Annotated in this window: 47 protein-coding genes, 2 tRNA genes and 1 riboswitch (1 of these 50 cut by a window edge); of the genes, 19 read left to right on the top strand and 30 right to left on the bottom strand. The window is 49.8% G+C overall.

The window, feature by feature from the left end:
- From ACTHSX_RS04405 to glnA, 11 genes are all read right to left on the bottom strand, one after another.
- The coding region (locus tag ACTHSX_RS04405; protein WP_440379654.1) for a collagen-flanked surface repeat-containing protein at positions 1-4,427 on the bottom strand (4,427 nt) is incomplete at its 3' end.
- A 766-nt stretch (positions 4,428-5,193) separates the two neighbouring features.
- On the bottom strand, positions 5,194-5,322 hold the full coding sequence (locus ACTHSX_RS04400; protein ID WP_256388401.1) for a hypothetical protein: 129 nt from the start codon (positions 5,320-5,322) through the stop codon (positions 5,194-5,196).
- A gap of 200 nt (positions 5,323-5,522) precedes the next feature.
- Positions 5,523-7,103, bottom strand: a complete 1,581-nt coding sequence (purH, locus tag ACTHSX_RS04395; RefSeq protein WP_188211782.1) for a bifunctional phosphoribosylaminoimidazolecarboxamide formyltransferase/IMP cyclohydrolase — start codon at positions 7,101-7,103, stop codon at positions 5,523-5,525.
- A gap of 162 nt (positions 7,104-7,265) precedes the next feature.
- Positions 7,266-8,435: a chloride channel protein gene (locus ACTHSX_RS04390; protein ID WP_440376926.1), complete on the bottom strand. Its 1,170-nt coding sequence runs from the start codon at positions 8,433-8,435 to the stop codon at positions 7,266-7,268.
- Positions 8,436-8,543: 108 nt separating this feature from the next.
- Positions 8,544-9,362 carry a hypothetical protein gene (locus tag ACTHSX_RS04385; RefSeq protein ID WP_440376916.1) on the bottom strand — a complete coding sequence of 273 codons (819 nt, stop codon included), beginning with the start codon at positions 9,360-9,362 and terminating at the stop codon, positions 8,544-8,546.
- Between the two features lie 66 nt (positions 9,363-9,428).
- On the bottom strand, positions 9,429-10,304 hold the full coding sequence (locus ACTHSX_RS04380) for a DMT family transporter (RefSeq protein ID WP_314592032.1): 876 nt from the start codon (positions 10,302-10,304) through the stop codon (positions 9,429-9,431).
- A gap of 74 nt (positions 10,305-10,378) precedes the next feature.
- A complete protein-coding gene (locus ACTHSX_RS04375; protein WP_440376915.1) occupies positions 10,379-11,113 on the bottom strand; it encodes a glutamine amidotransferase-related protein in 735 nt (244 codons plus the stop codon).
- A gap of 43 nt (positions 11,114-11,156) precedes the next feature.
- Complete coding sequence (locus ACTHSX_RS04370; protein WP_003684241.1) at positions 11,157-11,396, bottom strand: Fis family transcriptional regulator; 240 nt, start codon at positions 11,394-11,396, stop codon at positions 11,157-11,159.
- Between the two features lie 69 nt (positions 11,397-11,465).
- Positions 11,466-12,470 carry a tRNA dihydrouridine synthase DusB gene (dusB, locus tag ACTHSX_RS04365; RefSeq protein WP_440376914.1) on the bottom strand — a complete coding sequence of 335 codons (1,005 nt, stop codon included), beginning with the start codon at positions 12,468-12,470 and terminating at the stop codon, positions 11,466-11,468.
- Positions 12,471-12,601: 131 nt separating this feature from the next.
- Positions 12,602-13,252 (bottom strand): site-2 protease family protein, encoded by a 651-nt coding sequence (locus tag ACTHSX_RS04360; protein WP_049328871.1) that lies wholly within the window; start codon positions 13,250-13,252, stop codon positions 12,602-12,604.
- 374 nt (positions 13,253-13,626) lie between these two features.
- Positions 13,627-15,045, bottom strand: a complete 1,419-nt coding sequence (glnA, locus tag ACTHSX_RS04355; protein ID WP_188208682.1) for a type I glutamate--ammonia ligase — start codon at positions 15,043-15,045, stop codon at positions 13,627-13,629.
- A 197-nt stretch (positions 15,046-15,242) separates the two neighbouring features.
- On the opposite strand from glnA, the gene aroE reads away from it, so the two are divergent.
- Positions 15,243-16,052 (top strand): shikimate dehydrogenase, encoded by an 810-nt coding sequence (gene aroE / locus ACTHSX_RS04350; protein ID WP_188208683.1) that lies wholly within the window; start codon positions 15,243-15,245, stop codon positions 16,050-16,052.
- A gap of 2 nt (positions 16,053-16,054) precedes the next feature.
- The gene (mtgA, locus tag ACTHSX_RS04345) at positions 16,055-16,756 is read left to right on the top strand and encodes a monofunctional biosynthetic peptidoglycan transglycosylase (protein ID WP_003684244.1); all 702 of its coding nucleotides are present in this window, start codon (positions 16,055-16,057) and stop codon (positions 16,754-16,756) included.
- A gap of 40 nt (positions 16,757-16,796) precedes the next feature.
- On the opposite strand, the gene pncB is transcribed toward mtgA, so the two are convergent.
- Together pncB and ACTHSX_RS04335 are read right to left on the bottom strand one after the other, a co-directional pair.
- Positions 16,797-18,017, bottom strand: coding sequence for a nicotinate phosphoribosyltransferase (gene pncB, locus ACTHSX_RS04340; RefSeq protein WP_440376913.1), 1,221 nt, complete (start codon positions 18,015-18,017; stop codon positions 16,797-16,799).
- A 92-nt stretch (positions 18,018-18,109) separates the two neighbouring features.
- On the bottom strand, positions 18,110-19,405 hold the full coding sequence (locus tag ACTHSX_RS04335) for a M23 family metallopeptidase (protein WP_049321990.1): 1,296 nt from the start codon (positions 19,403-19,405) through the stop codon (positions 18,110-18,112).
- A gap of 362 nt (positions 19,406-19,767) precedes the next feature.
- Between ACTHSX_RS04335 and ACTHSX_RS04330 the strand changes: the two genes are divergently transcribed.
- Positions 19,768-20,748: a hypothetical protein gene (locus ACTHSX_RS04330; RefSeq protein ID WP_049321988.1), complete on the top strand. Its 981-nt coding sequence runs from the start codon at positions 19,768-19,770 to the stop codon at positions 20,746-20,748.
- Positions 20,749-20,754: 6 nt separating this feature from the next.
- Here the strand turns inward: ACTHSX_RS04330 and rfaQ are convergent, their stop codons facing one another.
- Complete coding sequence (gene rfaQ / locus ACTHSX_RS04325; protein WP_308538508.1) at positions 20,755-21,837, bottom strand: putative lipopolysaccharide heptosyltransferase III; 1,083 nt, start codon at positions 21,835-21,837, stop codon at positions 20,755-20,757.
- Between the two features lie 148 nt (positions 21,838-21,985).
- Positions 21,986-22,030: riboswitch (PreQ1 riboswitch) on the top strand.
- Between the two features lie 3 nt (positions 22,031-22,033).
- Between rfaQ and queF the strand changes: the two genes are divergently transcribed.
- Positions 22,034-22,507 carry a preQ(1) synthase gene (gene queF, locus ACTHSX_RS04320; protein WP_003748427.1) on the top strand — a complete coding sequence of 158 codons (474 nt, stop codon included), beginning with the start codon at positions 22,034-22,036 and terminating at the stop codon, positions 22,505-22,507.
- A gap of 100 nt (positions 22,508-22,607) precedes the next feature.
- Positions 22,608-23,285 carry a 7-cyano-7-deazaguanine/7-aminomethyl-7-deazaguanine transporter gene (locus ACTHSX_RS04315; protein ID WP_070585051.1) on the top strand — a complete coding sequence of 226 codons (678 nt, stop codon included), beginning with the start codon at positions 22,608-22,610 and terminating at the stop codon, positions 23,283-23,285.
- A 68-nt stretch (positions 23,286-23,353) separates the two neighbouring features.
- On the opposite strand, the gene ubiM is transcribed toward ACTHSX_RS04315, so the two are convergent.
- The 3 genes from ubiM to rplU all read right to left on the bottom strand — a co-directional run bounded on the left by ubiM (position 23,354) and on the right by rplU (position 25,421).
- Complete coding sequence (gene ubiM / locus ACTHSX_RS04310) at positions 23,354-24,538, bottom strand: 5-demethoxyubiquinol-8 5-hydroxylase UbiM (protein WP_293212161.1); 1,185 nt, start codon at positions 24,536-24,538, stop codon at positions 23,354-23,356.
- Positions 24,539-24,812: 274 nt separating this feature from the next.
- Positions 24,813-25,085: a 50S ribosomal protein L27 gene (gene rpmA, locus ACTHSX_RS04305; protein ID WP_002212328.1), complete on the bottom strand. Its 273-nt coding sequence runs from the start codon at positions 25,083-25,085 to the stop codon at positions 24,813-24,815.
- A 27-nt stretch (positions 25,086-25,112) separates the two neighbouring features.
- The gene (rplU, locus tag ACTHSX_RS04300; protein ID WP_002216394.1) at positions 25,113-25,421 is read right to left on the bottom strand and encodes a 50S ribosomal protein L21; all 309 of its coding nucleotides are present in this window, start codon (positions 25,419-25,421) and stop codon (positions 25,113-25,115) included.
- 262 nt (positions 25,422-25,683) lie between these two features.
- Here rplU and ispB point away from each other — a divergent pair, with 262 nt between their 5' ends.
- From ispB to ACTHSX_RS04285, 3 genes are all read left to right on the top strand, one after another.
- Entirely contained in the window at positions 25,684-26,658 is a 975-nt protein-coding gene (gene ispB, locus ACTHSX_RS04295) for an octaprenyl diphosphate synthase (RefSeq protein WP_070850774.1), read from the top strand.
- Between the two features lie 4 nt (positions 26,659-26,662).
- Complete coding sequence (locus ACTHSX_RS04290) at positions 26,663-27,109, top strand: DUF441 domain-containing protein (protein WP_440376912.1); 447 nt, start codon at positions 26,663-26,665, stop codon at positions 27,107-27,109.
- Between the two features lie 18 nt (positions 27,110-27,127).
- Positions 27,128-27,202, top strand: a tRNA-Arg gene (locus ACTHSX_RS04285).
- Between the two features lie 103 nt (positions 27,203-27,305).
- Here the strand turns inward: ACTHSX_RS04285 and ACTHSX_RS04280 are convergent.
- Complete coding sequence (locus ACTHSX_RS04280) at positions 27,306-28,463, bottom strand: NnrS family protein (RefSeq protein WP_440373084.1); 1,158 nt, start codon at positions 28,461-28,463, stop codon at positions 27,306-27,308.
- Positions 28,464-28,549: 86 nt separating this feature from the next.
- Positions 28,550-28,930: a hemerythrin domain-containing protein gene (locus ACTHSX_RS04275; protein ID WP_137041134.1), complete on the bottom strand. Its 381-nt coding sequence runs from the start codon at positions 28,928-28,930 to the stop codon at positions 28,550-28,552.
- A 146-nt stretch (positions 28,931-29,076) separates the two neighbouring features.
- On the opposite strand from ACTHSX_RS04275, the gene ACTHSX_RS04270 reads away from it, so the two are divergent.
- Positions 29,077-29,535 (top strand): RrF2 family transcriptional regulator, encoded by a 459-nt coding sequence (locus ACTHSX_RS04270; protein ID WP_440376911.1) that lies wholly within the window; start codon positions 29,077-29,079, stop codon positions 29,533-29,535.
- A 628-nt stretch (positions 29,536-30,163) separates the two neighbouring features.
- Here the strand turns inward: ACTHSX_RS04270 and ACTHSX_RS04265 are convergent.
- The 8 genes from ACTHSX_RS04265 to ACTHSX_RS04230 form a co-directional block, all read right to left on the bottom strand.
- A tRNA-Ile gene (locus ACTHSX_RS04265) sits at positions 30,164-30,239 on the bottom strand.
- A 93-nt stretch (positions 30,240-30,332) separates the two neighbouring features.
- Entirely contained in the window at positions 30,333-31,184 is an 852-nt protein-coding gene (gene folP / locus ACTHSX_RS04260; protein ID WP_440376910.1) for a dihydropteroate synthase, read from the bottom strand.
- A gap of 83 nt (positions 31,185-31,267) precedes the next feature.
- A complete protein-coding gene (locus ACTHSX_RS04255; RefSeq protein WP_070630613.1) occupies positions 31,268-32,929 on the bottom strand; it encodes an electron transfer flavoprotein-ubiquinone oxidoreductase in 1,662 nt (553 codons plus the stop codon).
- A gap of 133 nt (positions 32,930-33,062) precedes the next feature.
- Positions 33,063-33,500, bottom strand: a complete 438-nt coding sequence (locus tag ACTHSX_RS04250; protein WP_003686804.1) for an ExbD/TolR family protein — start codon at positions 33,498-33,500, stop codon at positions 33,063-33,065.
- Between the two features lie 3 nt (positions 33,501-33,503).
- Positions 33,504-34,163, bottom strand: a complete 660-nt coding sequence (locus ACTHSX_RS04245) for a MotA/TolQ/ExbB proton channel family protein (RefSeq protein ID WP_063076153.1) — start codon at positions 34,161-34,163, stop codon at positions 33,504-33,506.
- A gap of 102 nt (positions 34,164-34,265) precedes the next feature.
- Positions 34,266-35,195 (bottom strand): energy transducer TonB, encoded by a 930-nt coding sequence (locus ACTHSX_RS04240; RefSeq protein WP_440376909.1) that lies wholly within the window; start codon positions 35,193-35,195, stop codon positions 34,266-34,268.
- A gap of 352 nt (positions 35,196-35,547) precedes the next feature.
- Positions 35,548-36,444, bottom strand: a complete 897-nt coding sequence (locus tag ACTHSX_RS04235) for a tyrosine recombinase XerC (RefSeq protein ID WP_440376908.1) — start codon at positions 36,442-36,444, stop codon at positions 35,548-35,550.
- Between the two features lies 1 nt (position 36,445).
- A complete protein-coding gene (locus ACTHSX_RS04230) occupies positions 36,446-36,874 on the bottom strand; it encodes an acyl-CoA thioesterase (protein ID WP_440376907.1) in 429 nt (142 codons plus the stop codon).
- 150 nt (positions 36,875-37,024) lie between these two features.
- Between ACTHSX_RS04230 and fba the strand changes: the two genes are divergently transcribed.
- A complete protein-coding gene (gene fba / locus ACTHSX_RS04225) occupies positions 37,025-38,089 on the top strand; it encodes a class II fructose-bisphosphate aldolase (protein WP_003686828.1) in 1,065 nt (354 codons plus the stop codon).
- 128 nt (positions 38,090-38,217) lie between these two features.
- On the top strand, positions 38,218-39,147 hold the full coding sequence (locus ACTHSX_RS04220) for a glycosyltransferase family 2 protein (protein ID WP_440376906.1): 930 nt from the start codon (positions 38,218-38,220) through the stop codon (positions 39,145-39,147).
- Positions 39,148-39,212: 65 nt separating this feature from the next.
- Here ACTHSX_RS04220 and ACTHSX_RS04215 read toward each other — a convergent pair whose 3' ends face one another.
- The gene (locus ACTHSX_RS04215) at positions 39,213-40,889 is read right to left on the bottom strand and encodes a formate--tetrahydrofolate ligase (protein ID WP_440376905.1); all 1,677 of its coding nucleotides are present in this window, start codon (positions 40,887-40,889) and stop codon (positions 39,213-39,215) included.
- A gap of 180 nt (positions 40,890-41,069) precedes the next feature.
- Here ACTHSX_RS04215 and ACTHSX_RS04210 point away from each other — a divergent pair, with 180 nt between their 5' ends.
- Positions 41,070-41,501, top strand: a complete 432-nt coding sequence (locus ACTHSX_RS04210) for an EamA family transporter (RefSeq protein ID WP_003680126.1) — start codon at positions 41,070-41,072, stop codon at positions 41,499-41,501.
- 75 nt (positions 41,502-41,576) lie between these two features.
- Here the strand turns inward: ACTHSX_RS04210 and ACTHSX_RS04205 are convergent, their stop codons facing one another.
- Positions 41,577-42,719, bottom strand: coding sequence for an extracellular solute-binding protein (locus tag ACTHSX_RS04205; protein ID WP_137041143.1), 1,143 nt, complete (start codon positions 42,717-42,719; stop codon positions 41,577-41,579).
- 308 nt (positions 42,720-43,027) lie between these two features.
- On the opposite strand from ACTHSX_RS04205, the gene rpsT reads away from it, so the two are divergent.
- The 6 genes from rpsT (at position 43,028) to lpxH (ending at position 49,814) form a co-directional block, all read left to right on the top strand.
- Positions 43,028-43,291 carry a 30S ribosomal protein S20 gene (gene rpsT, locus ACTHSX_RS04200; RefSeq protein WP_002212556.1) on the top strand — a complete coding sequence of 88 codons (264 nt, stop codon included), beginning with the start codon at positions 43,028-43,030 and terminating at the stop codon, positions 43,289-43,291.
- Positions 43,292-43,459: 168 nt separating this feature from the next.
- Entirely contained in the window at positions 43,460-44,599 is a 1,140-nt protein-coding gene (locus ACTHSX_RS04195; RefSeq protein ID WP_440376904.1) for a phospholipase A, read from the top strand.
- A gap of 152 nt (positions 44,600-44,751) precedes the next feature.
- Positions 44,752-45,453, top strand: coding sequence for a DUF502 domain-containing protein (locus ACTHSX_RS04190; RefSeq protein ID WP_440376903.1), 702 nt, complete (start codon positions 44,752-44,754; stop codon positions 45,451-45,453).
- A gap of 64 nt (positions 45,454-45,517) precedes the next feature.
- Entirely contained in the window at positions 45,518-47,326 is a 1,809-nt protein-coding gene (gene aspS, locus ACTHSX_RS04185; protein ID WP_440376902.1) for an aspartate--tRNA ligase, read from the top strand.
- 238 nt (positions 47,327-47,564) lie between these two features.
- Entirely contained in the window at positions 47,565-48,950 is a 1,386-nt protein-coding gene (locus ACTHSX_RS04180; protein WP_440376901.1) for a PIG-L deacetylase family protein, read from the top strand.
- A 153-nt stretch (positions 48,951-49,103) separates the two neighbouring features.
- Positions 49,104-49,814, top strand: coding sequence for a UDP-2,3-diacylglucosamine diphosphatase (gene lpxH, locus ACTHSX_RS04175; RefSeq protein ID WP_440376925.1), 711 nt, complete (start codon positions 49,104-49,106; stop codon positions 49,812-49,814).
- A 71-nt stretch (positions 49,815-49,885) separates the two neighbouring features.
- Here lpxH and serB read toward each other — a convergent pair whose 3' ends face one another.
- The gene (gene serB, locus ACTHSX_RS04170) at positions 49,886-50,716 is read right to left on the bottom strand and encodes a phosphoserine phosphatase SerB (RefSeq protein WP_440376900.1); all 831 of its coding nucleotides are present in this window, start codon (positions 50,714-50,716) and stop codon (positions 49,886-49,888) included.
- A gap of 551 nt (positions 50,717-51,267) precedes the next feature.
- On the opposite strand from serB, the gene ACTHSX_RS04165 reads away from it, so the two are divergent.
- A protein-coding gene (locus ACTHSX_RS04165; RefSeq protein WP_440376899.1) for a TonB-dependent siderophore receptor crosses the window boundary here: on the top strand, positions 51,268-52,748 show its 5' portion. It continues 727 nt past the right edge of the window; the window shows 1,481 of its 2,208 coding nt (coding positions 1-1,481); the start codon lies at positions 51,268-51,270; its stop codon lies beyond the right edge, outside the window.

The following is a 52,748-nucleotide window of genomic DNA, read 5'->3' as shown; positions in this document are numbered from 1 at the left end:
TGAGTGCCGTTGCCGTTGTCTTTAACTTCGGCTTTAGCATTCTTACCGTCTGCACCGTCTTTAACGATGGTAGTAGTGGTATTACCGTCACCGTCAGTGATGGTTACGGTGTGAGTGCCGTTGCCGTTGTCTTTAACTTCGGCTTTAGCGTTCTTACCGTCTGCACCGGTATCACCTTTGGCACCAGTTGCACCGTCTTTAACGATGGTAGTAGTGGTATTACCGTTACCGTCTTTGATGGTTACAGTATGAGTACCGTTGCCGTTGTCTTTAACTTCGGCTTCAGCGTTCTTACCGTCTTTAACGATGGTAGAAGTAGTATTACCGTCACCGTCAACAACAGTTACTGTGTGAGTACCGTCACCGTTGTCTTTAACGTTGGCTTTAGCGTTCTTACCGTCTGCACCAGTATCACCTTTGGCACCAGTTGCACCGGTAGCACCAGTTGCACCGGTAGCGCCAGTTGCACCGTCTTTAACGATGGTAGTAGTAGTGTTACCGTTACCGTCTTTGACGGTTACAGTGTGAGTGCCGTTACCGTTGTCTTTAACTTCGGCTTCAGCGTTCTTACCGTCTTTAACGATGGTAGAAGTAGTATTACCGTCACCGTCAACAACAGTTACTGTGTGAGTACCGTCACCGTTGTCTTTAACTTCGGCTTTAGCGTTCTTACCGTCTGCACCAGTATCACCTTTGGCACCAGTTGCACCGGTAGCGCCAGTTGCACCGTCTTTAACGATGGTAGTAGTGGTATTACCGTTACCGTCTTTGATGGTTACAGTATGAGTACCGTTGCCGTTGTCTTTAACTTCGGCTTCAGCGTTCTTACCATCTTTAACGATGGTAGTAGTGGTATTACCTTCGCCATCAGTGATGGTTACAGTGTGAGTGCCGTCGCCGTTGTCTTTAACTTCGGCTTTGGCGTTTTTACCGTCTACACCGTCTTTACCATCTTTAACGATAGTAGTAGTGACTGAACCAGTTTCAAGATCAGTAATAGTGATTGTATGGGTACCGTCACCATTATCTACAACTTCACCTGTGATGCTGCCACCTTTTTCACCTTTGTCGCCTTTAGCGCCAGTAGCACCAGTGTCACCTTTAGCGCCAGTAGCGCCGGTATCACCTTTGTCGCCTTTAGCGCCAGTAGCGCCGGTATCACCTTTGTCGCCTTTAGCGCCAGTAGCACCAGTATCACCTTTAGCGCCAGTAGCGCCGGTATCACCTTTGTCGCCTTTAGCGCCAGTTGCGCCGGTATCACCTTTTTCGCCTTTGTCGCCAGTAGCGCCGGTATCACCTTTGTCGCCTTTAGCGCCAGTAGCACCAGTGTCGCCTTTAGCGCCAGTAGCGCCGGTATCACCTTTGTCGCCTTTAGCGCCAGTAGCACCAGTGTCGCCTTTAGCACCGGTAGCACCAGTATCGCCTTTAGCACCGGTAGCACCAGTATCGCCTTTAGCGCCAGTAGCACCAGTGTCGCCTTTAGCGCCAGTAGCGCCGGTATCACCTTTGTCGCCTTTAGCGCCAGTAGCACCAGTATCGCCTTTAGCACCGGTAGCACCAGTATCGCCTTTAGCACCGGTAGCACCGGTATCGCCTTTAGCACCGGTAGCACCGGTATCGCCTTTAGCGCCGGTAGCACCGGTATCGCCTTTAGCGCCAGTAGCACCAGTGTCGCCTTTAGCGCCGGTAGCACCAGTGTCGCCTTTAGCACCGGTAGCACCAGTATCGCCTTTAGCGCCAGTAGCACCAGTGTCGCCTTTAGCGCCAGTAGTGCCGGTATCACCTTTGTCGCCTTTAGCGCCAGTAGCACCGGTATCGCCTTTAGCACCGGTAGCACCGGTATCGCCTTTAGCACCGGTAGCACCGGTATCGCCTTTAGCACCGGTAGCACCAGTATCGCCTTTAGCACCGGTAGCACCAGTGTCGCCTTTAGCACCGGTAGCACCAGTGTCGCCTTTAGCACCGGTAGCACCAGTGTCGCCTTTAGCGCCAGTAGCACCAGTGTCACCTTTAGCGCCAGTAGCGCCGTCTTTACCATCTTTACCGTTTTTACCGTCTTTTACGATGGTAGTAGTGACTGAGCCATTACTTTGATCGGTAATAGTGATGGTATGGGTACCGTTTTCGTTATCATCTTCAACTTCAATAGTGTAGTTGGTACCATCTGCGCCTTTAGGACCAGTTGCACCTGTATCGCCTTTAGGACCAGTTGCACCTGTATCGCCTTTAGGACCAGTTGCACCTGTATCGCCTTTAGCACCAGTTGCGCCGGTAGCACCAGTAGAACCACCACCAATTACGCTCAGGGTGTATTCGTTAGTGCCGTTTGAGGTCATTGTCAAACCGTTACCGGCGATCAGTTTCAGGGTGTTATTGGCATTTGATTTAGGATCGTATTTGTAAGTACCTTCAGCAGGTGAGCTACCGCTACCATTGTGGCCTGAGAATACAAATGGATTCAGGTTTTCGATGCGATTTGCAACAGCGTACAATTGAGAGCCGTTGATTGCATCGGTAGAAGTTGCAGAGATACGGCCTGCGGCAACGTTTTGAATTTGACGTTCTTTACCTGCAGAACCTACAGACAATACTGCGCCATTGCCCAAACCGCTGGTTGCACCTGCGAAGCCGCTGTAAGTGTAGCTGCCAACAGTAGCAGTGTTAGTAGGTACGAAGTTGCTGGTTGTAGAACCGTTACCCAGAGCTACGCTGTTTTCGATAGTAGATTTAGCTTCAGTACCCAAAGCCAGAGTGTTTTTAGCTGTTGCTTGAGCACCGTTACCCAGAGCAGTTGCATATTCACCGCCATTAGCTTGAGCACCACGGCCCAATGCAATTGCTTGTTTAGAAGCAGCGTTACTTTGTACGCCCAAAGCTACTGAGTATTTACCAGTTGCTGTAGCAGCAGGACCGAATGCTGCAGCAGAAGTACCGTCAGCTACGGAACCACGACCGATTGCTACGTCAGAACCTTGTTTGGCTTGAGCGTCGCCACCCAATGCTACCGCGCCGTTTGCCAGAGCTTTAGAGCGCTCACCGATGGCTGTTGCTACGATACCGGTTGCTTGAGCTTCTGTACCGATTGCCATTGCCGAACCGGCATTATTTACTACGCCGTCGCCATCAGCGCCAGTAGAAGTACCGTCAGCTGTAGCAGAATGACCTACGGCAACGTCAGCAGCTTGCTTAGCAGTTGCACCGTTACCTTGAGCGATAGAGTTATTGCCAGCAGCTTTAGATTGAGTACCCAAAGCGATAGAGTTGTTACCGATTGCTTTAGCAGCAGAACCTGCTTTATTACCGAAATTACCATCCATCGCACCGCCAATAGCTACAGAATTTTCACCTGTTGCTTGAGCAGATGCACCACCAGCAAATGAGCCTGTGCCATTAGCTTGAGACAACACGCCGATAGCGGTAGCACGGTGAGCAGTTGATTCAGCATAAGCACCGACACCAATTGCGTTATCACCTCTAGAAACTGATTTAGTACCGACAGCAATGGAGTTATTGTTAGACGCAGTGGCAGTTTGACCCACAGCAATAGAGTTAGACTGAGCAGCAGTAGCGTTAGAACCTACAGCAATTGCAGCTTCTTTATTGGCTTGCGCATATGGACCAACTGCAACTGTCAGATTACCTTCTGCTTTTGTATATGAACCAACGCCGACAGCTTGAATACCTGACGCATTTGCGCTAGTACCTGCTGCAATCGCGTGGTCTTGGCTTGCCACAGTATCTTTACCGACAGCAATAGCATTGGTCCAAGCACCATGAGCGTTGTTACCAATAGCGATAGAATCTTGTTTTTCAGCGTTTGCATGCGTACCTACAGCAACTGCAGCAGCATTTGCATTGGAGTTATCACCAATAGCTGTTGCAAATTGTGCACCAGCATTTGCACGGTTACCGAATGCACTTGCGGAGTCTTGAGTAGCAGTTGCACGGTTACCTACTGCAGTCGCACGAATTTGAGTTGCTTGGGCTACATTACCGATTGCAACAGAAGCTTCACCACTTGCAACAGAGCTTACACCCATTGCAGTCGATGCACCGCCGGTTGCGATATTGTTATTACCTACTGCCAATGCTGCGTTTGCAGTCGCAGTATTGTTCGCACCGTAAGCGATAGTGCCATCTTGACTGCTGGCAGTATTTTGATAACCCACTACAACAGAGTTGACACCAACGTTTCTGTTAGAACCGTTGTAAGTACCATCAGGAGTAATGTCTACTGCACTACCTCCCAATCTTACAGCGGCCTCTACTCCGCTAGATGCCATCAAAGCACCTGCAGCAACCACCGCAGCAGCTACGGCTTTACGCTTGTCAGAAGCGGATTTTTTGCCGTGCGCATGGCTGATTTCGGAAACCGCGGTCCATGTCTGGGTCGCGTGGTTCCAAATAACTTTAAAGACTTTATTCATATCGATTTTCCTGTAAGGGGTTTGATTTCTTTTGGGACGTGTTGCTCGGCTGTAAACCGCCTGTCCACACATTTGCCGCATTTCAGAGTCTCCCCTTTATGCGGTTTCATGCCGTAATCTCCTGTATGCAATTCCCGTGCCAAAAGTCTCCACTCGGCCGAATAACAGCTAAAAGCCTGTTTTATGGGATTTTATGCTGATACATTTTGGGAAGCTTGTGAAGTTTGGGAAACGATGTGCCGTTTTTTGTCAGCTTGTTTCTTAACAAGTCACTTTTTGTCAGCTTCTATCAATGCATTCGGAATCCTTATCCAAATTTTATATGCGTTTGGTTTCGTAAATCAACTCTTCCGATAAAGTGTTACTTTTTCGGCCTCAACGGTCATGCCCGTTAAATTTACTTGTTGCTTTTTTTAAACGGCTTTTCTAGCTATTTGATTTTACTTTTTTATTCTCAAACAATAATGATTACTAAATAATATATGATTTGAATAGTTTCTTTAGTGATAGATTTAAACGCGGGCTTTTATTTAGAGAATTAATGAAATTTGTATTGAAGATCGGTTTGAAACGTGTAACGGGTTTGTATCGCCTGTTTCAGACGGCCTTTGACGTTTCCTAACATATAAATAGTGAACAAATGATACGAATTTATGCACTATTGAGCCGATGGACAGCGTTAAACAGGCAAGTGTAAAACTTGCCTTTACGTTTGGGATTTATTTGTTTTCTATTGTAGAAAACTGTGTTGTTTTTTCAGACGGCCTTACCAACGGAACGTTTGGGTTACACCTGCGGAAGCGCCGTTGTTGCCGGCATAGCCGTAACCGCCGGTATGGCTGGAGGCGCAGGCGGTGAGTGTGGCGAGGGTGAGAATGAGGAGGATGTGTTTCATGTTTTTTCTCTGAGTGGGTTGGTTTTAGACTTGTGTGGCGTTGTGTTGCTGCATGAATCGGGCTGGCTGGGGCTTGGTTGCTTTATCCTGATTTGCAGTTAGGCCGCTAAATTGTTTGATGATTAAAGAAGGCCGTCTGAAAACGGGTTTCATGATATTGAAACTTTGTTTTCAGACGGCCTTTATTTTATATTAGCTTATTAGTGGCGGAAATGGCGGATGCCGGTTACGACCATGGCGATGCCGTGTTCGTCCGCTGCGTCAAAGACTTCTTGGTCGCGCATGGAGCCTGCGGGATGGATGATGGCTTTAATGCCCTGCTCGGCGATGACGTCTACGCCGTCGCGGAATGGGAAGAAGGCATCGGAAGCGGCACATGCGCCGTTGAGGTCGAGATTGGCATCTTGCGCTTTGCGGGCGGCGATGCGGGTGCTGTCCACGCGGCTCATTTGGCCTGCGCCGATGCCGTAGGTTTGACCGCCTTTGCCGAAAACGATGGCGTTGGATTTGACGTATTTTGCGACGTTCCAGACAAACATCAGGTCGTTCCATTCTTGCTCGGTCGGTTGGCGTTTGGAGACGACTTTTAAATCGGCGCGGTTGAGGCGGTGGATGTCGGGGGTTTGTACCAATAATCCGCCGCCGACGCGTTTGAGTTCAAAGCGGTTCGCGCCTGCCTCAAGCGGCACTTCCAATACGCGCACGTTTTTCTTGGCGGCGGCGATTTCGAGGGCTTCGGCGGTGAACTTCGGCGCCATGAGGACTTCCATAAACTGATTGTCGGTAATCTGTTTGACGGTTGCGCCGTCCACTTCGCGGTTGAAGGCGATGATGCCGCCGAATGCGCTGGTGGTGTCGGTAGCGTAGGCGAGTTTGTAGGCGGTCAATGTATCGGCTGCAACGGCAACGCCGCACGGGTTAGCGTGTTTCACGATCACGCAGGCGGGCGCGTCGAAGGATTTGACTGCTTCCCAAGCGGCATCGGCATCGGCGATGTTGTTGTACGACAATTCTTTGCCTTGGAGCTGTTTGTAGGCGGAAAGGCTGCCTGCGGCAGGGTAAATATCGCGGTAGAACGCGGCGCGTTGGTGCGGATTTTCGCCGTAGCGCATGTCTTGCACTTTAATCCAGCTTTGGTTGAACTGGCTTGGGAATTCGCCGATTTGAGGCTGACCGCTCAAGACGTCGTCTGAAAGCGAGGTCAGGTAGTTGGAAATCATGCCGTCGTATTGGGCGGTATGGCTGAATGCTTTGCGTGAAAGGTTGAAACGGGTTTTGTCACTCAATGCGCCGTTGTTGGCTTCGAGTTCGGCTGCGATGGCCGGGAAATCGGCGGTGTCGGTAACGATGGCGACGTGTTTCCAGTTTTTCGCGGCAGAGCGCACCATGGTCGGGCCGCCGATGTCGATGTTTTCAATCGCATCTTCCAGTGTGCAGTTTGGTTTGGCGATGGTAGCGGCGAAGGGATAAAGATTGACGCACACTAAATCGATATTGCCGATGCCGTGTTCTTCCATCTTAGCGACGTGTTCGTCCAAATCGCGACGGCCGAGGATGCCGCCGTGGATTTTCGGATGCAGGGTTTTCACGCGGCCGTCGAGCATTTCGGGAAAACCGGTATAGTCGGCAACTTCGATAACGGGAACGCCTGCATCAGCCAAGAGCTTTGCTGTACCACCGGTAGAAAGGATTTCTACACCGAGCTTGGTCAGGGTTTGGGCAAATTCGACTGCGCCTGTCTTGTCGGACAGGCTGATCAGGGCGCGTTTGATGGAAGGCATGGGATTTCCTTTGTTGAAGGTTTAATCGATATGGGATGAATTTTCAGGGCGGTATTATCCGCTATTTTCGTCTTTTTGGCAGTAGGTTTTTATAGATATTGTTGACAATTTTATTGTAAAAGGCCGTCTGAAACTCGGTTTCAGACGGCCTGATGTTTTTGACTATTTAAATCCCATTTTCTTCGCTACGCATACTGCGCCTGCCATGCCTGCGCATAAGGGCATGAGTAAGGCAACGGGGGCGTAGGTGAGTTCTAAAATAAAGACGATGGCCGTCAGGGGCATTTTGAGGGAAACGCCGAGGAAAACGGCAGCGCCGACAACGGCCGCACTTTCGGACGACATGGCAGGAAAGAAAGTATTCCACGCGGCTGCGGCGGCAAAGGCGATGGTACTGCCGAGCATCATGGACGGGGTAATCAGGCCGCCGTATGCGCCTGCCGCCAGCGCCATCAAGACGACCAGCCATTTGACGGCGGTCAGCTCAAGGCTGTGTTGCCAGTCGGTCAATCCGCCAAAGGTCAGTTGGTTGCCTGCTTTGCCATTGCCCAAAATTTCGGGAAACCAAACGGAAATCACGCCGATAAGTGCAAACATACAGACGGCCAAGGGAATGATTTTGATGTTGTCGCGCTTGATGAAGGGGAATTTTTGGGCGGTGCGCTGGAAAAAGACGGCGGTTGCGCCCAGTATCGGGCCGATGATGGCGGAAAACCAAAGTAATGATGTGTTGATGGAAAGGTTGGCCGGATGATATTGCTGTACGTCGCCCAAGCCGATGCGTGCGACGGCGGTGGCGATGACTGAAGTCAGCAATGCGGCGGCGACTGCTTGCTGCGTCCATAAGCCAAGCATGGCTTCGAGGATGAAAAGTGTGGAGGCGAGCGGCACGTTATACACGGCCGCCAAACCTGCACCTGAGGCGCAAGCGATGACCAGCCTTGCGTCGTCTTCGCTCAACCCGAAACGGTTGACGCCTACTGAAGCAAAGGCAGCAGTCATTTCGCGCGGTGCAACTTCGCGGCCGAGCGGCGAGCCAAGCCCGACGGTAATGATTTGCAACAGGGCATGGCTGACGGTTTCAAAAAATGGAAAACCGGCAAGCGGATTTTTAACCACGGCTTTAATGCTCGGTTGCGGTCTGCCGTAGCGTTTGAGCAACCACCACCCCAAGCCGACCACCACGCCGCAAAAGGCCATCACGCCGATACGTCGCTCTGGACTTGCCTGCGATACGCCCTCCCTGAAAGAAACGTATAGGCCGTCTGAACCGTAACCATAGGCAAGATGTTGAATCGTATGCATGATTTCGGTTAGTACAATGCCGACCATGCCGCCGATAATGCCGGTAATGATGAGGGCAGCCCAGAGTTTATGCGTTTCTTTCACGGGATTTGACTTGAGGTAGTAATGGTTTGATAAAAGCGTTTTTCAAGGGAACTATTGTCCGCCTAAGGGATAGTTTTTGGGGGCGACGTGGGTTTTGCCGTTATAAGGGAAAATATATTTTTGATTTTTATAATTTTTCTTTCCTGATACGCCGCTGAGTTTTGCAGTCAACGCCCACACGCCGGATACGGCAGGACGACTTTTGTCAAAAGCAATTTTGGCTTCCAGGCTGGTATATCTGTCTTTGCAGTTTCGTTTTTCGCGCCCTTTATATTCATCGCAATCGCCAAAATATGCGCCGTTATCGTTACCGTTGATAATTAAGCTTTTACGGACACGGTTGCTATTATCGGTAAACAGGAAATTTTCTCCGGTTGTCGTTTCACCCTGACCTGTATAACCTGATTCGACAGTGTAGCCCCAGTTTTGCTCACCCATCTGGACAAACCGCCAATCCTTATTCTCCGGCACATCCCCCCATGCACCGATTTCATCGCTTCCATGTTGTTTGATTGCCCACTTACCGTCTGCTTTTTCCAAAACAAACAATTCCGCCAGACCCGAAGAAGCATGGGCATCTTGCTTTACTTTTTGTTCCATATCGTAGGCAAAACCTGTGTACAACACATAGCGCGTAGGCGTGCCGTTGCGCGTTACGGTATGGTCGGCAACGGGTTTCATGCAATACATAATATTGTCAGATGCTGTCTCGCTGTCTTTCGGCGGCTTGACGAGCTGGCATTTGTGCGCGGCAAGCGGTCGGTTGTAATACTTGGCAATGACGGCCTGTACGGCGGCTTTGTCGTTATCGGGTGCAGCCGACGCCAAGATAGGGCAGGCAAGCAAAAGCAGGGAGATAATGCGTTTCATAGAAATTTTCCCAAAATGTTTTATTGAAAAAAGATACTGCTTACTTCAGGCCGTCTGAAACCGTTTTCAGACGGCCTTTTTGTGTTTGTTGCTGACACGCGCCAACATACCGGCGACAAAAGTGGACGCAATAACGACGGTAATGCCCATCGCCGACATGGCACTTAAATGTTCACCCAAAATTAACACCGCCATGATAACGCCGATGACTGGCTCAAGCGAAATCAGCAGGCCGGAGACGTTGGCAGGGACTTTGTTCATGCCTTTGTTCCACAACAGATAGGCAAGCCAGCTGCAACCGATCCCCATATACAAAATCGACAGCGTACCGCCCCATGACCAGTTGATTTGATAGCTGTCTGCCAACACCAGCGAAAACGGCAGGCACAACACCGCCGCCACGGCCATGGAAGCCGCGGTAAATGCGGGCGCGCCGATACGGGCAATCATCTGCTGGCTCGGACGTATCACGCCTGCAAAACCCAATCCCGCAAGCAAAATCAGCAGACAGCCGAACCAGTCAATCGTACCGCCCTCTTCTGCACCGCCCATTACCATCATGCCCACGCCGGCAAACGCCACCGCGCAGCAAATCCAGTGGTAAAGTTTGGCTTTGTCGTTAAAGAAGAAATGACCGACAAAGACCACCAGCAAAGGCTCCAGCCCCACCATGGTAACCGCGCTGGCAGCGGATGTATATTTCAAACCGATAAACTGGAGCATCAAAACGACAACGTAGTTGACAAAGGAAATCCACAACAACGGCTTCCACTCGCTCCGCGGAATCCTGCCCAAATGACGGCGGCACGACGGCAGCACCATCAACGCGGCAATCAACAACCGCGCTTCAACCATCAGCGTCGGGTCGAGCATCTCGTAGGAATACTTGGCAGCGATAAACGAGCTGCCCCAGATTAACAGTGCGAGTATTTGGTAAAGCATGGTTCAATTCATGGCAAAAAATTAATCGTTTCTTCTCTGGTTTTCAGACGGCCTGAAGCCTTTTCAAGCTGTTTTTATTTTGATTGTGTCAGTGAATCCAAAAAGTCGAAGAGTTTGGCATTCATTTCACTGAAATCCGCCGCTTCGATTTTATCCGGATGTTGGACATAAGTTTGGGCTTGACTTTGTTCGGCCACATTTTCGCGCCCGTCCGCCGCAATCAGCATTCCGACGGCTTCGCGGTCAAACTCCAAATGTGCTTGGAATGCATAATGTTTGGGCGCAAAACGGATAATCTGGCGCGGACAGCCTTTGCTGGTTGCCAACACAACCGCCTCATTCGTCAAACCGGGCATATCGCCGTGCCAATGGCCGGTATTCAGGGTTTTGCCCAACAGGGAAACATGGGCATCCGCCAAACCTTCCGCCGTCAGCTCAATCGGATAAATGCCGATTTCACGCTCAGGGCTGCGCGTGTGGCGCGCACCGTAGGCAACGGATAAAAGCTGCGCACCCAAACACACGCCGACAATATATTTATCCGCCGCCATCGCCTGACACATCAGGCGCAGCTCAGATTTGGGGTCGTAATACGGGAATGTCTGTCTGTCTTCATCAGGCGATTGCGGCCCACCCATCACAATCAAAAAATCTATATCGTCCACATTATCAGGCAGAGCTTCCCTTTCGTACACTTTGGTTACACTGATGTTATGTCCGCGCCATTGCGCCCATTTCAAATATGCTCCCGGCACTTCAAATGCCTCGTGCAAGATGAAATGGATATTTAATTTATTCGGATTTTGCATTGTTATTTCTCCTTCGACCGTCAGGACGGGTTGCCCTGCAGTATTACAGCATACCGTGCTGTTGTAATTTTTTACGCAAGGTATTGCGGTTCAAACCCAAAATAACGGCAGCTTTAGACTGGTTGCCGCCGCATTGCTCCATCACGCAGGCAAGCATCGGCTTTTCGACTTGGTGCAACACCATATCGTACACACCGCAAGGTTCCGTACCATCCAAGTCTTTGAAGTATTGTCGTAAGTTTTGTTCAATACATTGCGCAATGTCAGTAGTCGTTTGATTCATCGTGATGTCTTTCTTTGGATTTGTTTTTAAATAGATTTGTTTTTAGATGATGAGGCCGTCTGAAACTCTTCAGCCTTCCCGATAGTGGCATACCCAACGGTCGGTTTTCTCTGAAAGCGTCTCAAGATAGGCGGCAAGGGTATCGTATTGTGCTGCGACGCTGTCCAAGCGGTTGATTTCTCGGCGTGTTTGTTCGCCGTCGGGCATTTCGTCGATGTACCAGCCGATGTGTTTGCGGGCGATGCGTACGCCGGCCACTTCGCCATAAAATTCGTGCATGGCGCGGATGTGGTTCAAAATGGTGGCATTGCATTCTGCCAAGCTCAAGGCCTGCGGTAAAACGCCGTGTTCGGCATAATGTTTTAAATCACGGAAAAGCCACGGCCTGCCTTGTGCGCCGCGCCCTATCATGATGCCGTCGGCAGCGGTTTGTTTGAGGACGGCGGCAGCTTTTTGCGGCGAAGTAATATCGCCGTTGACCCAAACGGGGATGTTCAGACGGCCTTTGGTTTCGGCAATCAGTTCATAACGCGCTTCGCCTTTGTACATCTGCGTGCGCGTGCGACCGTGGATGGCAAGGGCTGCAATGCCTGATTCTTCGGCAATTTTGGCGATGGTCGGCAAGTTTTGATGTTCGTCATGCCAGCCCAAACGGGTTTTGAGGGTAACGGGTACGTCCACCGCGTTGATAACGGCTTCCAAGATTTCGGCAACCAAAGGCTCGTTTTGCATCAATGCGCTGCCTGCCTGCACATTGCAGACTTTTTTGGCCGGGCAGCCCATATTGATGTCAATCACCTGCGCGCCCAAGCCGACGTTGTAACGCGCAGCTTCCGCCATCTGCTTCGGATCACTGCCGGCAATCTGCACGGCCACAACTCCGCCCTCGCCTTCAAAATCGCTGCGGCGCAAGGTTTTTTTGGTATGGCGCAAGCTCGGATCGCTGGTCAGCATTTCGCATACCGCCCACCCTGCGCCAAACTCGCGGCAAATCCGGCGGAACGGTTTGTCCGTAATGCCTGCCATGGGAGCAAGTGCGATGGGGTTGTCAATGAAATAGCCGCCGATGTGCATGATGTGTGCGCCAAATTGAAAGGGCTGAAATTGTACAATTTTTAAGCAACTTTTCCAATCGTATTTACATGTTGCACAATGAAAAAGGCCGTCTGAAACTAAGTTTCAGACGGCCTTTTCAGCCACAATATTTAAATAAACAGCATGACAACCATCTGCACTGCGGCCTGAATCATGGCGATAATCGGCCAAATCAGTTTGGCCAGCAGGCCGGTAAACAACAGAATCAGGATAATCCATGTGCCGTATGGCTCGATTTTACGGAACTGCATGGACTGTTTGGCGTTAAGGAAGGTATCGATAAAAATACCGCCGTCCCAAGGCAAAATCGGAATCAGGCTGAACGCGACCCAAATCGAGTTCACCATCACACCGTAACCGGCCATCTGCACCAATGGCGCTTGATAAGACTCAGGCACATACGCAGAAAATACGACGACAAAGCCCCAAAAGAACGCCAAAATCAGATTGGCAATCGGACCTGAAATCGACACCCAACGCCACGCACGGCGCGGATCGCGGAAATTGCGCGAATCGATGGGCATAGGACGCGCCCAGCCGAACAGAAAACTGCCTATCATCAGACACACCAGCGGCACGACAATCGTACCGACAGGGTCGATGTGCGGCAGCGGATTGAGGGTCAAACGCCCGAACTGCTCGCCGGTATGGTCGCCCCAATACCGCGCCGTATAACCGCGTGCCACTTCGCGCACGGTAATGGCCAACAACACGGGCAATACTGCCAGCAGAAATACACCTAAATCAAAATTTGCAAACATGGTTTTCCTTATCAAACATGCCGTCTGAAAACAAAAAATATCCTTTCAGACGGCCTGAGGCTTTAATCGTCTTCTTTTTTATTCGAACTGAAAAACTCTTTCAGCTCTTTCCAAGTAATGCCCTTACCTTGCGGATTAAATTTGAAGACTGGTTCACTATAAAGTAATGGCGAATATCTTTAATAAAAGGCCTGTCATGCTGAAATTTAACACGCAGTACCAATTCCATAAAGGCTTTCAAACGGCATGATTCATTGCTTCTTGCTATCATACCCAATTCGAGCGTCCTATCTATTTCAAGCCTAAAGGCCGTCTGAAACTTCAATCCAGTTTCAGACGGCCTTTGATTTCCTATTTAAAATGCCTCAGCTGTTTTACAGGCTGTAATACATTTCAAATTCCAGCGGATGCGGTGCCATGCGGATACGGCGGACATCTTCCTCTTTAAAGGCGATGTAGCTGTCGATCCAGTCTTTGCTGAACACGCCGCCGCGCAGGAGGAATTCGTGGTCGGCTTTGAGGGCTGCCAGTGCTTCTTCCAAAGAAGCGCAAACGGTTGGCACCAATGCATCTTCTTCCGGTGGCAGGTCGTACAGGTTTTTATCGGCAGGGTCGCCCGGATGGATTTTGTTTTGAATACCGTCCAAACCGGCCATCAACAAAGCGGCAAATGCCAAGTATGGGTTGGCGGTCGGATCAGGGAAACGCGCTTCGATACGGCGTGCTTTGCTGCTGTTCACAGACGGAATGCGGATGGAAGCGGAACGGTTTTTGGCGGAATATGCCAGTTTGGTCGGCGCTTCAAAGTGCGGCACGAGGCGTTTGTAGGAGTTGGTGGACGGATTGGTAATCGCGTTCAGGGCTTTGGCATGTTTGATGATGCCGCCGATATAATAAAGGGCGGTATCGGACAAACCGGCATAGCCGTCGCCTGAGAACAGGTTTTGACCGTCTTTCCAAATGGATTGGTGAACGTGCATACCGCTGCCGTTGTCGCCCATGATGGGTTTGGGCATAAATGTAGCGGTTTTGCCGAAATTGTGGGCAACGTTTTGAATCACATATTTCATGTCTTGGGTTTGGTCGGCGCGTTTAACCAAAGTGGCGAAACGGGTGCCGATTTCCATTTGGCTGCCGGTACCGACTTCAGAGTGATGGACTTCCACTTCGATGCCGAGTTCTTCCAAAACATTGACCATGGCAGAGCGCAGGTCTTGACCGCAGTCAATCGGCGCAACAGGTGCGTAACCGCCTTTGACGGTCGGGCGGTGGCCGGTGTTTTGACCGTCCAAATGCAGGCCGCTTGACCATGCGCCGCTTTCGGAAGTGATTTCGTAACGGGTTTTGTGCATATCGGTTTCAAATTCTACGCCGTCAAAAACGAAAAATTCAGGCTCGGGGCCGAAATAGGCGGTGTCGCCGATGCCGGAAGATTTCAAATAGGCTTCGGCGCGGCGTGCAATAGAGCGAGGGTCGCGGTCATAGCCTTGGCCGTCAGCCGGATCGATAACGTCGCAGGTAAAGACAACAGTGGTATCGTCGTAGAAAGGATCGACGAAGGCTGTAGCCGCATCGGGACGCAACTGCATATCGGAAGCCTGAATACCTTTCCAACCGCCGATGGACGAACCGTCAAACGCTTGACCGTTTTCGAACCATTCTTCGGGATCGTCGAGGACGATGCGGGCGGGGATGGTAAAGTGGTGCTGCTTGCCTTTGGTATCGGTAAAGCGCAAATCTACGAAGCGGGCTTCGCTTTCTTCAATCAGTTTTACAGCGTCTTTGATGGACATCTTCAGCTCCTGAGGGAATAGGTTTAAGTTGTTATTCTACCACGGTAAGGCCGTCTGAAATACATCAGGGCACCCGTTTTTACGCAATGAAATATAGTTTCAGACTGTTTAATTGTCAACAATTTTACATTACGCTTTCTTAACATAAAGACCGCTATAATAAGCACTCTTTTCTTTTGTTTTTTCAGACCCGTTTTATGAACAACACCCCGCGTTACGCCGTTTTCGGCAACCCTGTTGCACACAGTAAATCGCCGCAAATCCATCAGCAGTTTGCGCTGCAGGAAGGTGCGGCCATCGAATATGGGCGCATTTGTGCCGAAATCGGCGGTTTTGCCGAGGCTGTTGCGGCGTTTCGTGCTGAGGGTGGGCAAGGTGCGAATGTAACCGTTCCGTTCAAACAGGAAGCTTTTGCGCTGGCGGACAAGCATTCCGACCGCGCTTTGGCTGCCGGCGCGGTCAATACGCTGGTGTGGTTGGAAGACGGCAGAATACGTGGCGACAACACTGACGGTATCGGTTTGGCCAACGACATCACGCAGGTTAAAAATATTGCCATCGAGGGCAAAACCATTTTGCTTTTGGGCGCAGGCGGCGCGGTGCGCGGCGTGATTCCGGTTTTGAAAGAACACCGCCCTGCCCGTATCGTCATTGCCAACCGTACCCATGCCAAAGCCGAGGAATTGGCGCAGCTTTTCGGCATTGAAGCTGTCCCGATGGCGGATTTGAACGGCGGTTTTGATATCATCATCAACGGCACATCCGGCGGCTTGAGCGGTCAGCTTCCTGCCGTCAGCCCTGAAATTTTCCGCAACTGCCGCCTTGCCTACGATATGGTTTACGGCGAAGCGGCGCAGGCGTTTTTGAACTTTGCCCAAAGCAACGGCGCGGCCGAAGTTTCAGACGGCCTGGGTATGCTGGTCGGTCAGGCTGCCGCTTCTTACCATATTTGGCGCGGATTTACGCCCGATATCCGCCCCGTTATCGAATACATGAAAGCCCTGTAACCATGTTCCGCATCATCAAATGGCTGATTGCCCTGCCCATCGGCATCTTCATTTTCTTCAACGCTTATGTGTACGGCAACATCATTACCTACCGCGCCGTCGCGCCCAGCAAAACCGCTTTTATGTCCATGCGCATGAGCCAATTTGCAAAAGAAGGCCGCGATGTCGAGCTGGATTACCGCTGGGTGCCTTACGACCAAATTTCCGTCAACCTCAAAAAAGCCCTGATTGCTTCCGAAGACGCCAACTTTGCCGAACACAGCGGCTTTGACTGGAACGGCATCAAATACGCCATGAAACGCAATAAGCAAAGCGGCGAAGTCAAAGCCGGCGGTTCGACCATCAGCCAGCAACTGGCGAAAAACCTGTTTCTCAACGAAAGCCGCAGCTACATCCGCAAAGGCGAAGAAGCGGCAATTACCGCAATGATGGAAGCCGTTACCGACAAAGACCGCATTTTTGAGCTGTATCTGAACTCAATCGAATGGCACTACGGCGTATTCGGCGCGGAAGCGGCATCCCAGTATTTCTACAAGAAACCTGCCTCCGCCCTCACCCGCCAACAAGCCGCCAAACTCACGGCACGCGTTCCGGCTCCGCTGTTTTACGCAGACCACCCTAAGAGCAAACGAATGCACAACAAAACCAATATCATCTTACGCCGCATGGGTTCGGCAGAATTACCTGAAAGCGATATGGATTAATTAAAAAGGCCGTCTGAACATTTCAGACGGCCTTTGTTTTTTAGGCTTTCTCTTCCGGCTCCGGTACATCAAACACTTGACGCAGGTAAGCGAGGAAGGTGTTGTTGGTGGTCATGGTTTTGCCCGGGGAGTCGGAGAGCTTGGCAACAGATTGGCCGTTACACTCGACAAGCTTCAAGACAATGTTCAAAGGCGTGTGTCCCAAATCATTGGTCAGGTTGGTACCGATACCGAAACTGGTTTTGAAACGGTCTTTGAAGTATTGGTGCAACGCCCATGAACGCTCAATATCGAGGCCGTCTGAAAAGGTCAGCATTTTGGTGCGGCTGTCGATTTTGAGTTTTTTGTAATGCTCGTAGGCTTTGTCGCCCCAAACATAAGGATCGCCGCTGTCGTGGCGCAGGCCGTCGAAGAGTTTGGCGAAGTAGAGGTCGAAGTCGCGCAAGAAGGCATCCATGCCGACCACGTCGGTCAGGGCAATACCGAGGTCGCCGCGGTATTCGTGTACCCAGCTTTCCAGAGCGGCTTTTTGGAAATTGCGCAAACGTACGTCCAAGGCTTGGAAGGCTTGGAGGAACTCATGCGCCATGGTGCCGATGGGTGTGATGCCGATTTTTTTGGCGAGATAAACGTTGCTGGTACCGCGTACAATGTCGGGAGCGGCTTCCAGCAAGGTGCGGATAACGTGTTCCTGCCATGCGAGGGTATAGCGGCGGCGCGTGCCGAAATCGGAAATAAGGAACGGCGGATCATTCGGATTTTGTGTAGCTGCAATTTCTTTCAGCTGTTGTGCTTTGGCCTGCAAACGGCGCTCGCCTTCTTCGATGACGGCAGGCGTTTCCAAGCGTCGGAAATAGAGTTCGTTGACGATGGCAAGAATGAAAATCTCGAAGAACATCGCCTGTATCATCGGGCCTTCGATGCGGATGTTCAAACGGCCTTGGTCATCAGGGCTGACTTGGACAAAGCGGCGTTGGAGCTGGAAAAGTTCGAGATAATCGACAAAGTCGCTTTTGATAAAGCGCAGGCTGCGCAGATAGTCGAGTTCGTCATGGGTAAAGCGCAGCTGGCACAGGGCGTTGAGCTCGCGTTCCAAGTCTTCTTGAATATCGGCCAGCGGATACACCATCTCTTTGTTGCGGCAGCGGAATTCGTAGAGGCTGTGGGTTTGCGGGAATTGGTGCAACACGACTTGCAGCATGGTGAATTTGTACAGGTCGGTATCAAGCAGGGATTGGATAATGGGCTGATAAGCAGACATAAGTTTTCTCTGAGTAAACGTGGGCGTTGAGGTATCAATTTTAATGGGAAAGGCCGTCTGAAAGAAACCTTATTCAGACGGCCTTTATCTTATTAATCCAGCTGCGCTACGGAAACCGGCAAAGAGCGGATGGTAGACAACATCGTGCTGGCATCTTTTTGCTGTTTGCGGAACGCGGCCATATTGGTCGGGGTCAATTTCGGCGTCGGCAGGGCGACGGTAGTCGGGTTGACCGGCTGGCCGTTGACGCGTGCTTCGTAGTGCAGGTGCGGGCCGGTCGAACGGCCGGTTGTACCGACAAAACCAATCACTTCGCCGGCGCGGACTCTGCCGTCGGCAGGGCTGAACGCGCTCATGTGACCGTACAGGGTTTCCACACCGTTGGCATGTCGGATCATCACGGTATTGCCGTAGCCGCCTTTCCAACCTTTGAAAATCACTTCGCCGTCGGCAGCAGCCTTAATAGGCGTACCGGTCGGCGCGGCATAGTCGATACCGGTGTGCATACGAACGGTATGCAAAACCGGATGGACACGGTAGCCAAACGGGGAAGAAATGCGCGTGTATGCAACAGGCTCGGTATTAAAGCCTTCTTTTTGTTGCAGGGACTTACCGTTTTGGTCGTAGTAGCTGCCGCTTTCTTCGTCGCCTTTGCCTTGGCTGTAATAATAGGCTTGGTAGGTTTTGCCGTCTTTAACCACTTCAGCCGCCAAAATATCGCCGACCGCCATTTGTTGGCCGCGGAAATACATGCTGTTGTACAAAAGACGCACGGTATCGCCTTCTTTCAAATCGCTCATATTAAACGAGTCGGCAAAGATTTCTTTGAGCTGGATATACACTTCGGAAGGGATTTCGGCACGGAGCATATCGCCGATGGCGGAAGTGCGAATTTGCACGGAGCGCAGGGTCGGCATGGTTTTCATGTCGATTTCGGCATTGGAGATGCGCCATTTGCCTTTGACTTTTTCCAAAGCGACCAAGTTGCGTTCCAATTCTTCATCGGTAAAGAATTGAACGTCGGTCACTTGGCCTGAAGAATCGATGCGGATGTTGACGGATTGGTTGGTCCGCAGGTTTTTCATGTCGAGGTTGGCATTGTTTTTCGCCATGATTTGCTTGATGTCTTCTTGGTTGACACCCATGCGCGTCAAAACGTCTGCCAAAGAGTCGCCGGCTTGGACGGCTTCTTGCGCCCAATAGCTGGATTGGTAGGTATTGGTTTCCACATAAACGGCAGGCAGCTCTTCGGAAATACGCTCGACTTTGAAATCGGTTTGTGCAGGTTGAGGGTCGGTAATGGCGTATGCGGTCATGATGCCCGAAGTCGGCAGCAGAAACGCTAAGAGGGTTGCTTTGAATCGAGTGGAATATTTGTTTTTAATCACGCGTTATCCTTAATGGGGCGGTCTGTTTTTGAGGTTTGCAGAATGCCGGCACATCCGGCCTGCTGCGACCGCCTGCTGGTTTAAACAGTTTTGGGGATAAAGGACTTTGAGTCTTTTTTCCGATCTGAAAATCAGGTTTTCATTCGGAATGAATGAGGTCGTGTTTGAGATTGACGTTATTATCAGGGCTATTGTGTTGATTTACACCCTGTTTTTCTGAAATTTACGCCACGCATTTTAGCATGGCAGCCCGTTTTTTCCAAACCGGCCGTCTGAACGGCTCTTTTTGAGTACGTGAGGGCAAGGTTCCGAAACGCATCATTTGTCGCGTAAAATAACGGTTTTTCTATCTATTTGCGCTTATGAAGCTGACCCTCGCCCTCCCCTCGCTCAACCGCTTTGCCGACGAATCCGTCCCTGAGCTTGCCTTACCTGCTTTTAACCGTCTTTTGCGTTATGGCACATTACGCAAAGAAACACTCAGGCCGTCTGAATTTTACGGACGCCATTTGTGGAACGGCAGCCTCATTGCCCAAGTGCAACGTTTACGCCACACAAGCCAAAAACGCGCGGCCGCTTTTGCCTCTCCGGTTTGGCAACAGATGGGCATGCACCATGTCAACATTATCAGCGGCGAGTTTATCGGCATCCAAAAAGAGGAGGCGCAACGGTTATGTGCGGATTTGTCGGCGTTTTATCAAGATAAAGATTGGCAATTCGAGCCGCTTTGCGAAAGCATGTGGCTGCTCAGTATGCCGACGATAGAAGATTGGGGCGCGGAATGTGTTTTGGATGTGTGCGGGCAGCCGGAAATGGACGGTCAGGCGCACGGCCAAGATGCGGTGTCTTGGTTGGCCATGCAGACGGAAATCCAAATGTTTCTCCACACGCATCCGATTAACCAAGCGCGTGAACAACAAGGATTGCCGGAAATCAACGGTTTGTGGCTGTGGAACGATGCGAACGGTACACAGTCTGCGGATATTGTCGCTTCAGACAGCGCATGGGCGCGTTTTTCAGATACGCCCAAACTCGATGCGCCGTATGATTTGAAGGCTTGGTTTGAGATGGTTCAAGAAACAGGCAACACGGTTTCAGACGGCCTTATCTTTTTGGACGACTTGGTTTCCACCTTACAGACAGGCGATGTTTGGGCATACAAAGATATTTTGGAAAGCTGGGAAACCCGTTGGTTTGCGCCTTTATGGGACGCTCTTGATTCAGGCCGTCTGAAAACCGTGTGCATTGCCACAGACGGCGAAAACGGCGGCACGCTGGAAATCGGCCGCCGTTCAAAATGGGCGTTTTGGCGCAAAGCTAAAACGTTTAACGGATCGTGGTAAGCGGTTTTAAGCCTCCAACGCCTCCAATTTGGCCGAAATTTTGTCCCACACATCCTGCAACGGAATCGCTTTCAACAAACGGGTCGGATCGTTGGTATCGATGCTGTCGGGGTGAGGCAGTTCGGCATAATCGCCGGCATAAATGACTTCCGCCTGCTCGGAATACGGACGCCATTTATCCACCCATGACGCGCCAAACAAAGCGATTTGCGGTTTATCCAAAGCTGCAGCGATGTGCATCGGTGCGGAATCGACACCGACAAACAGCTTGGCGCCCTCAATGGCCGCCGCCAATTCACGCAGGCTCAAACATCCGGACAACACATATACTTTTCTGCCTTCCGGAATATTCAGACGGCCTATAATTTCCTGAAGCATGTATTGTTCGACAGTGTCGGGAGAAGCAGTCAATACGACATTCTGTCCGCTGTTGAGCAGAAGTTGTACGATGGCGGCGTTTTTGCCGTCTTCCCAACATTTGAAATGCCAACGCGCACCCGGGTGCAGTAACACATAATCTTCACCGCTCCACCCCTGCTCACGCAATTTCTGCTGCATGCTTTCCCTTGCATCTTGTGCTACCCAAAGGCGTACCTTCGCATCGGCGACGTCTTCAGGCTGGATAAGCGGCGCAAGGATATTCAATTGGTTTTCAACGATATGATGGCTGGGATCAAGCTCATGGTTGATAAAATCATGACAGAAACGCCACCAAAAACCGTCGCGCTTAATGCAGTCCAAACCCACGCTGCAACGAGCACACAGTTTGGCGATTATTGCCGCGCGCCATTGATCGGACAGATTGAAGGCCCAGTCGTAATCGCGTGCCTTCAGCTTAGACAAAAGGTTTTTCTCACACGCCAACTGCTTGAATACGCCCAGCTTCTTCCAATTTCGATCAATGGTAAAAATCTGCGCAATCTGCGGATTATCGGCAATCAGCTGTCCCGTACCGGCATACACCAGCATATCGATTTCGCAATCGGGGAAATGGGTTTTCAGCGCATCGACCACCGGCGTGCTCAAAAGCACATCGCCATGATGGCGCAATTTGATGATCAGAATACGTTTGGGTTGGGCTAAAGACATACAAATACTTTCAGACGGCCTGTTGATTGGCTGCTATTGTAAAGCGGAAAACAGGTTTCATAAAATACAAAACAGGCCGTCTGAAACCTATCTTGCTGATTCATCGCTATAAAATCCGCACAAGCTATTCAATTTATATTACAATCCGCACCCCGTGGTTCGAAAACCTCCCACATTAAAAAACTAAGGAAACCTCATGTCCCGCAACAACGAAGAGCTGCAAGGCATCTCCCTTTTGGGCAACCAAAAAACCCAATACCCGAGCGAATACGCGCCTGAAATTTTGGAAGCGTTCGACAACAAACATCCCGACAACGACTATTTCGTCAAATTCGTCTGCCCCGAGTTCACCAGCCTCTGCCCGATGACCGGCCAGCCCGACTTTGCCACCATCTACATCCGCTACATCCCCCATATCAAAATGGTGGAAAGCAAATCACTGAAACTCTATCTCTTCAGCTTCCGCAACCACGGCGACTTCCATGAAGACTGCGTCAACATCATCATGAAAGACCTCATCGCCCTGATGGATCCAAAATACATCGAAGTATTCGGCGAATTCACACCGCGCGGCGGCATCGCCATTCATCCGTTTGCCAACTACGGCAAAGCAGGCACAGAGTTTGAAGCTTTGGCACGCAAACGCCTGTTTGAGCACGATGCACAATAACCCTGTTCAGACGGCCTAACGCCCTTTTCATGGCAAGAATTTCTCTATTGCACAGTCTCGCAAGGCTTCATACCTTCTGAAAAACTTCCGAAAGATTTCCATGTACGAATTTACCGCCGCACAGCAGAAGAAAGCGCTCTTCTGGCTGGTGCTTTTCCATATTTTTATTATTGCCGCCAGCAACTATCTGGTGCAGTTCCCCTTTCAAATTTTCGGTATCTTTACCACTTGGGGCGCATTTTCCTTTCCCTTTATCTTCCTCGCTACCGACCTGACCGTGCGCATTTTTGGTGCGCCGTTGGCGAGACGGATTATTTTTTGGGTAATGTTCCCCGCCCTGCTGCTCTCTTACGTCTTCTCCGTCCTCTTTCATGACGGCAACTGGACAGGCTGGGCATCTTTGGCCGAATTTAACACCTTCGTCGGCCGTATCGCATTGGCCAGCTTTTCCGCCTATGCGCTCGGGCAAATCCTCGATATTTTCGTGTTCAACAGATTACGCCGTCTGAAATCATGGTGGATTGCCCCCACCGCTTCCACCGTTGTCGGCAATGCTTTGGACACGCTGGTGTTTTTCGCCGTTGCCTTTTATGCGAGCAACGATGAATTTATGGCGGCAAACTGGCAGGGCATCGCATTTGTCGATTATCTGTTCAAACTCGCCATCTGCACCCTCTTCTTCCTGCCTGCCTACGGCATCGTATTGAGCATCTTGACCAAAAAACTGACTTCCTTAAACGTCCGTCAAGAAATGCCCGAATCGGTTTTAGCCGAATAAGCAGTAGATAAAAAACAAGGCCGTCTGAAACTTTGATCGTTCAGACGGCCTTTTATGTTTTCAAATGATTAACCGGTCAATTGTTTGGTAATCAGTTTTTTCAGCGGCGGGAAGTTATTGCTTGCACGCAATACCAAACCGCGCAGCAGTTTTGCTGGAGCAGTTTCATTGGTAAAGAGTTTCAGCAGCATATTGGTGCCGTGGTAAATCGGATGGGCGTGTAGCATATGCTTGGTGCTGTATTTTTCCAGCAGGCTCTTCGCACCAATATCCTGACCGCGTTGCTCGGCTTCGAGAACCAATTTAGCCAAAAGATCGGCACTTGCCAGACCCAAGTTGAAGCCGTGCGCAGTAACCGGATGCATACCGACTGCGGCATCGCCGATCAACGCGCTGCGTTTGCCGTAGAAACGTTGGGCAATCATACCGACCAAAGGATAATTGTGAATGGTGCTGACCAGTTCCATATCGCCCAAACGGCCTTTGAGTTGCTCTTTCACACTGGCCGCCAATTCTTCCGGCGACATGTTTTTAATCGTTTCGGCTTTATCGCTGTCCACCGTAATCACTGTATTGGTCAAGTGTTCTTCCAAAGGCAGCAACGCAATGGTACGGCCGTAGTGGAAGCATTCATAGGCGGTATGCAGGTTGGACAGAGTATGCTTCATGCGGCACACAAACATGGTACGGCTGTAATCGTGCATATCGGAAGAAATGCCCAATTGACGGCGCGTTTGCGAGAAACGGCTATCGGCGGCCAACAACAGACGGCTGGTCAATACTTCGCCGCTTTCCAAAATAACTTGCGCCTCATCGTCAGAAGTTTTGACTTCTTTAACATTGGTGCCGGTCAGAATTTTGACGTTGTCCAATTTGGACACGACTTCATAAGCGGCTTTGCGGATATTGTGGTTGGAGATCAAATAGCCCAAGCAGTCTGCAGGCTCGCCGCGCGCCTGAGTCGGTTGCGGGAAATGGAGCTGGTAATCGGAATGACCGTTCAACACTTTGGCATCGCGCAAAGGATAAATTTCGTCTTTTGGAATCAAATCCCACATACCCAATCGCTGCATGATTTCGCGCGACAAGTGCGTCAGTGCGATTTCACGGCCATCATACGGCGGATTTTGCAACACTTCTAAAGGACTTCTTTCAATCAGGGTTATGTTCAAGCCACTTCCGGCCAACTCTGCGGCAAAACTTAATCCGGCAGGGCCTGCGCCGACGACGAGAATATCACTATGTAAGCTCATGGGAGGAATTCCTTGTATTCAACTGATACGGATTTTTTCAGACGGCCTTAAGTTTACTGTGTTTAGCTACATGAGGGTAAATCAAAGGCATTTGATAGATTATATAGAAAGAGTCAATAGAATAAAACAAAGGCCATCGATTATAAGCACGTTTTTACTTTGGCCTTAATATAAATCAAGCTTCACGACATACGGATTTTATCAAACAGACAAAACAGTCTGACAAACAAAAACCGCATTCCGAAAAGGAATGCGGCTTTCAATCGTAAAACGATTATTCTTCAGAACCGGTGTAAGGACGGATGCTGACGGTTTTACGGTTCAGCGCGCCTTTGGTTTTGAATTCAACGTAACCGTCGACTTTAGCAAACAAAGTGTGGTCTTTGCCCATGCCTACGTTGTCACCTGCGTGGAATTTAGTACCACGTTGACGAACGATGATAGAGCCTGCCGGAATCAGCTCGTTGCCGTAGGCTTTAACGCCCAAGCGTTTGGCTTCTGAATCGCGACCGTTGCGGGTGCTACCGCCTGCTTTTTTACTTGCCATTTGTAATACTCCTGAACTTACTTGAAATTAGGCGATTGCCACGATTTCGATTTGGGTGAAATTTTGGCGATGGCCTTGGCGTTTTTGGTAGTGTTTGCGACGACGCATTTTGAAAATGCGTACTTTCTCGCCACGACCATGAGCAACGACTTTAGCTGTTACTTTTGCGCCTTCGATAAAAGGTGCGCCTACTTTTACAGATTCGCCGTCAGCAATCATCAAAACTTCAGTCAGTTCGATTTGGCTGTCGAGTTCGGCTGGTATCTGTTCTACTTTCAATTTTTCGCCAACGGAAACTTTGTATTGTTTACCGCCGGTTTTTACGACCGCGTACATACTCAACTCCATGAGAATTAGGTTAACATTCCGCACACCATGTGCGAAACGAGCTATTCTATTTCTATTTGCCTGTTTTGTCAAAATTTATTTTATTTACAAGTGAAAAGGCCGTCTGAAAGATATGTTGCATGCTTTTTAACTGATATAATCACGCGCTGGATTGCTGATATCTTTATGCAACGTTATTACCCCGACCGAATGTACGGGTTTAAACAGATTCATTGGAGCCCCGCTCCGTTTTATCAACAGAGAATGTTTTATGCTCGAAAACCTGCCTTACTTCCAACGCCACCTGCCCGATGACCTTGCCAAAGTTAATGCGGTCATCAACCAAGCTGTTCAATCCGATGTTGCGCTGATTTCGCAAATCGGCACATACATCATCAGCGCGGGCGGTAAGCGCCTGCGTCCGATTATTACCATTTTGGCAGGCAAAGCAGTCGGGCATGACGATGAAAAACTGTACTCGCTGGCAGCAATGGTGGAATTCATCCACACCTCCACCCTCCTGCACGACGATGTCGTCGATGAAAGCGAGTTGCGCCGCGGCCGTAAAACGGCAAACAACCTCTTCGGCAACGCGGCGGCTGTTTTGGTCGGCGACTTCCTATATACACGCGCCTTCCAACTGATGGTTGGTTCGGGCAGCATGCGTATCTTGGAAGTGATGGCAGATGCGACCAACATCATCGCCGAAGGCGAAGTCATGCAGCTGATGAACATCGGTAATACGGATATTACCGAAGAGCAATACGTCCAAGTTATCCAATACAAAACAGCCAAATTGTTTGAAGCTGCCGCGCAAGTCGGTGCAATTTTGGGCAAGGCTTCCCCTGAACACGAGCAAGCCTTGAAAGACTACGGCATGTATGTCGGTACGGCTTTCCAAATCATTGACGATGTATTGGACTATTCTGGCGAAACCGAAGAAATCGGCAAAAACGTCGGCGACGATTTAGCAGAAGGCAAACCTACCCTGCCATTGATTTACCTGATGAGAAACGGCTCCGAGCAGGCAGCCAACGATGTGCGCCATGCTTTGGAAAATGCCGACCGCAGTTATTTTGAAAAAATTCACGACTATGTCGTCAACTCCGACGCTTTGCCGTATTCGATTTCCGAGGCGAAAAAAGCCGTCGACAAAGCCATCGCTTCATTGGACGTGTTGCCTGACAGCGAAGTCAAAGATGCCATGATCCAACTGGCAAAAGAATCCTTGGCTCGAGTATCTTAATCCAATGAATTTCAGCTTTGTCCCTTTGTTTCTGGTTACGCTGATTTTTTTAGGCGTTGTCAGCAACAACAACTCGATTACGATTTCGGCGTCCGTCTTATTGCTGATGCAGCAAACCGCTTTGTCGCAATACATTCCCTTCGTGGAAAAACACGGCTTGCAAGTGGGCATCATTATACTGACCATCGGCGTATTGAGTCCGCTGGTTTCCGGCAAAATACAGATTCCGCCGCTGTCCGAGTTTCTCAATTTCAAAATGATTGCCGCCGTCCTTATCGGCATATTTGTCGCTTGGCTTGCCGGACGCGGTGTTCCATTGATGAGCGAACAGCCTGTTTTGGTAACCGGATTATTAATCGGCACAGTCATCGGCGTTGCCTTCGTCGGCGGCATTCCGGTCGGCCCTTTGATTGCCGCGGGCTTATTGTCTTTTGTTGCCGGAAAGGTTTAAAATCCCCTCCTTTAACGCCTCGCCATAGTTCAACGGATAGAACGTATGCCTCCTAAGCGTAAAATACAGGTTCGATTCCTGTTGGCGAGGCCACTATTTCAATAAAAGCCTTTCATACTTTGAAAGGCTTTTTTTATTATCAACAAATAAAGGCCGTCTGAAACTTTTCAGACGGCCTTTTCATTTTGCCAAACCGTTAACCCGGACGACCATCCGAACGCGGACGGATCAACCAAGGAATATATTTCCATGCGTACAACAGCAGAGACACGGCAAACAAAGCGGCGGAGCAACGGATACTGTGCGTGTATGCCGTACCGCTCACAAAGGTAGCCAAAACACGGATAACCGTTGCGGCAATCATCAGCCAAAAGGCGACAGGAACCACTTTAGGTGGCGGATAAATAGAGTTGCCGGTATGGCCAAGCGCAGTTCGTGCCATCATACCCAAAGTCAGCACGCCGATACCGCCAACGCCGATAAGGTGTACGCCCAGATTCAAGAAGCTTGAAATCCAATAAGAAAGACCGACAGCAATCAAGCCCAAACCTGTAAACAGATAGCCGGCAAACAAAATCCAAAGCATAGGCTCTTTCAGTACGGCTTTATACCACCAACGATATACTTGTACGGTAAAAATCACACCTGCAGCAATAGAGCATAAAGCAGCCAATTTCGGCAATATGTTATGAGCCATCATCATAGCAGTCAGCATAGGCAGCCAAAGCGATGCGTGCGCTACCCACTGAGGGCTGGGAATTTGCGGCACGTTCAACCGTTTGGACGTAAAGAACGAGATAATCCGCATACCGATCAAACCGATAAAACCGGCCACCATAATCAACCCGGATTGCAAACCGGTCATCAGTGCGATGGCATCAAACGGCTGCATTTTCATATGGAACGCAAAATGGGTACCGCCCAAAACAAAAATAGCAAATACGGCAACATAGTTGCGCTTGTTTTGAGAACGGATTACCGGCAAAGCCATGCACACCGCGCCATACCAGAAAAAGATCGTGCCGAATATGCCGCTTGCCGTTGCACCCCAGCCGGGAATAAACACACACAAACGCGCAAGCAGCCAAAATGCGGTCAAACCTGCCAACGCCTTACCGCGCGTGGGCGGCTGGCCAGTCCAAGTTGCCACTGCTGTCAGCAAGAATGCAATGACAACCAATCCGGCGTAGCCCCAAATCATTTCATGGGCATGCCAATACAAACCCGGCAATTCAGGCGTACCCTGATAGCCGAAGCCCCAAAGCAATATAGACAATGCGCCATACAAAGCCGCCAACGAATAAAACGGGCGGAAGGCCATTGCCCATACGGGATGTTTGAACAAATCGTTCATGGTGGTTCCTTCAATTTTTATATCATCATAAAACAGCAACAGAGGCCGTCTGAAACTTTTCAGACGGCCATCGATTCCCTTTCCTATTACACATTCTCAGGCAAAGGCAAAAAAGGTTCAATCGCAGGAAAAAGCTCGCGTTCCTCAAAACGCGCATGATCGCGCAAAGTTACCGCAAAATCCTTATTCCATGATTCATTCATATATTCAGGATGAGCCATCATCGCACGCAACTTGGCATGATCGCCTTCAAAACGCTGCCTCAACGCCGGATCAACCTTATCCCAATACGGCGCGAACATGGTTTCCTCTTCCAAAAAATGTGGCTCAAGTTCCGCAAAATGAGGATCCAGCTCTGCTTGATGGCTTTGCTCCGGCGTACGCAGAAGACGGACGCACAACGACAGCGAGCCATGATGCTCACGGGAAAGTTCTATTAAGGCAGGGTGGCGTTTCAAGGGTTTCATAAGTTCGTTATAATGGCAACAGTTTGTCAAACTGGATTAATTTAAATGTTTCAGATATTATGAAACCCAATCCCACATAAAGTCAAACAGCCCCTCTCCAAGCAATACGCTTTTGACATATAATAAAAATATCTAAAGAGCCAGCCATGTATCTGACCCAACATACCGATTACGGATTGCGCGTATTGGTTTATACCGCCATCAATGATGACACCCTCGTCAATATCAGCACCATTGCCGAGACTTACAATATTTCCAAAAGCCATTTAATGAAAGTGGTTACCTCATTAGTCAAAGGCGGATTTCTGGTCAGCGTGCGCGGCAAAGGCGGCGGTTTGCGCTTGGCGGATGTTCCTGAAAAAATCAACATCGGCGCAGTCGTCCGCCATCTTGAGCCGATGCAGGTTGTCGAATGCATGGGCGACAACAACGAATGCCTTATCACCCCATCCTGCCGACTAACCGGCATCATTACCGGCGCCATCAAAGCCTTCTTCAACCATTTAGATCAATACTCCCTGCAAGATCTTTTGGACAAACCAACCTACGACATACTCTATACCCCGCGTATCCCCATCAACGAAATAAGCCGAATAGTTGATTAAGTCTTCAGGCCGTCTGAAAAACAGTCCAGCTATATCGAAATAATCATCAGCCTTTCGATATAGGCGCATGTGGTATTACTCGGAAAAATAAAAAATGCCGTCTGAAATTAAGATTTTCAGACGGTATTGGTTTATAAAAAACCCTGCGGCTTAAATAAACGACTTTCATTTGATAGGTTAATTTTTATACTGAATACGTCAAATATGAGACAACAGAAAACCATAAAATAAGAATAATCATAGCAACCGTAAAATTTATTCTTAATATTTTCAAATAAAATTTATTGGATATTTTTTGTATTCCAAACAGCACTCTGAAAAATTTAAATTGCATACTTCCAATAAATAGATATTCAAAAAAACCTATATCCACCCCTTCTGATTTTAATATTTTATATACCATTACTGAATTAATTATAATTGCAATAAAATAAAAAAATATTAAACAAAACAGAAAATAAGGCAATAACTCCACCAAACTACTCCTTCTTTTTTAAAAAGAATTTTCCCTAAAAAATATATTGGACGACATAACCAAATTGCTATACTCGACATTATATTCCAACCCTTCACAAACCAATAAATACAAAAATGCCCGAAGCCAAAAGCCTCGGGCATTTTTAATATTTGGTGGGTCCGGTGGGTTTCGAACCCACGACCAAGGGATTATGAGTCCCCTGCTCTAACCCCTGAGCTACAGACCCGTCAAGAGTAGAAGCGGATTATAGCATAACTTGTTGCTTGTTCAAGATGCCGGGCAAATGTTTCAGACGGCCTGTTGGTTTTCTATTCGGACATTATGCCGATACGCCCAATACTTCCCAAACTTTCAAAGCGTCCGATGTTGCTTTGACATCGTGAACACGGATGATTTGCGCGCCTCTAGCCACTGTGGCCAAAGCGGCTGCGACGCTGCCGTGTACGCGTTTGGCGGCATCTTGTTCGCCTGTCAGCTCGCCAATCATGCTTTTGCGCGATATGCCGATCAGAAGGGGGAATCCGGTTGCTTCCATCAACTCAGGCAAATGTTGTATCAGGGTAATGTTGTGTTGCAGGTTTTTGCCGAAACCGAAGCCGGGGTCGAGCGTGATGCGTTCAGGGTCAATGCCTGCTTGAACGCATTCTGCCGCGCGTGCTTTTAAATAACGCGCGATTTCTTCGACGACATCTTGATATTGCGGATTAAGCTGCATGGTTTTGGGCAAACCCTGCATGTGCATGAGACACACGCCTGTCTTCGGCTGTTGCGCCAATAATGCGACTGCGCCTTCATCACTCAATGCGGCAACATCGTTGATAATATCGACGCCGCCTTGCGCCAAGGCTTTTTCCATGATTGCCGTGTGGCGCGTGTCCAAGCTGACGGGAACATTCCACTTGGCCACTTCCGCCAAAACCGGCTGCACTCTGGCCCATTCTTCTTCGAGAGAAACACCATCCGAACCCGGGCGGGTAGATTCGCCGCCGATATCAAGAATATCCGCGCCGTCTTTCAGCAGCTGCTCGGCATGTGCCAATGCTGTTGAGACATTTTGCGAATAGGTGCCGCCATCGGATAATGAATCGGGGGTCAGATTGACGATGCCCATGATTTTCGGTTTGTCCAAGGCGATTTCAAATCGGCCTGCCTGCCAAATGCGTGTGTTCATAATGCGTCCATTGATGAAATAATAGGATAGAGGCCGTCTGAAATTTTTCAGACGGTCTTTAGGTTTTGACTTCAAACAGTCAATTACATTCCGCCGTAATTCGGCCCGCTTGCGCCTTCGGGACAAATCCAAGTGATGTTTTGCGTCGGGTCTTTGATGTCGCACGTTTTGCAGTGTACGCAGTTGGCGGCGTTGATTTGCAGGCGCGGGCTGCCGTTTTCTTCGACGATTTCATATACACCAGCCGGACAATAGCGGGTTTCGGGCGAGGCGTATTCTTTGTAGTTTACGTCTATCATGACCTGCGGATTTTTCAGCACCAAATGGTCGGGCTGGTTTTCTTCGTGCGCAAGGTTGGCAAGGAACACGCTGCTCAAGCGGTCGAAGGTCAACACGCCGTCGGGCTTCGGATAATCAATCGGTTTGCATTCGGCTGCTTTTTTGAGCTGCTCGTTGTCTTTGCCGTGATGTTTCAAAGTCCACGGGGCTTTGCCTCTGAAAATCATCTGGTCGATACCGGTATAGATTGAGCCGAGGTAAACGCCCCATTTGAATGACGGACGGACATTGCGCGCGGCGTAAAGCTCTTGATACAGCCAGCTTTGTTCAAAACGTTGCTGATAATCCACTGCCTCTTTGCCGCTGTCGAAGCTTTCCACTTCTTCAAGGTTTTCCAACAAGGGGAACACGGCTTCTGCGGCGAGCATAGCGGATTTCATCGCAGTATGAATACCTTTGATACGCGGCATATTGAGGAAACCCGCCGCATCGCCGACCAAAACGCCGCCTTTGAACGAGAGTTTCGGCAGGCTTTGCAAACCACCTTCAATCAGCGAACGCGCGCCATACGCGATACGGCGGCCGCCTTCAAAGGTTTTGCGGATTTCAGGATGGGTTTTGAAACGTTGGAACTCTTCAAACGGCGACAGATAAGGGTTTTGATAATCCAAACCGACCACAAAGCCGACAGCGACTTTGTTGTCATCAAAGTGATAAATAAACGAGCCGCCGTAGGTTTTGCTGTCTAGCGGCCAGCCTGCACTGTGCATGACCAAACCGGGCTGATGTTTTTCAGACGGCACTTCCCAAATTTCTTTAATGCCCAAGCCGTAAGTTTGCGGCTCGCTGTTTTGGTCGAGCTGGAAGCGTTCGATGATTTGCTTGGAAAGCGAGCCACGGCAGCCTTCGGCAAATATGGTTTGTTGCGCCCAAAGCTCCATGCCGGGCTGGAAACTGTCGGTCGGCTCGCCGTCTTTGCCCACGCCCATATTGCCGGTCGCAATGCCTTTAACCGAACCGTCTTCGTGATACAGCACTTCGGCGGCGGCAAAGCCCGGATAGATTTCCACGCCCAAATTTTCCGCTTGCTCCGCCAACCAGCGCACGACTTCGCCCAAGCTGGCAATATAGTTCGCATGGTTGTCGAAATTCGGGGTAACCGGCAGGTTGAAGGCTTTTTTCTCGGTCAGGAACAAAACCCTGTCCTTCGTCACTGTACGCGTCAGCGGCGCTCCTTTTTCTTTCCAATCAGGAATCAGCTCATTCAAAGAAATCGGATCGATGATGGCGCCTGCAAGCGAGTGCGCACCGGCCTCCGAACCCTTCTCCACCACGCAAACGCTGATTTCGCGTCCATTCTTTTCGGCAAGCTGCTTGAGTTTGATGGCGGCAGACAAACCCGACGGGCCTGCGCCGACAATCACGACATCGTATTGCATACTGTCGCGTTTGATGGTTTCTGTCATAGTGGTTCCTGTATTGTCATTATTCAATTTAATCCGCTAATTATACAGCCTGGACATATAGTTACCAAATACAACAAAAGGCCGTCTGAAACTTTACTCAAATTTCAGACGGCCTTTATTGTGTTCAAAAGGATTATTGCGCCTTGGTTTCCGTTACAAAACCAATTTTGCTGATACCAGCTTCGCGCGCCGCTTGCAAGGCTTGGTTGACATAATCGTATTCAACCGCTTTATCCGCCGCAATCGCCACAATCACATCTTCGTTTTTCGCTTTGGCCTCTTTCAGCTTGGCAGTTACCGTTGCCAAATCCACTTTGGTATCCGAATCGCCGCCAACGACGTAAGCACCACTGGCATCAATGCTCAAACGCAAAGGATCTTTAGGTTGCTGCTTATCTTCTTTCGCCGCTTTTTCCGAAGCAGTCGGCAACTCCAAAGGAATCGAGTGGGTCAGCACCGGCATGGTAATCATAAATACAATCAGCAACACCAGCATCACGTCCACCAAAGGTGTAACGTTAATATCCGACATCGGCGCATCATCGCCGGAATTCATTGATCCGAAAGCCATGGTTTAGTCCTTTTGGTTCAGGAGGCGGACATGCAGGTCATGTGCAAATGCGTCCATATCTTGCGCGATGGTTTTTGTACCACGGTTGAGGAAGTTGTACGCCAATACGGCCGGAATCGCCACAAACAGGCCGACAGCAGTCGATACCAAAGCTTCGCCAATCGGACCGGCTACCGCAGCAATACTCATCTGGCCGCTTTCGCTGATGCCGATCAAGGCATGGTAAATACCCCAAACAGTACCCAACAGGCCGATAAACGGAGCGGTTGCACCGATGGAGGCCAAAGCGGTCATACCGTAGTCGAACTGGCGCATGGTTTGGGTCAAACTGTTACGGATGTGAACGACCAAGTATTCGTTCAAAGGCAATTCGTCAATCAGCGATTTGCTCGTCGTTTGACGGTAGTTTTGGTATGCGCGCAGAGACTCATCGGCAACACTACTCATCGGTGCTTCTACCGCTTTGGCTTTTTGTACGGCATCAGCCAGCGTAAACGCATTCAGCATCAACTCTTTTACCTGAGCATTGCCTTTTTTCGCTTTGCGGTATTTGATGCAGCGAATCACAATGACGCTCCAAGTTACCACACTCATCAACAACATCAGGACAAATACACCAATCAGTACCACATCACCTGATTTGAAAACTAAACTTAAATCCATAATTTTTCCAAGTTAAAAATAAAATTAAAATTCCTATCGGGTCATTTAAAATCATTTCCCAACAGCATATATTTTCTAATCAATCAGCTTAGGCCTAGATACTTATTCGAGCGTGAATTTGACAGGTACTTTAAATTCAGTCCAAACGCTTGCATTACAGCTGCCATCTTTAACGGCTTTACGCGCTGCATTATCCAGACGACTATAACCACTTGATTTATTTACACTGATTGAATCCACTTTACCGCCGGGACCAACCAAGACTTTCAAAACAACCAAGCCTTCTTCACCATTTTCAGTAGATAGTGAAGGATACGGAGGTCTTGGAATATGGCAGGTTCCTTTTGCAGGATTGCCTTTACTGCTGCCGGCACCTGTACCGCTGCCACCACCTCCGCCACCGGTACCGGAACCATGTTCGCCTTTCGCACCGCCGCTGCCGGATCCGCTGCCTTCGCCACGGCCGCTGCCTGTACCTTTCGTACCGCCGCCGTTGCCTTTTCCTTCTCCGCCCAAGGCTTTGCCTTCGCCGTTGCCTTTACCGTTTTCCGCAGTATTCGGTCCGGTTTTGCTGCCTGAGTATTCAGATGCTTTGGGAGATGGTTTAGGTTCTGCCTTCGGCTCTGGTTTTGGTTCAGGTTTTGGCTCGGGCTTCTGCTCAGGTTTGGGTTCCGGCTTAGGCTCGGGCTTAGGTTTTTCGATAGGTTTCGGTTTTTCCTTTTGCTGTACGATATCCGCTTTTTCTTTTTTCGTTACCACAGGTTTGATAACGGGTTTGGGCGGCTCGACAGGCTTAGGTTTGGGTTTCGGCTTGGGTTTCGGTTGTTCAGGGGTTGGCTCGGGTGCGGCTGGTGCCCCTTCGCCCTCAGGGCTGCCGTCGCCACCGCCGAAATCGCCCAAATCGACAAATTCAATATTCGCCATTTCGACAGGAGGCGGTTTGTGCGCGTGCCATAAAAGTGCAACCAAGCCGACGTGAATCAACGCAACGGAAGTCACGACGGCTGGAGTTAAAATTCGTTTTTTATCCATAATTCCGTTATGTTAATAGCAACAATTCCCGTTTGCAAGTCGTTTTACAGTCAAAATAAGCATTAATGCTTATATAGAAAGTTTATAGACCTGCTGTTTTAAAGGCTGCATATCATAATATGATATTAGCTCTCATTACTAATATTATCAAACAAGCGGTCATCTGAAAAGATAAACGGTATTGCAAAAGCCTTCGCTTCTTACAATCTTTATGCTATCCGCACATCAGACCAATATTGAAACCTCATCAGACCGATAAAAATTCAAATGGTTTCAAATTATCTGTATTTTTTATTCATAAAACATCAGGCCGTCTGAAAACATTCTTTCAGACGGCCTGACTCAAACAAAATTATTTTTTCCGTTTCGCCCTTGGGTGCGCCTCATCATAAACGCGCGCCAAATGATCAAAGTCCAGCTTTGTATAAACTTGCGTAGCGGAAAGATTGCTGTGTCCCAACAATTCCTGCACAGCGCGGATATCGCCCGATGCCTGCAAAAGATGGGTTGCATAGCTGTGACGCATCATGTGCGGCGAGATATGACTGGCACTGCCCACGCGCACCGCCCAAGCCTGCAGGCGTTTTTGGATTTGACGTTGCCCCAGCCTGCCACCGTTCTTATTGGTGAACAAGGCCTGTTCGCCCTCTTTGGCAATACGCACCGCCAAATAATCGCGCAATGCCGCAATGCTTTTAGCCACCAAAGGTACTTGCCGCTGCTTGCCGCCTTTACCCTTCACACTGGCCCAGCCTTCGTCCAAGACGATACCGTCCAGATTCAAACCTTGTATCTCGCTCAGGCGCAAACCGCTGCCATACATCAATTCAAACATGGCCTTATCGCGCACATCCAACTCGTCATCAACAGGCGCATGGTCAAGAATATGGTTTAAAGGCTCTTGCGGCAACGCTTTAGGCAGGCGTTCAGGCAGGCGCGGCGCTTTCATATTAAATGTCGGGTCGCTTTCCATGACTTCTATCTGCACCAGCCAACTACAATACTGCCTCCACACCGACAATTTCCGCGCCAAGCTGCTTTCGCTCAAGCCCTTTTGCGACAGCTTTTTCAATACTGCCACAAAATCACGGCGCGTCGGCAGGCCGTTTTCAAAATTATCGGGCAACAGGCGCATCAATTCACTCAAATCGCGCCGATAAGCGGAAATGGTATGCTCCGACTTGCCTTGTTGCAGCAAGGTTTTCAGATAGCGTTCAAGATGAAGCGCAAAATTGTTTGATTCCGCCATTTCAGACGGCCTCCAATACCGTTTTCAATGCCGAAGGCAGACGGCAAACTCGTTGCTTGCCATAATCGAAACACACTATGCCTGTCTGCACTTTCGCCAGCACAAGGCAGTCTGAAATCCTGCGGATACGGTACAGCAAAGAAAAGCCCACTCCGACCACGCCCGCCGCTCCCATTTCTACCGACAGCTCATCGCCATGATGACCTTGCGCCAAATACTGCACCGCCGCATCCGCCATAATCAGGCCTGCCCCTCCGGCATCCATTTCGCTCCAACCCAATGTCGCCAGCCAACGCATTCTTACTTCATGGCACAAACGCAACACCGCATCGTTCGCCAGATGACCGCCATAGTTCACATCGCCCACCTGCACCGTCAAGGCCGTCTGAAACAAAGGCTTATCACACTCGGCCACCGAAATCCTATCCATTTTGCACACCCGTTTTCAATACTCTGCCATTATAAACCGAGACCCTGTTCGTTAATATATAAAAACAATGTAACAGCTTGTAGTTTTTCATTTCAAAAAACATTATAATTTATCGGATAAATTTACCCTTCACTACCTCAGGAGCTCCTCATGGCACTCGTATCCATGCGCCAATTATTGGACCATGCAGCCGAAAACAGCTACGGTCTGCCCGCATTCAACGTTAACAACCTCGAACAGATGCGCGCCATCATGGAGGCGGCCGACCAAGTCAACGCCCCCGTTATCGTTCAAGCATCCGCAGGCGCACGCAAATACGCAGGTGCCCCATTCCTGCGCCATCTGATTTTAGCAGCAGTCGAAGAATTCCCGCACATCCCTGTGGTAATGCACCAAGACCACGGCGCATCTCCTGACGTGTGCCAACGCTCCATCCAACTGGGCTTCTCCTCTGTAATGATGGACGGCTCGCTGATGGAAGACGGCAAAACCCCTTCTTCTTACGAATACAACGTCAATGCCACCCGTACCGTCGTTAACTTCTCCCACGCTTGCGGCGTGTCCGTTGAAGGCGAAATCGGCGTATTGGGCAACCTCGAAACCGGTGAAGCCGGCGAAGAAGACGGCGTAGGCGCAGTGGGCAAACTTTCCCACGACCAAATGCTGACCAGCGTTGAAGATGCCGTACGTTTCGTTAAAGATACCGGCGTTGACGCATTGGCTATTGCCGTCGGCACCAGCCACGGCGCATACAAATTTACCCGTCCGCCCACAGGTGATGTATTGCGTATCGACCGCATCAAAGAAATCCACCAAGCCCTGCCGAACACCCACATCGTGATGCACGGCTCCAGCTCCGTTCCGCAAGAATGGCTGAAAGTCATCAACGAACACGGCGGCAAAATCGGTGAAACCTACGGCGTACCGGTTGAAGAAATCGTCGAAGGCATCAAACACGGCGTGCGCAAAGTCAACATCGATACCGACTTGCGCCTCGCCTCTACCGGTGCCATCCGCCGCTTCATGGCAGAAAACCCATCCGAATTCGACCCGCGCAAATACTTGAGCAAAACCGTCGAAGCCATGAAACAAATCTGTCTCGACCGCTACCTCGCATTCGGTTGCGAAGGCCAAGCCGACAAAATCAAACCGATTTCTTTGGAAAAAATGGCAACCAAATATGCCAAAGGCGAATTGAACCAAATCGTTAAATAATTCGTATATCGGATTCACACTAAGGCCGTCTGAAAACTTGGCAATAAGGTTTCAGACGGCCTTAGCTTTTGGGAAATTTATAGTAAAATCTTCCACCGACCACACATCAAAACACATCGAAAGCAAACATGAAACTCGCCGTTATTTTGCCGGCCTATTGCGCCGAAGCTTATTTGCCCGAATGTTTGGATTCGGTATTGAATCAAACATTCCGCGACTTTTTCGTCATCGCCATCAACGATGCTTCAACAGACAAAACCGGTGAAATCCTCGAGGCTTATGCAGCCAAAGATTCACGTTTGCAGGTTTTCCATCTTCCGGAAAACAGGGGCGAGCCGTTTGCCTGCCAATTTGCCATGGATATGCTCAAAGACGTAGAGGTCGAATATGTGGCACGAATGGATGCGGACGATATTTGCGCCTTGGATCGTTTTGAAAAACAAATTCAGTTTTTAGACAGCCATCCTGAAATCGATATTGTCGGCAGCCAAGCCACCATCTTTTTTGATGACCAAACCGGAAGAGAACCCGTTTTAAGCGACCTCCCCCTGCTCGACAAAGACATTAAAGCCTTTCTCTCCTTTGCCGCCCAAAACATGTTCAACCCCACCACCATGTGGCGGCACGACAGCATTAAAAACCTTGAGATAAACTACACCGCGACAGAAACTGCGCCCGATTTCCATATGTGGGTGCAATGCGCCCTACATGGCAAAACCTTTGCCAACCTGCCCGAGTCTTTGTTGTCTTACAGGATACACACCGCTCAAGAAAGCAAAAAAAGAGACAAAATCAACAGATCCGTCCAATACACCATGGAATTGTGGTTCAGCCACCTTTTCCCTGAATTGAACCCAGTAGAAGTCACACTCTTAAGCCGAATCTTGCATGAAAAGCAACTGCGCTTGACCACCGAAGAGCTGAAAACCATTTTTGCCGCTTATGACAGAATCAGCAAAGACCGCAGCATTTCTTTGTTTGGCGAAGACCGCAATACGTTGTTCGGTATGATAGACCAGTTCTTCAATTTCTTAAAAAGCCAGTTGAAATTCACTTAAATCATAAAAGGCCGTCTGAAACCTCGGTTTCAGACGGCCTTTATCTATTTCAAAATCAATCTAAATCAGAACAAGCCGTGAATCACGCCTTCTGCGTCCACATCGATTTTCTCGGCAGCCGGAACTTTCGGCAGACCCGGCATTTTCATCATATTGCCGCACAACGCAACGATGAAGCCTGCACCGGAAGAAACGGTAATACCGCGCACGGTAATGCGGAAGCCTTCGGGGCAGCCCAAGAGTTTGGCGTTGTCGCTCAAAGAATATTGGGTTTTCGCCATGCAGACAGGCATTTTGTCCAAGCCCAGTTTTTCCAGTGAAGCGATTTCGGCAGATGCTTCCGCGCTGAAATCAACATCTTCCGCGCCGTACACTTTTTGGGCAATCGCACGGATTTTGTCTTTAATGCTCAACTCGACATCGTAGGCGAAACGGAAGTTATTGGGTTGGTTTTCGATGGCGTTAACGACTTTGTGCGCCAAGTCTGCACCACCTGCGCCGCCTTTGCCCCATACTTCGGTCAGGGAAACTTCAACGCCGTGTTCCGCGCAGGCTTTTTCAATCATGGCCAACTCGGCATCGGAGTCGGACACGAAGCGGTTGATGGCAACCACCACAGGCAGGCCGAATACGTTTTTCAGGTTGGAAATGTGTTTCAGCAGATTAGGCAGGCCTTTTGCCAAAGCATCAAGGTTTTCTTCGCCAAGGTTGGCACGCTCCACGCCGCCGTTGTATTTCAAAGCGCGGACAGTAGCCACGACAACAGCCGCATCAGGTTTCAAATCCGCCAGACGGCATTTGATGTCGCAGAATTTTTCCGCGCCCAAATCTGCGCCGAAGCCTGCTTCGGTTACGGCGTAATCGGCAAGGTGTTTCGCCAAACGGGTGGCCGTTACAGAGTTACAGCCGTGGGCGATGTTGGCGAACGGGCCGCCGTGTACAAAGGCCGGAGTGCCTTCGATGGTTTGCACCAAGTTAGGCTTAATCGCATCTTTGAGCAATGCCGCCATCGCGCCATTTGCTTTCAAATCTTTGGCGTAAACAGGGCTGCCGTCTTTAGCGTAGGCGACAAGGATGTTGCCCAAACGCTCTTTCAAATCGCTGATGTCTTTGGCAAGACAGAATACCGCCATCACTTCGGAGGCAACAGTAATGTCGAAACCGTCAGGACGCATCACGCCGTCAACAGGTTTGCCCATACCGTCGATGATATTGCGCAACTGACGGTCGTTCATATCGACCACGCGACGCCACAGCACGCGTTTCGGATCGATGTTCAGCTCATTGCCTTGATAGATATGGTTGTCGAGCATGGCGGCAAGCAAGTTATTCGCCGCACCGATGGCATGGAAGTCTCCGGTGAAGTGCAGGTTGATGTCTTCCATCGGCAAAACTTGGGCATAGCCGCCGCCTGCCGCACCGCCTTTGACGCCGAACACCGGACCCAAAGAAGGCTCGCGCAGGGCGATCACCGAGTCTTTGCCGATATGGCGCAATGCGTCCGCCAAACCGATGGTTACAGTGGTTTTACCCTCACCCGCAGGAGTCGGATTAATGGCGGTAACCAGAATCAGACGGCCTTGTTTTTGCGGCAGCTTGAATGCCTCGGCAGGATTGATTTTAGCTTTGTAGTGACCATAGGGCTCAATGTTGTCAACGTTCAAACCCAGCTTGGCGGCAATTTCACCAATCGGGCGCATGGTGGAAGACTGGGCAATTTCAGCATCGGTTTTGAAGCTCATGATTTTCCTTTATTGAGAGAGGGAAAGGCCGTCTGAAACAATACAATTAAAGACAGCTGGAAGAAAAAGAATATTAGTTCTATTATAGCGTTTTCCAAAGACAAACCGCAGTGAAAATTTTGATATTTCCTCAACAAGCGGATTCATATTGTCAACAATTTGAAACAAAGGAATAAAATTATGAGCAGCAACGCATGGCTGTTTTGGGCATTGGCATCGGCAGGCTTCGCCTCATTGACCGCCATTTTCGCCAAAATGGGTTTACAGGGCATAGATTCGGATTTCGCCACCTTTATCCGCACCTTAGTCATCCTCGCCGCTTTGGTATTGTTTTTAACCTACACCGGCAAATGGCAGGGCGTGAACGGCTTTACCGGTCGCAACTGGACATTCCTCATCCTATCCGGCCTCGCTACCGGCGCCTCTTGGCTCGCCTACTTCAAGGCCCTGCAACTGGGCAACGCCTCGCAAGTCGCACCCGTCGACAAATTCAGCCTGGTCTTGGTCGCCCTGATGGCCGTCGTTTTCTTAGACGAACGGCCAAGCACGCAGGAGTGGATAGGCTTAGGCTTGGTAACCGCAGGCGTATTGACTTTGGCTTTGAAACGATAAAGATTGGAACATTAAAAAAGGCCGTCTGAAAAATTTCAGACGGCCTTTGCTTTGCTTCAAACAATCAACTCAAAATTAATTTGAACCAACTTTGATTTTTTGCCACAAGTTGACGGACAGTTTTTTCGCATCCGCGCTCATTTGAGGCATGACGAAACCGTCTTTCATGTCTTGCTCGTTCGGGAAAATAGAACGTGTGTTCACCAACTCGGCAGGCATTTTTTCGCGTGCAGGTTTGCTGGCCGGCGCGAAGGTTACGGCGATACCGTTTTTCGCAGCCACTTCGGGATCCAGCGTGTAGTTGATGTACTTGTGGGCATTGACGACGTTTTTCGCATCGGCCGGAATCAGCCAAGATTCGATCCAGAAGCCCATGCCTTTCGGAGTCAACACTTCGATGCCGACATTGTTTTTCACTTCTTCAGAACGCGCTTTGGCCAAATTCAAGTCGCCGCCGTTACCTGCCGCCAAGCAGATGTCGCCGCGCGCCAATTCATCAATGATGGAAGGGCTGAAACGTTTCACGTCAGGACGGATGGTTTTCAAAACTTCTGCCGCCGCTTTCAAATCTTCAGGATTTGAGCCTTTAGGATCTTTACCCAAGTAGTTCAACAAGATTGGGAACATTTCGCTCGGGGTATCCCACAAAGCAATGCCGCAAGATTTCAGCTTGTTGGTGTATTCAGGTTTAAACAGCAAATCCCAGCCGTTTTCAGGCAGCTTGCCGCCCAAAAGCTCTTTACCTTTCGCAGTAATCGCCAAAGTGTTCACACCGGAGAAATAAGGAACGGCGTATTGATTGCCCGGGTCGGCAGTTTCCAACATCTTCAGCAATTCAGGGTCGATGTTTTTGTAGTTCGGAATCAGATCCTTATTGATTTTTTGGTATGCACCTGCCTCAATTTGGCGCGGCAGGAAGGCAATACCCGGCACAACCAAGTCATAGCCGGATTTGCCGGTCAGCATTTTGGCTTCCAGCGTTTCGTTGTTTTCATACAAATCGTAAGTCAGCTTCAAATTGTTGGCTTTTTTGAAGTCTTCGACTGTACTTTCGTCAACGTAGTTTGACCAGTTGTAGATATTCAAAGTATCGGTAGCGGCTGCCTCGGCATTGGCAGCAGGCGCACTGCCTGCTTGAGGTTGCTCGGCTTTTTTCTCGCCACCGCCGCACGCGGCCAAAGACAATGCGGCCAATACGGCTAATACAGATTTTTTCATACGGGCAGATTCCTGATGAAAGAGTGGTTAATGTCAATAAATAAGAAACCCTGCACCCCATAAACACCCCGGCGCAGAGTTAGGCTATTGTAATGGAAACGTAAGCAAACGAAAAGCAATATCCATCTGATTTTTATTGAAATAAGGCAAAGCAACATCATCTTTTTCCCAAAAGCGTTGCACCGGCTGTCGTTTTTGGGCAAAATACGGCTGATTTGCGCGCGTTTATAGAGAAAAAGCTTGCATATAAGGAAATCTGTCTTTAAAATTGCGCGTTTACAGAATTTATTTTTCAGGAGATATTCAATATGGCAAACAGCGCACAAGCCCGCAAACGTGCCCGCCAGTCGGTTAAACAACGCGCCCACAACGCCAGCCTGCGTACTGCATTCCGTACCGCTGTGAAAAAAGTGTTGAAAGCAGTTGAAGCTGGCGACAAAGCTGCTGCTCAAGCAGTTTACCAAGAATCCGTTAAAGTCATCGACCGTATCGCTGACAAAGGCGTATTCCACAAAAACAAAGCAGCCCGTCATAAAAGCCGTCTGTCTGCTAAAGTAAAAGCTTTGGCTTAATACTGACGCAGATGCCGGAAATCCTGACAACCAAAGCAGGATAATCGAGCTGATACGATGCCCCTGAGGTCTTGCCTTTCAGGGGCATTGCCGTATTCACCGCCCAAACCGACTAAATAAACCTATTTACCCTTTCATCAGGCCGTCTGAAAAACAACGGAAACTCTCATGAACAAGATGTTGAAACATTCCCTAAGTATCGGATTCATTGTCGCCGCTCCACTGGCCGCCGCCGATACCGCCCTACACTGCACCACCATTCAAGACAACGCTACCCGTTTGGCGTGTTACGACAACATCTACTCGGCGCAACTTCCCCCTCAATCCCCACTGCCGCAAGCGCAAACCGAAACCGCCAAAACACCGGTTGACCTCGAACAAAGCATCCGTAAAAGCATTGAGAAAAAAGAAGCTGCCATCGTATTCGACAACCCTACCCATCCGAATATTTCAGACGACGTATTAAGCGAAACTGCCGACAGCTACACGCCTTTAAGCCTGATGTACGATTTGGATAAAAACGACATACGCGGCCTGTTGAGCGTACGCGAGCACAACCCTATGTACCTCATGCCCGTTTGGTACAACAGCAGTCCCAACTACCACCCGGAATCCCCCAGTCGCGGCGTAACCACGCAGGAAAAATTCAGCGAGCAGAAACGCCTCGAAACCAAAATGCAGGTTTCCTTCAAAAGCAAGATTGCCGAAGATTTATTCAAAACCCGTGCCGACGTATGGTTTGGCTACACCCAAAAATCCGACTGGCAAATCTTCAACCAAGGCCGCAAATCCGCTCCGTTCCGCAACACCGACTACGAACCTGAAATCTTCATTACCCAACCCGTTAAAGCAGACCTGCCTTTCGGCGGCAAACTGCGTATGGTCGGTGCAGGTTTTGTTCACCAGTCCAACGGTCAAAGCCGCCCCGAATCCCGCTCATGGAACCGCGTTTACGCCATGGCTGGCATGGAATGGGGCAAACTGACCGTCATTCCTAGAGTTTGGATTCGCGCCTTTGACCAAAAAGGAGACGACGACGACAATCCGGACATCAACAAATACATGGGCTACGGCGACTTGAAAGTCCAATACCGCTTCAATGACAAACAAAATGTTTATTCCGTCCTGCGTTACAACCCGAAAAGCGGACGTGGTGCCGTTGAAGCTGCTTACACCTTCCCAATTAAAGGCAAACTCAAAGGCGTTGTCCGCGGTTTCCACGGCTACGGCGAAAGCCTGATTGACTACAACCACAAACAAAACGGCATCGGCTTCGGCCTGATGTTCAACGACTGGGACGGAATCTAATTTCCCCCCATATTGTTCAGACGGCCTGTGCAATCAACGCAGCCGTCTGAAACAATAAAACAAAACAAGCCATTCGTTTAAAATACTCGTTTCCTAGCGCCCAAACGCGTATAATGCAAAGTTTGGGCAAAACTTGCCGGAATGAAACAAAGATGACAGAAGCCGCAGCCGAAAGCGGAAAAATCGCCAAGGCTTTAAAGAAATACCTGATTACAGGCGTACTGGTTTGGTTACCGATTGCCGTAACCATCTGGGCGATGACCTACATCATATCCGCCGCCGACAGACTGATCAGCCTATTGCCGGAAAGCTGGCAGCCCCAGCATTTCTGGGGATTTAACATACCCGGTTTGGGCATTGTTGCCGCCACCGTCGTCTTGTTCGTTACCGGCGTATTTGCCGCCAACGTTTTAGGCAGACGGATTCTCGGCGCATGGGACAGCCTTTTGGGTCGGATTCCCGTCGTCAAATCCATCTACTCCAGCGTTAAAAAAGTTTCCGAATCCCTGCTCTCCGACAGCAGCCGCTCGTTCAAAACCCCCGTACTGGTTCCCTTTCCACAACCGGGCATTTGGACGATAGCCTTTGTTTCCGGTCATATCCCCGACAAACTCAAAGGCAGCCTGCCGCAAGATGACGACTATATTTCCGTTTACGTTCCAACCACGCCCAACCCGACCGGCGGCTATTACATCATGGTTAAAAAAAGCGACGTTCGCGAGCTGAACATGAGTGTGGATCAGGCATTGAAATATGTAATTTCGCTGGGCATGGTGATGCCGGACGACTTACCGGTTAAAGCCCTACCCGCTCAAAAACCGTCTAAAGACGGTGATACCGAACATAACAATTAAGGTCTTCTTTTTTCAGACGGCCTTTCCTTCTTTTTCAAATTGAACAATATAAAAAGGTGATTTTATGCGTACCAACTATTGCGGCCTTATCAGCGAGCAATACTTAGACCAAACCGTTACCGTCAAAGGCTGGGTACACCGCCGACGCGACCACGGCGGTGTGATTTTTATCGACCTGCGCGACCGCGAAGGCATCGTTCAAGTCGTTATCGACCCTGACACTCCGGAAGCATTTGCCGCTGCCGACTCTTCCCGCAACGAATACGTTTTGAGCATTACCGGCCGCGTACGCAACCGTCCTGAAGGTACCACCAATGACAAAATGATTTCCGGCAAAATCGAAATTCTTGCCAAAGAAATCGAAGTCTTGAACGCTGCCGCTACGCCTCCATTCCAAATTGACGATGAAAACATCAACGAAAACGTGCGCCTGACCAACCGCGTTATCGACCTGCGCCGTCCGGTGATGCAGCGCAACCTGCGCCTGCGTTATCAAGTCGCTATGGGCGTTCGCCGTTATCTGGACGCGCAAGGCTTCATCGACATCGAAACCCCGATGCTGACCCGTTCCACGCCTGAAGGCGCGCGCGACTACCTCGTGCCGAGCCGCGTTCATCCGGGCGAGTTTTTCGCGCTGCCGCAATCACCTCAATTGTTTAAACAACTGTTAATGGTGGCGGGTTTCGACCGTTACTACCAAATCACCAAGTGCTTCCGTGACGAAGACTTGCGCGCCGACCGCCAGCCCGAATTCACCCAAATCGACTTGGAAACCTCGTTCTTGAACGAGGATGAAATCATGGACATCACCGAAGGCATGGCAAAACAAGTCTTCCAAGACGCGCTGGGCGTGGACTTGGGCGATTTCCCGCGTATGCCTTACGCCGAAGCCATGTTCTACTACGGCTCCGACAAACCCGATATGCGCATCAACCTGAAATTCACCGAGCTGACCGACCTGATGAAAACGGAAGAATTCAAAGTCTTCCGTGGCGCAGCCGACATGAAAGGCGGCCGCGTGGTTGCCCTGCGCGTACCGAACGGCGCGAAATTCAGCCGCAAAGAAATCGACGAATATACCAAATTTGTCGGCATCTACGGCGCGAAAGGTTTGGCATATATCAAAGTGAACGATGTCAGCAACCTTTCCAACGGCGAAGACAGCGGTCTGCAATCTCCAATCGTGAAATTCCTGTCTGAAAACGCCCTGAAAGAAATCATTGAACGTACCGGCGCACAAAACGGCGACATCATCTTCTTCGGCGCAGACAAAGCCAAAGTCGTGAACGAAGCCATCGGCGCGCTGCGTATCAAAGTCGGTTTGGAACACGGCGCAGAAAACGGCTACTTCGTGGACGAATGGAAACCTTTGTGGGTTGTCGATTTCCCGATGTTTGAATACGACGAAGACGCCGACCGCTACGTTGCCGTACACCATCCGTTTACTGCGCCTAAAGAAGGTCACGAAGACCTGATGGTTTCTGACCCGGCAAACTGCCTGGCACGCGCCTATGATATGGTGTTGAACGGCTGGGAAATAGGCGGCGGTTCCATCCGTATCCACCGTGCCGACGTACAGGAAAAAGTGTTCGCCGCTCTGAAAATCAGCCCCGAAGAGCAACAAGAAAAATTCGGCTTCCTCTTGGACAACCTGAAATTTGGCGCGCCTCCTCACGGCGGCCTTGCATTCGGTCTTGACCGTCTGGTTACCCTGATGACCGGTGCAGAATCTATCCGCGATGTGATTGCCTTCCCAAAAACACAACGTGCACAATGTCTGCTGACCAATGCACCTAATGTGGTCGACGATAAACAACTTCGCGAGTTGGGCCTGCGTCTGCGCCAGAAAGCAGTTGACACAAAAGAAGCATAATTTACCGGCTTAACCTTTAAAATATCAAAGCCGTCCGAAATTTTTGAAATTTCTTTCAAATTTTTCAGACGGCCTTTCTACATTTTGGTCGTTTATATATAATCAACTCACAAACTGTTTTATTTTAAATGTTCACCTTAATGACGTTAGGGTGCGAAAATTAACCGTTTATAATAAAAACAAACAAATAGACTCCGCAAGCAATATCATAGCTGTTATACGATAAAGGAACCTGACAATGTTTCTAATACTAACGGGGCTGATACTGACTTTTTTTGTTACATTGCTTATTATTACTTCAATTATTCATAAAAAACAGTTTGCCTACAACACACACCAAGACTATAACTATCCCTCCCTTCCCTCTACCGCGCATGCTACCCTCAAGGGTGGCAGCCTGACTTTACCCGCTGCTATCAGCGGGCAAGATACCGTTATTGCCAAAATCCGTATCAAATCCACTTGGGCAGGATTGCTGATACTGCCTTTTGTTGAAACCATTTCATCTAAAGGCAAATGGAAGCAATATTTCGAATACGGCGCAAAAGGCGTGCGCTATATCAATCTGAGCGACACCTTCTCCGACAGCGATAAAACCATCCGCCTGGAAGGCAAATACCTAACCTTGCCCGATCAAGAAATTGAACTCTCTGTTTATCCGCGTGAAAACCTAGACGGCAAAAAAATCCTTGTCCTCGCACCCCATGCTGACGATGCAGAATTAAGTGCATACGGTTTGTATGAAAAACATGCCGCCAATTCAATGATCTGCACCTTAACCGCCAGCGAAGGCGGCAGCTTCCACTATGGCAACCTTTACAGCACGTGCGACTGCGATACCCAGGCACAATATCTGCAAAAAGGCCGGATGCGCGTTTGGAACAGCCTGACCGTGCCCATTTTGGCCGGTGTACCGTCTGAAAACATCCTGCAACTGGGCTACTTCGACAGCACTTTGACCGCCATGCGCCAAAATCCGGAAACAGAGATTAAATCGACCAAAATCGATACGGTCGATGTCGATATTTTCCGCCGTGCCAACACCTCCCCATTGGCGAAACACCTCAAACCCGGCTCGACTTGGACCAGCTTGGTGGACAACCTTGGCTATCTGATAGAAACGTTCCAGCCGGATATTATCGTGACGCCGTCCCCCAATATTGATGCGCATCCCGACCACCAACATACTGCGCTGGCCGCCATCGAAGCCCTGCGCAAAATCAATTACCGCCGCGGCAATCTGTTTTTGCACACCATACATTATCTGAGCGACGACTTCCCTATCGGCAAAGTAGGGTCTTCCCTCAGCCTGCCGCCGCCCTCCGAGCAACCGTTCTACTTCCAAAGCATCTATTCCCATCCTTTGGACAAAGAGGAACAAAACCGCAAACTTCTCGCCCTTGATGCCATGAACGACATCCGCCCCAATTCAGACGGCTATATGCGTTGGAGCACCATGATATTCAAAGGCCTAAACAAACTGCGGCACCACGTCCTCCATCTCGACAAAGACTTGGTCAACCGCTTTGTCCGCAGCAACGAATTCTTCTATACCGTCCCCATCAGCGACTTGTACAAAGAAGAGACGCTGAAACAAATCACCTATCAGGGCAAAGCCCAATAAACCAGAAAGGCTGTCTGAAAAGATGTTTCAGACGGCCTTTATCACACCAAATCAAAACAATAAAATCACTACATTACAAACGAAAAACACCAAGCCCAAATCCAAACGCGACAACCCAAGTTATAATAAAACCCTTACCACACGTCCCACATCATCATGCCGATTTACTTCATCGCCGATTTGCACCTGAGCGAATCCCATCCTCAACTAACTGCACTCTTCCAGAAATTTATCCAAGAAAAAGCCGTTCACGCCCAAGCCGTATACATTCTTGGCGACCTTTTCGATTTTTGGATCGGCGATGACGAAAACAGCCCTTTGGTGCAAACCATCAAACAAATCATCCGCAGCCTAACCGTGCGCGGCATTGCCTGCTATTTTATTCATGGCAACCGCGACTTCCTCATCGGCAAAGCCTTCGCCCGCGATACCGGCATGACCTTACTGCCCGAGTACGCCGTTATCGACCTGTTCGGCACTCCTACCCTGCTCTGTCACGGCGACACCCTCTGCACCGACGACCATTCTTATCAAAAATTCCGCCGTACCGTCCATCAAAAATGGCTGCAACGCCTGTTCCTGCTCCTGCCGCTCACACTCCGGCTAAACATCGCCACCAAAATCCGCAAGCAGAGCAAACAGGACAAGCAACACAAAACCGCCGACATCATGGACGTCAATCCGGCCTTTACCCACGAAACCGTCCAACGCTTCCACACGCCCCTGCTCATCCACGGCCATACCCACCGCGAAAACATCCATCGCAACGCCGATTACACCCGCATCGTACTCGGCGACTGGCGCGACAATTACGCCTCCATTCTTGAAGCCGATGCCGAAGGCTACCGTTTTATCGCCTTATAAAACATCAGGCCGTCTGAAAACCGGTTTCCCGATTGTTCAGACGGCCTGACTGACAAACATCCTCAAACGGTTTACGCAAACCAACCGCGTATCCGCTCCAAACCACCAAAGCGCACACACGCATCCGCATTCGCTTCGGTTTTCGGTTTCGCCCGATAAGCAATGCCGAACCCAGCTTCCAATATCATCGGAATATCATTCGCACCATCACCCATCGCCACCACCTGCCACGGAGCCAAACCCAGTCGTTCACGGTATTCACGCAACAAATCCGCCTTAGCCTGCGCATCGATAATCCGTCCTTTCAGACGGCCTGTCAGCTTGCCGTTTTCTACTTCCAACACATTCGCAAAATGGAAATCCAAGCCCAAACGCCGTTGCAGGCGTTCCGTAAAGAACGTAAATCCGCCCGACACCAGCATAAACTTCACATCATTCCGTTTGCACTCTTCCAACAAAAATTCCGCGCCCGGCGACAGCTGTAACACATTCTCGTACACCTCTTCCAACACACGCTCGTCCAAACCGGCCAGCAAAGCCACACGCTTGCGCAAAGACTGCTCAAAGTCCAGCTCGCCACGCATCGACTGTTCCGTAATCGCTGCCACCTCATCTTTCAGCCCGACACCAGCCGCAATCTCATCCACACACTCAATCGTAATCAGCGTCGAATCCATATCGCTGACAATCAGTCCCAAATCAGCAAAAGCCACATCCGGCAACACCGCACCATCTATCTGCTGCGCAATCAACGCCGCACGCATCTTGTCCGTCAATTCAAAATCATCATCAACCGGCACGCGCAACACCGACTTCCCTGATGGCGCAGAAACCAAACCGCCAAACGCCGACCAGTCGCACGCGCCCAAATCCCCATGCTGCAACACCAAAACTTTCTTCATCTCATTCTCCTCATATCCCAAAACCTTTACAAACCACATTCAGCTTAAAACAACAAAACCGTATTTTTACAAAGGCTTTAAAAAACCAAAACAGCATTATAGCCGAACAATACCGGCAATTTTCAGACGGCCTGGAAACAAATTCAGCTAGAGCTGCCAATACCAATTCCCTGCATCAACTAACCAAGTAATGACTCAAAAGTTTGATTTTAGGCAAGCTGCCTAAAAATTTTTGCCAGTAACAGGCAACTTCTGTTGATTTTTCTTACAGTTTCGATATAGTTACTTATAGCTAGCTGGTACTACTCCTTATATCTAGCTTTCATTGCATTACCACCTCCATTCGTTGCCAACGGCCTCCTTTCCGATGGCAACCTTTTTTTGGCCCAATGGTTTGACAATATCAAAATTGAATCAAATAAAATGATTCGGGGATTTATATTTAATTTTTAAAACAAAACGGCTTATAAAAAATAACGACTCAATTTAAACAGATATTGCCACCAATATTTAAAAACAAACAGACCTTTCTTTATCAAGGACCTCATCAAATGCATCATTCTAAGAAACTATTCAAACTGAGCACACTTGCTCTCTGCCTTGCCGCATTGCCCCAAGCCGCACAAGCTGCCGAAGAGGTACAACAGGCTGAAGTGGAACAAGTTACCGTAGTGGGTAAAAACAAAAGCCTGCGCACTGAAAGTCAAAACAGCTACACAGTATCCGCCCTGCGCTCAACCACAGGGCTGGTGCTCTCTCCGCGGGAAATTCCCCAATCTGTCAGCGTCATTACTAAAAAACAAATTGAAGACCAGGGCATTACCGACTTAGAAGGTGCGTTGCAAAACGCTACGGGCATCAATGTTTTCAAAAGCGGTGGACGCACGCATTTCATGTCGCGCGGCTATTTTATCGAACAGTTTGAAGAAGACGGCATTGCCACGCAACTCGGCTCTCCCGGCGGATTCGGCTTAGGCGGCCCGGCCGGCGACCCGACCAGTGCAACCGATATGGCAATGTACGACCACATTGAAGTGGTGCGCGGTGCGGCAGGTTTGACACAGGCAAACAACGAACCCGGCGGCACGGTAAACGCCGTCCGCAAAAAGCCGACTGCAAAACGCCAGCTTTCCGCCGATTTGATGGCAAACTCATGGGGCAAAGTAAACAGCGTCTTTGATGCATCCGGCACCTTAAGCCAAGAGCATGGCCTGCGCGGACGCTTTGTCGGCTCGGTTGGCAGCAACAAAACCTTCAAAGACCAATCCGGCGGCCGCGACGTCCTTCTGTATGGCGTGATGGACAAAGACATCGGCGACAACAGCAAACTTACCTGGGGCGCAAGCTATCTCAACCAAACCGAAACACCCGATCCGGACGGCCTGCCTATGCGAGCAGACGGCAAAGAGTGGAAACGCAGCCGCTATCTGGGTGCGGATTGGAACGAAGCCCGCCTGAAAAAATACAATCTTTTTACCGAGTTTGAACATTATTTCAACGACAACTGGAAACTGAGCAGCAAGTTGGACTGGCGTAAAAACACCAGTTCAAAAGAATATTACACGCTGGGCGGCACAGGTAACGGCATCGGTACAGACGGCCTGGGGACCACATACAGCTTCGACCGTTACGATGCAGGCAACCGCCAGTTCACTTTCCAAAACAACCTGACCGGCCGCATCTTTGCTTTCGGCCAAAATCACGATCTCTTCTTCATGCACAGCTATTCCAAAGAGAACGTGAACTCCAGCAACCGCTGGTTTGATGACAGCAGTACCTATGACGCAGATGCCTTTAACGGCAGCGAGAAAGCCAAACTCGATTGGGATTCCGCCACAGCCAAAGCCCGTGGCGGTAACGGCCGTTATACTACCCATGCCTTTGGTTTGGGCGCGCGCATCAATCCTACCGACAAACTGCACATTATCGCAGGCGGACGCTATACCAGCTGGAAACGCGACTTCTATTGGGATCGTAACCTCAAAGACGGGGTAGCAGGTTCATCAGACTCGCTCAAACGCAACCGCTTCAT

This window comes from Neisseria sp. P0014.S002 (genome assembly GCF_051958295.1).
Lineage (GTDB): Bacteria > Pseudomonadota > Gammaproteobacteria > Burkholderiales > Neisseriaceae > Neisseria > Neisseria flavescens_B.
Note: the sequence above shows the minus strand (reverse complement) of the source record. Positions and strands in the feature narration are given on the sequence as shown.

What these genes read in the sequence shown, in the direction of transcription:
- ubiM (WP_293212161.1), bottom strand. Translation starts at nt 24,538, where the DNA reads ATGAGCTTACATAGTGATATTCTCGTCGTCGGCGCAGGCCCTGCCGGA.
- ACTHSX_RS04210 (WP_003680126.1), top strand. Translation starts at nt 41,070, where the DNA reads ATGAGCAGCAACGCATGGCTGTTTTGGGCATTGGCATCGGCAGGCTTC.
- ACTHSX_RS04275 (WP_137041134.1), bottom strand. Translation starts at nt 28,930, where the DNA reads ATGAAACCCTTGAAACGCCACCCTGCCTTAATAGAACTTTCCCGTGAG.
- aspS (WP_440376902.1), top strand. Translation starts at nt 45,518, where the DNA reads ATGCGTACCAACTATTGCGGCCTTATCAGCGAGCAATACTTAGACCAA.
- ACTHSX_RS04245 (WP_063076153.1), bottom strand. Translation starts at nt 34,163, where the DNA reads ATGGATTTAAGTTTAGTTTTCAAATCAGGTGATGTGGTACTGATTGGT.
- ACTHSX_RS04375 (WP_440376915.1), bottom strand. Translation starts at nt 11,113, where the DNA reads ATGCAAAATCCGAATAAATTAAATATCCATTTCATCTTGCACGAGGCA.
- ACTHSX_RS04190 (WP_440376903.1), top strand. Translation starts at nt 44,752, where the DNA reads ATGACAGAAGCCGCAGCCGAAAGCGGAAAAATCGCCAAGGCTTTAAAG.
- fba (WP_003686828.1), top strand. Translation starts at nt 37,025, where the DNA reads ATGGCACTCGTATCCATGCGCCAATTATTGGACCATGCAGCCGAAAAC.
- dusB (WP_440376914.1), bottom strand. Translation starts at nt 12,470, where the DNA reads ATGCACATCGGCGGCTATTTCATTGACAACCCCATCGCACTTGCTCCC.
- glnA (WP_188208682.1), bottom strand. Translation starts at nt 15,045, where the DNA reads ATGTCCATCAAAGACGCTGTAAAACTGATTGAAGAAAGCGAAGCCCGC.
- ACTHSX_RS04330 (WP_049321988.1), top strand. Translation starts at nt 19,768, where the DNA reads ATGAAGCTGACCCTCGCCCTCCCCTCGCTCAACCGCTTTGCCGACGAA.
- folP (WP_440376910.1), bottom strand. Translation starts at nt 31,184, where the DNA reads ATGAACACACGCATTTGGCAGGCAGGCCGATTTGAAATCGCCTTGGAC.
- aroE (WP_188208683.1), top strand. Translation starts at nt 15,243, where the DNA reads ATGAACAACACCCCGCGTTACGCCGTTTTCGGCAACCCTGTTGCACAC.
- ispB (WP_070850774.1), top strand. Translation starts at nt 25,684, where the DNA reads ATGCTCGAAAACCTGCCTTACTTCCAACGCCACCTGCCCGATGACCTT.
- ACTHSX_RS04385 (WP_440376916.1), bottom strand. Translation starts at nt 9,362, where the DNA reads ATGAAACGCATTATCTCCCTGCTTTTGCTTGCCTGCCCTATCTTGGCG.
- rfaQ (WP_308538508.1), bottom strand. Translation starts at nt 21,837, where the DNA reads ATGTCTTTAGCCCAACCCAAACGTATTCTGATCATCAAATTGCGCCAT.
- serB (WP_440376900.1), bottom strand. Translation starts at nt 50,716, where the DNA reads ATGAAGAAAGTTTTGGTGTTGCAGCATGGGGATTTGGGCGCGTGCGAC.
- ACTHSX_RS04270 (WP_440376911.1), top strand. Translation starts at nt 29,077, where the DNA reads ATGTATCTGACCCAACATACCGATTACGGATTGCGCGTATTGGTTTAT.
- ACTHSX_RS04380 (WP_314592032.1), bottom strand. Translation starts at nt 10,304, where the DNA reads ATGCTTTACCAAATACTCGCACTGTTAATCTGGGGCAGCTCGTTTATC.
- ACTHSX_RS04240 (WP_440376909.1), bottom strand. Translation starts at nt 35,195, where the DNA reads ATGGATAAAAAACGAATTTTAACTCCAGCCGTCGTGACTTCCGTTGCG.
- ACTHSX_RS04195 (WP_440376904.1), top strand. Translation starts at nt 43,460, where the DNA reads ATGAACAAGATGTTGAAACATTCCCTAAGTATCGGATTCATTGTCGCC.
- rplU (WP_002216394.1), bottom strand. Translation starts at nt 25,421, where the DNA reads ATGTACGCGGTCGTAAAAACCGGCGGTAAACAATACAAAGTTTCCGTT.
- ACTHSX_RS04235 (WP_440376908.1), bottom strand. Translation starts at nt 36,444, where the DNA reads ATGGCGGAATCAAACAATTTTGCGCTTCATCTTGAACGCTATCTGAAA.
- rpsT (WP_002212556.1), top strand. Translation starts at nt 43,028, where the DNA reads ATGGCAAACAGCGCACAAGCCCGCAAACGTGCCCGCCAGTCGGTTAAA.
- ACTHSX_RS04255 (WP_070630613.1), bottom strand. Translation starts at nt 32,929, where the DNA reads ATGACAGAAACCATCAAACGCGACAGTATGCAATACGATGTCGTGATT.
- queF (WP_003748427.1), top strand. Translation starts at nt 22,034, where the DNA reads ATGTCCCGCAACAACGAAGAGCTGCAAGGCATCTCCCTTTTGGGCAAC.
- rpmA (WP_002212328.1), bottom strand. Translation starts at nt 25,085, where the DNA reads ATGGCAAGTAAAAAAGCAGGCGGTAGCACCCGCAACGGTCGCGATTCA.
- ACTHSX_RS04400 (WP_256388401.1), bottom strand. Translation starts at nt 5,322, where the DNA reads ATGAAACACATCCTCCTCATTCTCACCCTCGCCACACTCACCGCCTGC.
- ACTHSX_RS04360 (WP_049328871.1), bottom strand. Translation starts at nt 13,252, where the DNA reads ATGTTTGCAAATTTTGATTTAGGTGTATTTCTGCTGGCAGTATTGCCC.
- ACTHSX_RS04205 (WP_137041143.1), bottom strand. Translation starts at nt 42,719, where the DNA reads ATGAAAAAATCTGTATTAGCCGTATTGGCCGCATTGTCTTTGGCCGCG.
- ACTHSX_RS04280 (WP_440373084.1), bottom strand. Translation starts at nt 28,463, where the DNA reads ATGAACGATTTGTTCAAACATCCCGTATGGGCAATGGCCTTCCGCCCG.
- ACTHSX_RS04290 (WP_440376912.1), top strand. Translation starts at nt 26,663, where the DNA reads ATGAATTTCAGCTTTGTCCCTTTGTTTCTGGTTACGCTGATTTTTTTA.
- ACTHSX_RS04370 (WP_003684241.1), bottom strand. Translation starts at nt 11,396, where the DNA reads ATGAATCAAACGACTACTGACATTGCGCAATGTATTGAACAAAACTTA.
- ACTHSX_RS04215 (WP_440376905.1), bottom strand. Translation starts at nt 40,889, where the DNA reads ATGAGCTTCAAAACCGATGCTGAAATTGCCCAGTCTTCCACCATGCGC.
- ACTHSX_RS04250 (WP_003686804.1), bottom strand. Translation starts at nt 33,500, where the DNA reads ATGGCTTTCGGATCAATGAATTCCGGCGATGATGCGCCGATGTCGGAT.
- pncB (WP_440376913.1), bottom strand. Translation starts at nt 18,017, where the DNA reads ATGTCTGCTTATCAGCCCATTATCCAATCCCTGCTTGATACCGACCTG.
- ACTHSX_RS04230 (WP_440376907.1), bottom strand. Translation starts at nt 36,874, where the DNA reads ATGGATAGGATTTCGGTGGCCGAGTGTGATAAGCCTTTGTTTCAGACG.
- ACTHSX_RS04315 (WP_070585051.1), top strand. Translation starts at nt 22,608, where the DNA reads ATGTACGAATTTACCGCCGCACAGCAGAAGAAAGCGCTCTTCTGGCTG.
- purH (WP_188211782.1), bottom strand. Translation starts at nt 7,103, where the DNA reads ATGCCTTCCATCAAACGCGCCCTGATCAGCCTGTCCGACAAGACAGGC.
- ACTHSX_RS04220 (WP_440376906.1), top strand. Translation starts at nt 38,218, where the DNA reads ATGAAACTCGCCGTTATTTTGCCGGCCTATTGCGCCGAAGCTTATTTG.
- ACTHSX_RS04390 (WP_440376926.1), bottom strand. Translation starts at nt 8,435, where the DNA reads ATGGTCGGCATTGTACTAACCGAAATCATGCATACGATTCAACATCTT.
- ACTHSX_RS04180 (WP_440376901.1), top strand. Translation starts at nt 47,565, where the DNA reads ATGTTTCTAATACTAACGGGGCTGATACTGACTTTTTTTGTTACATTG.
- mtgA (WP_003684244.1), top strand. Translation starts at nt 16,055, where the DNA reads ATGTTCCGCATCATCAAATGGCTGATTGCCCTGCCCATCGGCATCTTC.